This window comes from Armatimonadota bacterium (genome assembly GCA_031460175.1).
Lineage (GTDB): Bacteria > Sysuimicrobiota > Sysuimicrobiia > Sysuimicrobiales > Sysuimicrobiaceae > Sysuimicrobium > Sysuimicrobium tengchongense.
This window is the reverse complement of the sequence record JAVKGW010000004.1, coordinates 170,482-226,223: the sequence shown is the minus strand read 5'-3', so window position 1 is coordinate 226,223 and position 55,742 is coordinate 170,482. Positions and strand designations below refer to the sequence as shown.

The window sequence follows — 55,742 nt, the reverse complement described above, 5'->3', positions numbered from 1 at the left end:
CCACGGGCCAGAACGCCCTCGCGCAGGCCCACCTCTTCCGGGAGGCGGTGGGCGTGAGCGGGATCGCGCTCGCCAAGCTGGACAGCTCCGCCAAGGGGGGCGTGGTGCTGGCCATCCGGCGGGAACTGGGCATCCCCGTGAAGCTGGTGGGCACGGGCGAGCGCATGGAGGACCTGAGCCCCTTCGACCCCGAGGCCTTCGTGGAGGCCCTCCTCCCGGAGGCTTGAGCCTCCGGGATCCCCGTGCTATCTTGTAAAGGAAAAACCCTTTACAGGTGTGAGGTGAGGAAGGGAGATGGAGCGTTTGCTGGCGGATCGGTTCACCGTGATCCGCCTGTTCGACCTGTACGCGCGGCTGCTTACGCCGCGCCAGCAGCAGCTCGTCCGGATGTACTTCCACGAGGACATGTCCCTGGCGGAGATCGCGGAGTACTTCGGGGTGACCCGACAGGCCATCCACGACAGCCTGCGGCGGTCCCTCGCGGAACTGTACCGGTACGAGGACCTCTTGGGGCTCGCCCACCAGGCGCGCAGCTCGGAGCGCCGGAAGGTGGAGGTCCTGCGGCAGCTGGATCGCCTGGAAGAGGAGGTGCGGGCCCTGGAGGGAAGCCCCCGGGTGGAGCAGATGCTCGCGTGCATCCAGCGGGTGAGGGATCTCCTGTGAGGGAGCACTACTTCGCCCCCGCCCCCGCGGTCCGGTCCCAGCCCCGGGAGGTGCGCTTCCGGTTCGGGGGTCGGCTTTTCGTGTTCGAGACGGATCGGGGCGTGTTCAGTCACGGGGCCGTGGATCGGGGAACGCGGCTTTTGCTGGAGGCCCTGGAGGTTCGGCCGGAGGACGAGATCCTGGACGTGGGATGCGGGTACGGGGTGGTGGGCCTCGTGGCGGCGGCTCAGGCACCTCAGGGCCACGCGATCCTGGTGGACATCAACGAGCGGGCGGTGGCCCTTGCCCGCGGGAACGCCCGGCGCAACGGCATCCAAAACGTGGAGGTCCTGTGGGGCAACCTCTACGAGCCCGTGGGGGATCGTACCTTCGACCTCATCGCCACGAACCCGCCCATCCGGGCGGGCCGGACGGTGGTCCGGGCCCTCATCGAGGGAGCCCGGACACACCTGAGGCCGGGCGGACGGTTCTACCTCGTGGCCCGCACCGCGCAGGGCGCCCGCACCCTCGGCCGCCTCATCGGGCAGGTGTTTGGGAACGTGGCGGAGGTGGAACGGGGCGGCGGGTACCGGGTGTACCGGGCCGTGCGGGAGGGCAGGGATGTTTGAGAGCTTGCGGGATCGGCTGCAGGAGGTCTTCCGCAAGGTGTCCGGCCGTGGGGTCCTGCGGGCGGAGGATGTGGACGCCGCGCTTCGGGAAGTGCGGCGGGCGCTGCTGGAGGCGGACGTCCACTTCCAGGTGGCCCGGGATTTCGTGGCCCGCGTCCGGGAGAAGGCCGTGGGCCGGGAGGTGTGGAAGCACCTAAATCCCTCCCAGCAGGTGATCCAGATCGTGTACGAGGAGCTCGTGGGGCTGCTGGGAGGTGAGCACCGGGAGCTCCGCCCGGCGCCCAGGCCCCCCACCGTGGTCCTCCTCTGCGGCCTCCAGGGAAGCGGCAAGACCACGCAGGTGGCCAAGCTGGGGAATTACCTCCGGAGGAAGGGGCGTCGTCCGCTGCTCGTGGCCGCGGACCTGCAGCGGCCCGCCGCGGTGAAGCAGTTGGAGGTGGTGGGTCAGGCCGCGGGAGTTCCCGTGTTCACCCTGCAGAGCCGGGATCCCGTGGAGGTGGTGCAAGGGGCCCTGGAGCACGCCCGCAGGGAAGGACACGACTGGGTGCTGGTGGACACCGCGGGCCGGCTGCACGTGGACGAGGCGATGATGGAGGAGCTGCGGCGGGTGCGGGAGGCGGCGCACCCGCATCACGTGCTCCTGGTGGTGGATGCCATGACGGGGCAGGAGGCCCTGGCCGTGGCCCAGCAGTTCAACGCGCAGATCGGGATCGACGGGATCATCCTCACGAAGATGGACGGCGACGCCCGGGGCGGGGCCGCCCTCTCCGTGGTCTCCGTGACCGGAAAACCCATCCTGTTCGTGGGCACGGGCGAGAAGGTCGAGGCCCTGGAACCCTTCTACCCCGACCGCATGGCCTCCCGGATCCTGGGGATGGGGGATGTGCTGACCCTCATCGAGCGGGCCCGGGAGGCCGTGAGCGCAGAGCGGGCGGAGGAGCTGCAGCGCAAGCTCCGGCGGGCGGAGTTCACCCTGGAGGACTTCCGCCAGCAGCTCCGGGAAGTGCGGAAGATGGGGCCGCTCAGCAGTCTGGTGGAGATGATCCCGGGGCTCGCGCAGGTGCGGGGATTCCGGGAGGAGCTGGACGAGCGGGAGATGGTGCGGTTCGAGGCCATCCTCAACTCCATGACCCCTCAGGAGCGGCGCGACCCCTCCATCCTGAACGGCAGCCGCAAGCGCCGCATTGCCCGGGGGAGCGGGACCACGGTGCAGGACGTGAACCGGCTCCTCCGGCAGTTCGAGGAAACCAAGCGCATGATCCGGCAGCTGGAGGCCGCGGGCCGCCGCATGGGCAAGTGGAAGTGGCCGTTCTGAAGGCAAAAATCGTATCGGGAGGGAGAAGGTGGCGGTCAAGATCCGTCTCATGCGCATGGGCAAGCGACACGAGCCGTTCTTCCGACTGGTGGTGGCCGATAGCCGCGCACCCCGCAACGGCAAGTACATCGAGGCCATCGGCTACTACAACCCCCGCACGGAGCCCAGCACCATCCACGTGAGCACGGAGAAGGCCCTGGAGTGGCTCTCCAAGGGGGCCCAGCCCTCGGACGCGGCCCGGGTGTTGCTGGAGAAGGCGGGGGTCTGGCGCCTCTGGCAGGAGCAGAAGCGCCGCAAGGCGTCCTAGCCATGGCGACAGCGCCCACGAGGCCGTCCGGGGGAGATGTGCGGGGGCTTGTGGAGTATGTGGTGCGGGGACTGGTGGACCACCCGGAAGCCGTCCGGGTGGAGCAGACGGAGGGGGGGAGGGTGGTCCGGGTGCACGTGGCCCCGGAGGACCGGGGGAAGGTCATCGGACGCAACGGACGGGTGATCCAGGCCCTGCGAGCCCTGGCCCGGGTGGCCGCCCGCGGGGCAGGAGGCGTACAGGTGGAGATCGCGGAGGAGAACCGGCCATGAACTCCATTACCCTGATCCGACCCGTGGTGGTGAAGGCCATTGTCACGGAGACCTTCAAGGAGAATTACAAGCGGGATCTGCAAGAGGCCCTCCGGGGCGTGGAGGACCTCATCGCCCGCATCGACTCCCAGATCCGCCGCCTGGAGCTGGAGCGGCAGATCACGCCCCAGAATCGGGTGGTGCGGCAGCAGCTGGAGGTGGAGCGGTCCCGCCAGGAGGCCCTGCGGGCGGAGCTCCTGGAGCGGCTGCGGGAGGCGGAGCGGCTGGAGCTCAACACGGAGTTCCCTCAGACCACGGTGGACGCCCAGGTGGAGGTCCGGGTGGGCGACAACCTCTTCCACAAGCTGGGCCGGGCGGAGATCCTCGTGAAGGACGGCATCGTGATGGAGATCCGCCTGTGACGGGATGCGAACCCTGCGCATCGGTACCATCACCCGCCCCCACGGCCTCCGGGGGGAGGTCCGGGTGTTGCCCGACACGGACTTCCCGGATCGATTCCAGGCCCTGCGGCGGGTCCTCGTGGCGGGGCCGGAGGGCGAGGTGCCCTACGAGGTGGAATCCGTCCGGCCGCATGGCCGGTTCTTCTTGGTGAAGCTCCGGGGCGTGGAGGACCGGGAGGCCGCGGAGGCCCTCCGGGGCCGGGAGCTGCGCATTCCCGGGGAGGAGGCAACCCCCCTCCCGGAAGGGACGTACTACGTGGCGGACATCCTGGGCCTGGAGGTGCGGACCGAGGATGGGGAGGTCCTGGGATGGGTGCGGGAGGTCCTCCGCACGGGCGCCAACGACGTGTACGTGGTGGCGGGGAATCGGGAGATCCTCCTGCCCGCCATCGAGGAGGTCGTCCGGGAGGTGAACCTGGAGGCGCGTTGCATGGTGGTGCGGCTCCTGCCGGGGCTGGTGGACTGAAGATGCGGGTGGACATCGTCACCATCTTTCCCGAAATTTTCCTGCCCCTCCGGGTGGGAGTCCTGGGGCGGGCCCAGGAGCGGGGACGGGTGCGGATCGAGGTGTGGAACCTCCGGGACTTCGCCTCGGATCGGCACCGCACCGTGGACGACTACCCTTACGGGGGCGGGCCGGGAATGGTGATGAAGCCCGAGCCCTTCTTCGCCGCGGTGGAGGCCATCGAGCGGGCTGCGGGGGGACGCGGCCGCGTCCTCCTCACCTCCCCGCAGGGCCGGCGCTTCGACCAGCGGATGGCGCAGGAGCTGAGCCGGGAGCCGCACCTGGTGATCCTGTGCGGCCGGTACGAGGGCGTGGACGAGCGGGTGGTGGTGGGGCTCCCCGCGGAGGAGGTGTCCATCGGCGACTACGTGCTCACGGGCGGGGAGCTGGCGGCCATGGTCATCGTGGATGCCACCGCGCGGCTCGTGCCGGGAGTGGTGGGAGACGAGGGGTCCGTGCGGGAGGAGTCCTTCATGACGGGGATCCTGGACCACCCCCACTACACCCGGCCCGCGGAGTTCCGGGGGATGCGGGTGCCGGAGGTGCTGCTGAAGGGCAACCACGCGGCCATCGCCCGGTGGCGGCGGAAGGAGGCCCTCCGACGTACCCTGCTGCGCCGGCCGGACCTGCTGCGCACCGCGGAACTGGGACCCGAGGACCGGGCGCTCCTCCGGGAGATCGAGGAGGAACTGGGGATCCGGGTATAATCGAGAAGATTGCGGAGGAAGCGGCCATGGACAAGATCCATCTCGTGGAGCAGCCTCACCTGAAGCCGGAGATTCCGGAGTTCTGGCCGGGCGACACCGTCCGCGTGCATACCCGGGTGCGGGAGGGCGGCCGGGAACGGGTTCAGGTGTTCGAGGGGGTGGTGATCGCCCGCCGGGGCGGGGGATTGCGGGAGACCTTCACGGTGCGCCGGGTCTCCCACGGCGTGGGCGTGGAGCGCATCTTCCCCTTACACTCCCCCAACATCGTGCGCATCGAGGTGGTGCGCCGCGGGCAGGTTCGCCGGGCCAAGCTGTACTACCTGCGGGAGAAGGTGGGGAAGGCGACCCGCATCAAGGAGAAGCGGTAGCGTGGGGTGGCCGTGCACCTGGCCCTGCTCCGCAATGAGATGAGCATTCCGGTTCTGATCCTCCTCGTGGCCGCGGTCCTGATGGTGTTGCGGCTCGCGCTCCGGGATCTCGTCCTCTTCCCCCAAACCCTGCGCCGCGCGATCCTCGAAACCCTGGACGCGGCCCTGTTCGCGGTGGTCCTCGCCTTCTTCATCATCACCTTCGTGGTCCAGGCCTTCTTCATCCCCTCGGGCTCCATGGAGCCCACCCTCCAGATCGGCGATCGGATTCTGGTGGCGAAGTTCTACTACCGCCTCGCCCCCATCCGGCGGGGGGACGTGATCGTCTTCCGGTATCCCCTCAACCCCGGGAAGGACTTCGTGAAGCGGGTGGTGGGCGTGGCGGGCGATCGGGTGGAACTGCGGCGGGGGGTGGTGTACGTGAACGGGAAGCCCCACCCCGAGCTCACTCCCCCCAACGGGGACCAGACCTGCGCCCAGAGTTACGGGCCCAAGACGGTGACCGAGGGGCACCTCTTCGTGCTGGGGGACAACCGGTGCAACAGCGAGGACAGCCGGTTCTTCGGCCTCGTGCCCGTGCGGAACGTGGTGGGCCGGGCGCTGGTGATCTACTGGCCGCCGCATCGCATCGGCCTCGTGCGCTGACCCGGGACCTCGGGCGGCTGGAGCGGATGCTCCGCCGCCAGGGATACAGGCTCATCGCGGGTGTGGACGAGGCGGGTTGTGGGCCGCTGGCAGGTCCCGTGGTGGCCGCCGCGGTCCTGGGGGATCGTCCCCTCCGGATTCCGGGGCTTCAGGACAGCAAGCGGCTCTCCGCCGACCGCCGGGAGGCTCTGGCGGCGCGGATCCGGGAGGAAGCGGTGGCCTGGGCCGTGGGCGTGGCCACCGTGGAGGAGATCGATGCGCTCAACATCCGGGCCGCGGCCCGCCTGGCTCAGCTCCGGGCGGTGGCTGCCCTCCCCGAACCCCCTCACCTCGTGCTCGTGGACGGACCCTGGCGGATCCCCCTGGAGCTGCCCCAGCGGCCCGTGGTGGATGGGGACGCCCGGGTGGCCCTCATCGCCGCGGCCAGCATCCTGGCCAAGGTGGAGCGGGATCGCATCATGGTGGACCTGGACGCCCGCTACCCCGGTTACGGGTTCGCCCGGCACAAGGGATACCCCACCCGTGAGCACCTCCAGGCCCTCGCACGCCTGGGTCCCTGTCCCGCCCATCGGCGGTCCTTCCGCCCTCTCCGGGGGTAAGGCGCGTAAAATTCCCGCCTTGCCCCGTTCGATCCCCGGGATGAACCGGAGGCGGATCGGCTCACGAGCGGAGGAGGCCGCGGCGGAGGTCCTGCGGCGGGCAGGGTACCGCATCCTCGACCGGAACGTCCGGTTCCCCTTCGGGGAGCTGGATCTGGTGTGCGAGAAGGAGGGGGTCGTGGTGTTCGTGGAGGTCAAGGCCCGGTCCGGGACGGTCCTGGGACATCCCTTCGAGGCGGTCACACCCCGCAAGCAGAGGCAGGTTGGCCGGCTTGCCCTCGCCTACCTGCAGGGGAGGGGGTTGGGGAATTGTCCCTGCCGGTTCGATGTGGTGGCGGTGCACCTGGACCCCGAAGGGCATCCCGTGCAGGTAGAAGTCCTGCAGGATGCCTTCCGCCTCTAGGGCCCGGGCGGCCTCCGGTCCGGGAAGTCCCGACGGGGCACGAGCACGTAGTGGGGCACCGCCCACTCCACGATGGCCGCCCGGTTTAGGGCCGCGACCTTCTCCGCGACCTGATACGGCTCCAAGACCCGCACCACGTAGGTTCGACCGTCCGGTTCCACGGAGGCCACCCGGAGGTCCTGATCCCGAAGCAGCCGCTCGATCTGCTCCGCGGTTGCCCACGGGAAGAACCGCACGCGGATCATCCCCGGTACGAACACCTTCCGGAAGGGTTCTGGCGGGCCTGGGACGAGCCCCCCGCCCCGCAGGCCGGAGGGGACGATCTCGATGGTGACCCGCGGTGTCACGGCTCCCGGCGGCGTCCCTCCGGGGAAGGGACGGGGAGGGAAGAGGCCTTCCACCACGTACCGGCCCGGGGGCACGGGTCGGCCCTCGTTGTCCACCTGCGTCCACGTTTCCCGTTCGATGCGGACTTCTCCGGGCTGCAGCACCAGGGTGCCGAGGACCTGGGCGAATACCCGGTCGTGGGACCACTGCCAGACCACGGTTCCGTCCGGCCTCAGGACCCGGAAGTCATACCGCTGGGTTGTGCTGAACTCGAACGTCACGGGCCGAAATCCGCGGTTGTGTACCCGGAGCTCCATCCGTACGGGCTCGCCCTGCCCGTACCGGGCCCGGTCCGTCAAAACCCCGACCTCCACGCTCCCGATCCGCACCCACTGCACGGGACCCGAGGCTAGCACCGCCATGAGCACGACGAGAAAGGCCCGCATGGGATCCTCCCGACCGTCCCTTTAAGGTACGGGAAAGTCGCCGTGGGAGTTCTCGATAGATTTACACCAAGTCCAACCCGCGGAAACGTCTAGACAACGCCGCTTGGGCCTTTTCATCTCCCCGCGTCCCTTTTGCCCGACCGGGAGGAAGAGATCTCAGAAGCATCGAATATGCCCTCCCAAGGCAAGGGGCCTTGGTTTAAGCCGCGATGGGGAGGGATGCCCGATGAAGGCGGCGCAGATGGTGGAGCAACGCAAGCCTCTGGTCGTCCGGGAAGTTCCTGATCCGCGACCCGGACCCCAGGACGCGGTGCTCCGGGTGGAGGCGTGCGGGATCTGCCGGAGCGACTGGCACGCGTGGATGGGAGACTGGACGTGGATCGGCTTCCGGCCGCAACTCCCCCTCACACTGGGGCACGAGCTGGCGGGCGTGGTGGTGGAGGTCGGCTCGGAAGTGCGGCGGACAAAGGTAGGAGAACGGGTGACGGTCCCCTTCCACCTCGGCTGTTCGTACTGCTCGTACTGCCTCAGCGGGCGGCCGAACCTCTGCGACAACCTCCAGATGGTGGGATTCTCCTTCGACGGGGGCTATGCCCAGTACGTCCGCATTCCCAACGCGGACTTCAACCTCATCCGCCTGCCGGAAGCGGTGGACTTCGTAACCGCGGCCGCCCTGGGGTGTCGGTACATGACCGCTTATCACGCGGTGCTGCACCGAGGACGGGTGCGGGCGGGGGAGTGGGTGGCGGTGCATGGAGTTGGGGGAGTAGGGCTCAGCGCGGTGCAGATCGCGAACGCCGCAGGGGCCCGGGTGGTGGCCGTGGACGTGGACGAGGAGAAGCTCGCGCGGGCCCGCCAGGAGGGCGCGGTGGCCACCGTCAATGCCCGGCAGCAGAACGTCCCGGAGGCGATCCGGGAGATCACGGGCGGAGGGGCCCACCTTTCCGTGGACGCCCTGGGGATCCGGGAGACCATCCAGAACTCCATCTTCTCCCTGCGCAAGGGAGGTCGCCACGTGCAGGTGGGTCTCACCACGCAGGCGGAGCAGGGGATGGTGGCCCTGCCCACGGACATGATGGTGGGGATGGAGCTGGAATTCTACGGGAGCGTGGGGAACCCCCATCCCCAGTACGCGGGCCTGCTGGGCCTCGTGGAGCAGGGCAAGTTGAACCCGAGGAAACTGGTCGGTCGGACGATCTCCCTGGAAGAGGTGAACGAGGTCCTGCAGTCCATGACGGAGTTCCGCACCCTGGGGTTCACGGTGATCACACGGTTCCAGTAAGGTTGCGGAAAGATGGGATCCCTCGGGAGGGGAGGTGGGAGGCGGCTCGTGCGTTCAAGCGCACAACCTCGTGGTCGCCCGCTTTGATTCCAAGACGAGAAGACAGAATCCAGAGGGGGTGGTCGGAATGCGATCCGGGAAGCTGTGGTGGACGGGCCTGACCCTGGCCATCGCGGGGTGCCTTGCCTTGGGACTCGCGGCGGGGTGGACCGCTCCACGGAAGGAGGCCATTCTCATGGGCGTGGCCTTCGCCCTCTCCGGTCCCCTCGCCGTGGTCACGAACTCCACCGTCGGACCCGTGTACGACATGTGGGTGAAGGAGGTGAACGCGCGGGGGGGGATCCGGGTCTCGGAGTTCGGCCGGCGCCTTCCCATCCGGTTCATCAAGTACGACGATAAGTCCGACCTGGGAACCGCCACCCGGCTGCTGGAAAAGTTGATCCTGGAGGACCGGGTGGACATCGTCTTCCCGCCCATCAGCACCGCGTTCCTGTACGCCGCGGCTCCCATCGCGAACAAGTACCGGAAGGTCCTGATCGGAGGGCCCGGAGGGGCGGCGAAGCTCGAGGAGATCATGCCGAACCTGCCGTACTTCTTCCAGGTCCTGAACTACTCCCGTAGTCAGATGCCTGTCCTGGCCGCCGTCCTGCGGGAGCTGGGACTCCGGACCGTGGCCATCATCCACCACGAGGATCTCCACGGGGTGGAGTACAAGGACGTGGCCCTGCCGGAGTTCCGGAAAGCCGGGTTACAGGTGGCCTTTGTGAAGAGCTTCCCCATGGACATCAAGGACATGGCGCCCCTGATCAAGGAGGCTCTCGGGGCCCGGGTGGATGCCCTGGTGGCGTTCGCCTATCCGGATCAGACCTTCCTGCTGACCCGACAGGCCATCGAGCTGGATGCCAACTTCAAGGCCATCTTCTCCTCTGTGGGCGTGAACCTGGGGGGCTTCCGGGACGCCTTCGGCGTGGATGTGGTGGAAGGGATGATGGGGGGCGGCGCGTGGAATGCGAAGAGCGGGCGAGGGGCTCGGCGGTTCATCGAACTGTACAAGAAGCACTTCAACACGGAGCCTCCGGACTGGTGGGGCCAGCTGTACTACTACGCCTCCCTGGAGCACCTCCAGCAGGCCATCGAGGCCGCGGGAACCCTGGATAATACGAGAATCCGGGACGTGCTGGCCACGGAGACCTTCAACACCGTGGTGGGGCCGTTCAAGTACGACCGGGATCGGCAGTTCCGGGGGCACCTGGGCCAGATCGGCCAGTGGCAGAAGGGGATCTTCGAGGTGGTGGACCCCGGGAAGAACCGGACCGCGAAGCCGATCCTGAAGCCGGCCTGGCCGAAGAAGCGATAAGACCGGTCGGCCACGGCGCGGTTCAGAGAAGCTTCGAAAGCGGGGCCGGCGGCGGCTCCGGCTGGCGCCGGCCCCGCTCGTTCCAGTGAGGAACGCTTGAGAGACGGGGATGGAGCTGAACCGGGTTTTGGACATCGTCCTCGGCGGGGTGATGTTGGGTGGGATCTACGGCTTGGTGTCCCTGGGCCTGAACCTCCAGTACGGGGTGGCCCGGGTGCTGAACGTGGCCCACGGGGAATTCGCCACCCTCGGTGCCTTCCTCACGTGGTGGCTGTACGTCCGTGCGGGGATGAGCCCCTTCGTGGGATTGGCGGCCGCCCTCGGGCTGAGCTTCGGGTTGGGGTGGGCGTTGTACCGATTGGTCTTCGCCCGCCTCCAGCGGCTCGTGCGGTCCCTGGAGGCCTTTGAGGCCGCATGCATGCTCACCTCCTTCGGGATCCTCTTCGTGATCCAGAACGTTGTCATCCTGGCGTGGGGCGCAGACGTCCGGAGCTACTCGTACCTGCCGGGCGCGGTACGGTTGGGGGAGCTGGTGCTCCCGGTCAACCGGATCATCATCTTCGGGGTTTCCGTGGGGCTGGGAGGGCTCTTCTATGCCCTGTTAAAGCGAACCCGGATCGGAAAAGCCATCCGGGCCGCGGCCCAGGATCGATCCGGGGCGGCCAGCGTGGGCGTGGACGTGCAGAACGTCCTGGGCATCTGCTTCGCCCTGGGCACGGGGGCCGCGGGCGCCGCGGGTTCCCTCATCAGCATGGTCTACAGCATCCACCCCATCATGGGCTTCGAGTACACGGTGATCGCCATCATCGTGGTGGTGCTGGGGGGACTGGGGAACATTCCGGGGAGCCTTCTCGGAGGGGTCCTGCTCGGGGTGGTGGGGACCGCGGTCACCTACTGGCAGCCGGGGCTCGCGGTGGTGGCCTACTACTTCCTCTTCGTGGTCCTGTTATGGTGGAGACCAAAGGGCTTGTTGGCAGCCTGATCCGAAGCGGAACCACGCTCCGGACCGCGGCCCTGGTGGCGGTGGCCGCGGCCCTGGTGGGTGCCCCCTGGTACCTCCCCGCGTACTCTCTGGTGTTCCTGAGCAACCTGGGCATGTACGTGGTGCTGACCGTGAGCTGGATGCTGTTCGCGGGCACCACGGGCTACATCTCCTTGGCCTCCGCGGTGTTCTTCGGGCTCGGCGTGTACGCCGCGGTCCTGTGGCGTACCTCTCTGGGATTCTGGACGGCTGTCCTGCTGGGAGGACTGATCAGCAGCGCGGCGGCGGCGGGGATGGGCGTGGTCACCCTCCGGTTGCGGGGGGCGTACTTCAGCATGTTCACCCTGGGAGCGGTGGAGCTGGCCACCTCCGCCACCCGGTGGGGGGAGGCGCATTTCTTCGGCCGGGTGGGGCGCATCGTGCTGCCCGTGGGACAGGAGGTCATCTACTACGCCATGCTGGCCCTCCTCGGACTGCTGTTCGCCGCCTGGGAGCTGGTCCAGCGGTCGAAGTTGGGGATGGCCCTGCGGTGCATCGGGGAGGACGAGGAGGCCGCGGCGCACATCGGGATCCCCACCACCCGGGTGAAGGTGGTCGGCTTCTCCCTGAGCGCTGTCTTCATGGGGTGTGCGGGAGCGATCATGGCCACCCGGTGGACGTACGTGGACCCCCGCATCGCCTTCAACCTGCAGCTGTCCTTCATCCCCGTGCTCATCGCGGTGTTCACCGGGAGCCGACGTCCGTACGGGGCGGCGTTGGGAGCGGTGCTCTTCGTGGCGCTGGAGGACTTCCTGATCACCCGGCTCCCCTACCACTACATGCTGCTTTTCGGCCTCGTGATGGTGGCGGTCATGCTGTACAGCCCCGGAGGAGTGACGGCGTTCGTGAGCCGGTGGTGGGAGCAGGTCCTGGCATGGGCCGGGGGGAGAGGAGGGCGGTGACGGAGTGACCGCGGCCTTCCTGGAGGGTCGAGGCCTCGTCAAGCGGTTCGGGGGCGTGATGGCCCTGGCGGGGGTTTCCTTCGAGGTGGAGGAGGGGGAGGTGGTGGGGATCATCGGCCCCAATGGGGCCGGGAAGACCACCCTGTTCAACGTGGTGACCGGAGCGGTGGCCGCGGACCAGGGGCAGCTGTGGTTTAGGGGGCGACCGATTCTGGGGCTCGGGCCGGATCGGATCTACCGGCTCGGCATCGCCCGGACCTTCCAGACCGTGCGGGTATTCCGCGGGATGACGGTGTTCGAGAACGTGCTGGCGGGCGCGTGGTTCGGCCCGGATTCGGGGCGGACACGGTCCGAGGCGGAGCGCCATGCCTGGTGGGCCCTGGAAACCGTGGGGCTGCGGAACCTGGCGGGCACGGTGGCCGGAGACCTGCAGATCGTGTACCAGAAACGGGTGGAGCTCGCGAGGGCCCTTGCAGGGAAGCCCCGGGTGCTCCTCCTGGACGAACTCATGGCGGGCCTCACCGCCCGGGAGGTGGAGGAGGCCGTGGCCCTCCTCCGCCGGCTGCAGGGGGAGGGCATGACCGTGGTCCTCATCGAGCACGTCCTGCGGGCGGTGATGCGGGCGTGTAACCGGGTCATGGTCCTGCACCAGGGGAAGAAAATCGCGGAGGGGCGGCCGGAGGAAGTGGTCCGGCACCCCGAGGTCATCGAGGTGTATCTCGGGAGCGGGGCGAGCGCGGGATGCTGAGCGTGGAGCGCGTGTGTGCGGGATACGGGAGGGTGCAGGTGGTGTGGGAGGTGTCCCTCCGGGTGAGCGAGGGGGAGGTGGTGGCCATCCTCGGCCCCAACGGGGCCGGAAAGACGACCCTCCTCAATGCCATCACGGGACATCTCCGGCCCATGGCAGGCCGGATCGTCTTCCGGGGAGAGCCCATCACGGGCAGGGAACCGCATCGGATCGCGGAGATGGGGATCGCGTACGTGCCGCAGGGAGGCGGGCTGTTCCCGGAGATGACGGTGCGGGAGAATCTGGAGATGGGGGCGTTCTCCCCTTCCGCGTGGAAGACCCGGCGGGATCGTCTCGAGTGGGTGTTCCAGCTGTTCCCCGTGCTGAAGGACCGCCAGCGGCAGCTGGTGCGGAGCCTCAGCGGAGGGGAACGACAGATGACGGCCGTCGCCCGGGCCCTCATGGGGCGCCCGCAACTGCTCATCCTGGACGAGGTCAGTTGGGGGCTCGCTCCCCGGGTGGTGGCGGAGGTGTTCCGGTTGATCCGACGGCTGCGGGCAGATGGCGTCACGGTGCTGCTGGTGGAGCAGAGCGTCCAGCAGGCCCTGGAGACCGCGGACCGGGCGTACGTGATGGAGAACGGGCGGGTCGTCCTGGAGGGAACCCGGGAGGAGTTGCTGGACAGCGAACTCATCCGGACCGCCTACCTCGGACTCTGACGTCGGGCCCAAAGTCGCCGTGCTACACTATCCCTGAGCCATGGCGGGTTGGGCCCTCCGGGCGATGGGGGTTGTGGTGAGCCTGGCCGCGCTGGGACCCCTGGTGGACCCGCACGGCCACGACCCCTACCACGCCCACGTGGTCCTCGGTGGAGATCCCGAAACTCGACAGCGCCTCGTCCATCCCCACGGCCCGCACCCTGCTTCCCATGCGCATGGGCCTTTTGTGATCAGCCTCCGGGCCCTGGAACCCGCCTCCGCGGCGACGCTGCATCTGGTGGGCGGGGTAGGGGTCGCAGGGGTCTTGGGGGAAGTCCCGGTCCCCGCGGTTTCCCGTTCCCATGGGGTCTGGAATTTCCTGCCTCCTTACGACGTCTTCCTGAACCCTCCTGAGCCGCCCCCCAGGAGCGCCTGATCCGATCGGAGCAACCCGTTTTCCGGGAGGGGGTCTTATGGCGCGCAGCTTCGTGGTGTTGGCGTGCCTGCTGGTGGCCGCGTGTCAGAGCGCACCGCAATTCCGCGGGGAGGTGGTGGACCCGCCTCGACCGGTGCCGGACCTCGTGGCCCGGGACCACCGGGGCCGGCTGTTCCGGACCGCAGATCAGCGGGGATCCGTGGTGGTGTACTTCTTCGGGTACACCCACTGCCCGGATGTGTGTCCGGGGACCCTGGCCAAGTGGAAGCGGGCGCAGGAGAAGTTGGGGGAGGATGCCCGGAGAATCCGGTGGGTGTTCGTGACCGTGGATCCCGAGCGGGATACCGCGCGGAAGGTGGGGGAGTACCTGGGGCTGTTTAGCCCGGAGTTCGTGGGGCTTGTGGGGACCGAGGAGTCCCTGCGGCCTTTCTACCGGGCCTTTGGGGTCCTGTACGAGAAGGTGCCCCAGCCGGACAGTGCCGTGGGGTACCTGGTGGGGCACACCGCGTTCGTGCCCGTGGTGGACGCCCTGGGACGCTGGCGGCTGCGGTTCAACTTCGGGACCTCCGTGGAGGACTACGTCCACGACCTGCGGCTGCTGGTGCGGGAGGCACGGAGAACCCAGCGGGCCGGGAGGTGAACGGATGCGCACGGGAATGCTTCTGGCGGCTTTGATCCTGGCGTTGGGGCTTGCCCAGGCTGCGACCTCCGCCATCGAGGTGGAGCATCCCTGGGCCCGTCCGGGAACCCGAGGCGGGAACAGCGCGGTCTACATGGAGATCCACAACCGGTCCTCCCAGCTGGACCGGCTGGTGGCCGCGGAGGCGGAAGTGGCGGAGGCGGTGGAGCTGCACCGCACCCGCACGGAGGGCGGGATGCACCGCATGGAGAAGGTGGAGTCCATCGAGGTCCCCGGGGGGGCAAAGGTGGAACTCAAGCCTGGCGGCTACCACATCATGCTCATCCGGCTCACCCGGCCTCTCCGGGTGGGAGAGCGGTTTCCCCTCAAGCTGCGGTTTGCGCGGGCGGGGGACCTCGGGATCCAAGTGCCCGTGCGCCAGGAGGAGGGGTCCGACCATGGGGGCGGGCACCGGTAGGTCCGGGAATCGTCTCCCCGTCTGGCCCCTCGGGCTGCTGGCCGCGGCGGGGTTTCTGCTGAGCGGGTACCTGTGGTTCGGCACCGGCGGGGCAGAGCTCCGGTTCTGCCCCGCCGGCAGCGGCTGTCAGGTGGTCCAATCCAGCCGCTACGCGTCCCTGCTGGGTGTGCCGCTCCCCGTGTACGGGCTGGTGTACTACGGAGTCCTCCTGGTGGTCTCCGGGTGGGGGACGGATCCCGGACGCCGCTGGCAGCTGGCGCTGGTGGTCTCCGCGGCGGGGTCCGCGGCGTCCCTGGTCTTCCTGGGCGTCCAGAGGTTCCTGCTGGAGACCTTCTGCGCCCTGTGCGTGCTGTCCGCCCTGCTGTCCTTCGCCGTCCTTGGATTAAGCTGGAAGTACGGGCGCGCGGGGGTGCGCTGGCCGGCCCTGGCGGTGCCCGCCGTGGCGGCTCTGGCCTTCGTCGTGGGCGGCTACGCCATTGCCGAGCGACAGGTGGCCGCCACCGCGTACGCGGAGGGGCTCGCGAGGCACCTGGCGGCCTCCGGAGCCAAGTTCTACGGGGCGTACTGGTGCCCGCACTGCGCGGAGCAGAAGCGCATGTTCGGGGAGGCGGCCCGCTACCTGCCCTACGTGGAGTGCGATCCCCGCTCGCCGGAAGGAAACCCCCGGGCATGTGAGGCCGCGGGCGTGCGGGCCTACCCCACCTGGATCATCCGGGGTCGCAGGTACGAGGGGGTGATCCCTCTGGAGGAACTGGCGCGGCTGTCGGGGTATCCGCCGCCGTGAGAAGGGCGGTCATCTGCCTCCTTTGGCTCCTTTTCGGGCTCGGGGTAGAGCCAGCTCAAGCCCAGGTGCGGTGCCTGAGCTCCTTCCCCGTGCCCGGAGCCTCCTACCGGGTGGCCCCGGATCGGGTGGTCCTCTGGATGAGCGAACCCGTGGACCCCCAGCTGAGTTCCTTCCTGGTGGCCTCCCGGGAGGGCCGGAGGTTCGAGGGGCCGGTGCGGGTCTCCGCGGACGGACGGAGGGTGGAAGTGGCCCTGCGGCCGCTTGAGCCCGGGGTCTACCTCGTGATCTACCGGGCCGCCTCCCTCGTAGGCGGTCACGTGAGCACGGGGTTTTTCCTGTTCGGGGTAAGGGAACCGGTTCCCACGCCGGAGGCCTCTTGGCGCGTGCTCGCGCCCCGGTGGGCCGGGGTCGTCCTCTCGGTCCTGGCCGCGGGCTTGGGGAACGCTGCCCTGGCCCTGGCGGCCGTGGCGGCTGCCGGGGCGGAGTGGATCCAAGCCTCCACTGGGCTCCTGCAGACCTCCTTTCCCGCCCTGTGGCGGGCAGGCTTCCTCTGGCCACTCCTCGGCGGGACTCCCGCGGGGTGGGGCCTGCTGCTGTCCGCTCCCGTGGCCGCGGTGTGGCTCGTGCCCCGGCGCGGACTCGCTTTCCTTTTTCGGGCCGCGGCCTCCGTGGGGATCGGATTCACCGCGGCCCTGGTGGCCCTGGCCGGTGGCCCCCTCGAGTTTCTGGGTTCCTCCCATGCGGCGGTGCTCTTCCTCATGGCGGCGGTGTACGCGGTGGGGGGGCTTGTGGCCCTGGCGGTGATCGGTACCGTGGGCGTACGGCTTCCGGAACCCCGGTGGTCCGATCCGGTGCTCGGAGGACTGCTGCTGGCGAGCTCTGCCCTGCGCCTTGCGGGTTCCCCCGAGGGACTCGTGGGGGCCTGGGCCGCCCTGGGAGTGGCCGCGCTCGCGATCCGCATCGGGCGAAGACCTGAGGTCCAAGATCGGGTTCGGACCCGATAGCCCACGGTCTTCAAACTCCGTTTACAATGGATCCGGACAGAAGGGATCCATTGAGTCCTGGCCCGGTGCTCGCGTTGGGGCGGGTGGCCGGGCCGAAATTTTTGGGTCCGGTCCGAAAACCTCTGGAGGAGGTGATGCGGGATGCGGAAGGCGGCGGTCCTAGGGGCCGTGGGGCTCGTGCTGGTCCTTGCCATCGGCGGGCTTGGGGGGACAGCCCCCCAGCCGATCAAGGTGGTGGCCAAGGAGTTCAGTTTCGAGCCCAAGGAGATCAAGGTGAAGGCCGGGCAGCCCGTGAAGCTCCTGCTGGAAAATAAAGGGGTCATCGAGCACGACATCGTGATCGAGAAGCTCAACGCGAAGACCCAGCCCCTCAAGCCCGGCAAGAGCGCGGAGGTGAGCTTCACCCCCAAGGCGAAGGGCCGCTACCTCATCTACTGCAGCGTGCCCGGCCACAAGGAGGCCGGGATGACGGGGACCCTGGTGGTGGAGTGAGGGGGTGGTGGCGGTGCGGCGGCTGCTGGTGGTCGGCCTGGTGGGGCTCGTGGTGGCAGGGTTGCTGTTCGCGGGCCCGCGGGCGGCTGCCCAACCGAAGAAGTTCGAGCTGGTGGCCACCCGCAAAACCCTCGTGGTGGACGAAGGGGTCGTGTGGCGGGCCTTCACGTGGAACGGCCGCGTGCCCGGGCCGCTCCTCGTGGTGGAGGAGGGCGACATCGTGGAGATCACCGTGCGGAACACCGACAGCATCACGCACGGGCTGTCCATCCACGCGGCCAACACCCAGACCTCCCTGGTGGTGGGCAACATCCCCGCTGGCCAGAGCCGGACCCTGCGTTTCCGGGCGGACTTTCCCGGTGTGTACATGTACCACTGCGCGCCGGGCGGCCACGGGATCCTGGCCCACACCATGGGCGGGATGTTCGGGATGGTGGTGGTGGAGCCCAAGCGCACCAGGTACCGGCTCGAGGAGGAGCTCGGCCGGCCTCCGGACCTCCGGGTGTACGTGATCCAGCACGAGGTGTACGCGAGCGGCAAGGACTTCGCGGACGGCCGGGCCCTGTACGTGATGTTCAACGGTTACAATTTCCGGTACGTCAACCAGCCCATCCAGGCGCGGCCCGGCGACTACGTGCGGTTCTACTACCTGAACGTGGGCCCCAACCTCGTAGGAAGCTTCCACGCGGTGGGCGGCATCTGGGAGTACGCGTACGCGGGCGGCAACCCCAGCAACGTGAGCCGCGGCCTGCAGACCACCATCGCCGCGCCCACGGACTCCTGGGTGATCGAGTGGCGGGTGCCCGCGGAAGGGTCCTTCCTCCTGGTCACCCACGCGTTCGGCACCCAGGCCATGAAGGGCGCGGTGGGGGTGCTCAGTGCCAAGAAGGACGCGCCGCGGGTGGGCGTGGTCCGGCCGGAGGGCCCGAACCTTCCGCTTCCCACCAAGCCCAAGCGGGTGGTGGACCCCTTCGGCGTGGGCTCCTCGGACCTGGACGTGCCGGTCCGCGCCCGTCCGGGCGAGGCGGCGTTCGTCCGCATGGTGGGCAACAGCTACTGGCCGAAGATCCTGGAGGTGCCGGTGGGTACCCAGGTGACGTGGGTGAACGAGGACGTCTTCGACCTCCTGGAGGGCGAGCGCACGGGCATGCACAACGTCACCGCCCTGCGCGGCCCCACGCAGCTGGCCTCGCCGCTGCTCAAGCACGCGGACCGGTTCACCTTCCGGATGACCCGGCCGGGGGAGTACGAGTACATCTGCGCGGTGCACCCGTACATGCGGGCGCGCCTGCGGGTATACCGGCTGGACGCGGAGGAGCTGGGGCGTCGCTGATCCGTCCGCAGGTCGTCGGTGGGGGGGCTACAAGCCCCCCCGCCTGCATTCTGGAGGGCTCTCAGGAAGCGGCCAACAGCCGGCGCAGGACCATGGGCAGGATCCCGCCGTGCCGGTAGTACTCCAGCTCCGTGGGCGTGTCCACCCGGGCCAGGGCCTCGAAGACCACCTCGCCGCCGTCCTCCCGCCGGGCCCGCACGCGCACCCGGGCCTGTGGGGTCAGGCCGCGGACGCCCTCCACGTCGTACACCTCGCGCCCCGTGAGCCCCAGGCTCTGCACGTTCTGGCCATCCACGAACTGCAGGGGGAGCACCCCCATTCCCACCAGGTTGCTGCGGTGGATCCGCTCGAAGCTCTCCGCGATCACCGCCCGCACGCCGAGCAGCATGGGGCCCTTCGCCGCCCAGTCGCGGGAGCTGCCGGCCCCGTACTCCTTGCCCGCCAGCACCAGCAGCGGCACGCCTTCCCGCCGGTAGCGCTCGGCGGCCTCGTAGACCGTCACGAGATCCCCGCTGGGGAAGTGGGTGGTCCACCCGCCCTCCCGGCCGCCCGCGAGGGCGTTGCGCAGCCGGATGTTGGCGAACGTGCCCCGCACCATCACCTCGTGGTTGCCCCGCCGCGCCCCGTAGCTGTTGAACTCCGCGGGCGGCACGCCCCGCTCGATGAGGTAACGGCCCGCGGGGCTGTCCGGGGGGATGCTGCCCGCGGGCGAGATGTGGTCGGTGGTCACGGAGTCCCCGAGCACCGCCAGCACCCGGGCACCGCGGATGTCCTGGAGCGGCGCGGGCTCGGGCGGAAGATCCTGGAAGAAGGGCGGCTCCTGCACGTACGTGGATGAAGGATCCCACGCGTACAGGTCGCCCTCGGGCACGGGCAGGGTGCGCCACGTCTCGTCCCCGGTGAACACGTCGCGGTAGCGCTCCCGGAACAGCTCCGGGCTCACGTACCGGTCCACCAGTTCCTGGACCTCCCGGGTGGTGGGCCAGATGTCCCGTAGGTACACGGGCCGCCCGTTCGGGTCGTAGCCCACGGGGTCCTTGGTGAGGTCCACGTCCACGGTCCCTGCCAGGGCGAAGGCCACCACCAAGGGCGGGCTCGCCAGGTACGCGGCCCGCACGAGGGGGTGGATGCGGCCCTCGAAGTTGCGGTTGCCGCTCAGCACCGCCGCCACCACCAGGTCGTGCTCCTGGATGGCCCGTGCCACGGGCTCCGGCAGCGGCCCGCTGTTCCCGATGCAGGTGGTGCAGCCGTAGCCCACCAGGTGGAACCGGAGCGCCTCCAGGTAGGGCATGAGCCCCGCGCGCCGGAGGTACTCCGTTACCACTGCGGACCCCGGGGCGAGGCTCGTCTTCACCGCGGGGTTCACCACCAACCCCCGCTCCACCGCCTTCTTGGCCAGAAGGCCCGCGGCCAGCATCACGGACGGGTTGCTGGTGTTGGTGCAGCTGGTGATGGCCGCGATCACCACCGAGCCGTGGCGCAGCTCCGCGTGCACCCCGTCCAGGCGCACGTCCACGGTCTTGGGCCTGGTGGCCACCGCCACCCCACTCCCGGAAGCAGGACGTCCGCCCTCCGACTCCAGGCGACCGACCGCCACCTCGTTCTCATTCCGCGGGCCGATGCGGTCTCCGAAGGCCGCGTAGAAACTGCGCGCCACGTCCTTCAGGGGGACCCGGTCCTGAGGCCGGCGCGGCCCCGCCACGCTGGGCTCCAGGGTGCCCAGGTCCAGCTCCACCACCTGGTTGAAGGCGGGGGCGGCGTCCGCCTCCCAGAACAGGCCCTGCTCCTTCGCGTACCGCTCCACGAGAGCCACGTGGTCGGGGTCGCGGCCCGTGAGGCGCAGGTACCGCAACGTCTCGTCGTCGATGGGGAACAGGGCCGCGGTGGCTCCGTACTCGGGCGCCATGTTGGCGATGGTGGCCCGGTCCGGCAGCGGCAGGTGGTGCAGGCCCGGGCCGAAGAACTCCACGAACTTGCCCACCACCCCCACCTTCCGCAGGATCTGCGTGACGGTGAGCACCAGGTCCGTGGCCGTGACCCCTTCGGGCGGAGTTCCGTGCAGCCGGAACCCCACCACCTCGGGTGCGGGCAGGTAGATGGGCTGGCCCAGCATCACCGCCTCCGCCTCGATCCCGCCCACCCCCCAGCCGAGCACCCCGAGCCCGTTCACCATGGTGGTGTGGGAGTCCGTGCCCACCAGGGTGTCGGGAAATGCCACCCGGCCCCGGTCCTCGTCCCGGGTCGCCACCACCGTGGCCAGGTACTCCAGGTTGACCTGGTGCACGATGCCCGTGCCCGGCGGCACCACCCGGAAGTTCCGGAAGGCCTTCTGGGCCCACCGCAGCAGGGCATAGCGCTCCCGGTTGCGCTCGTACTCCTTCTCCACGTTGAACCGGAAGGCGTAGGCGCTGCCGAAGGCGTCCACCTGCACGGAGTGGTCGATCACCAGGTCCACGGGCACGAGAGGGTTGATGCGGCCGGGGTCTCCGCCCAGCCTCGCCATCGCGGACCGCATGGCCGCCAGGTCCACCACCGCGGGCACGCCCGTGAAGTCCTGCAGGAGCACCCGCGCGGGCAAAAACGGCGCCTCCCAGCCCGCCTGTCCAGGCTTCCAGCCCGCCAGCCGCCGCACGTCCTCCTCCGTGAAGGGATCCGTGCCCGCATACCGCAGCACGTTCTCCAGCAGGATCTTTACCGTCATGGGGAGCTTCCCCAGCGGCACGGCGAGCTGCCCCTCCAGCGCTGCCAGCCGGTAGTAGTCGACCTGCGTACCCGCAAGCCGCGCGCGGGCGCCGAATGGGTCCAGGTGGCTCACGGCGATCACCTCGGGCCGGTTGTGGAGCGCGTGGGCGCTCCCGCTCTATTGTATGCGGTCGCCGCCCGACTTGGTGGGAGGGCGCGACCTGGGCCCTGTCTCGGCACTGCGGGGCAACAGATTCACCGCCCGAGTGATGGGAAGTGCGCTAGAGTGAGGGGGGAGGGTTGCGCATGGCCGCGGAGGCACACCGGCGGCTCGGGGTCCGGGAGGCCCGCGGGATGCCCATCGCCCGGGTGCTGGAGGAGTTCACCCGGGAAGGGGAGCTGTGGCGGCCGCTGGAGGACGGCAAGGTGGAGTGCTTTGCCTGCGGCCACCGCTGCGTGATCTTCGAGGGATTGCCCGGCATCTGCCGGGTGCGGTTCAACCGGGGTGGCCGGCTCTACGTGCCCTGGGGGTATGTGGGCGCGTTGCATGTGGATCCCATCGAGAAGAAGCCCTTCTTCCATGCCTATCCGGGAGCCCGGGCCCTCAGCTTCGGGATGTTGGGCTGTGACCTGCAATGCAGTTACTGCCAGAACTGGCAGCTGAGCCAGGTGATGCGGGACGCGGTGGCCACGCGGCTCGCGGACTTCACTCCCATCACGCCGCAGGAGTTCGTGGGGCTCGCTCTGCGCGCCCGCTGTAAGGTAATGACCAGCACCTACAACGAGCCCCTCATCACCAGCGAGTGGGCGGTCGCGCTGTTCCGGGAAGGGAAGACGCACGGACTGGTGGGAAGCTACGTCTCCAACGGAAACGCCACCCCCGAGGTCCTGGACTACCTCCGCCCTTACGTGGACCTGTACAAGATCGACCTCAAGAGCATGCGGGAGAGGAACTACCGGGTGCTGGGAGGCAGGCTCCAGACGGTGCTGGACACCATCCGGTGGACGTGGGAGCGGGGGTTCTGGGTAGAGGTGGTGACCCTGGTGGTGCCGGGCTTTAACGACGACGAGGCGGAGCTGCGGGACGCGGCCCGGTATATTCGCGGCGTGAGCCCCGACATCCCTTGGCACGTGACCGCCTTCCACCCGGACTACCTCCTGACAGACCGAGGCCCCACGTCCGCCCGGCAGCTTCTCCGGGCCGTGGAGATCGGATATGAGGAGGGCTTGCGGTTCGTGTACGCGGGGAACCTGCCCGGACGGGTGGGCCCCTACGAGAACACCTACTGCCCCCGCTGCCGGGCCCTCCTCATCGAGCGGTGGGGTTTCCAGGTACGCGGCTACCGCCTCCGGAACGGGAGGTGCCCGGAGTGTGGGGAGGGCATTCCCGGGCGGTGGTGGCCTCCCGAGGAGGTTCCTCCCCCGCTGTGCGGATGACTACGCCCGGGCGGGCTCCCGCCGCCACTTGATGGTGCAGCCCACGGGGCGGGTCTCCGGCACGGGTACGTCTTGACCGGCCAGCACCGCTTCCAGGGCGTCCCGCAGGTAGTGGTGCCGCACCGCGTTTGGGTCCTCGTAGTTGTCGTCGATGGCCCCGTGGTAGCGCAGCACCCGGTCCCGGTCGAACACGAACACCTCCGGGGTGCGCTCCGCCCCGTAGGCCCGGGCCACCTCCTGGGTCCCGTCGTACAGGTAGGGGAAGGGGTAGCCCTTGTGGAGGGCCCGCTCCCTCATGCGCTCGAAGCTGTCTTCCGGGTACTGCTCGGGGTCGTTGCTGCTGATGAGGAGGAACTGTACCCCGCGGTCCGCGTACGCCCGCTGGAGGGCGATCATCCGGTCCTCCCATGCCCGTACGTAGGGGCAGTGGTTGCAGCTGAAGATCACCACGAGCACGGGCCGATCCGCGTAGTCCTCCACGGAGTGCTCCCGTCCGTCGGTTCCAGGGAGCCGGAAGGGGAGGATGCGGTCACCGATGCGCAGGTTCGCCATGGATTCACCTCCTGGAAGCGTGTTGCAGGGCCCGCCGGATCGCGCGGCGGATGGTCTCGGGACTCGGAAGGGGGGAGAGGCGGCCGTCCTCCCAACGGTAGACCCGGCAGGTGAGCCGGTAGGGCTCGTCGGGCAAGGGCTGGATGTCCTCCCCCTCCACCAGGATGGTGGGGGAGCCCACGAACCGCCACCTGCGGGCCTCCTCCTCCGTCTCCACCCGCACCACCTCCACCTCCGCCTGGACGGCCTCCTCCTCGAGGACCCGCCGCAGACGGGCCAGGGCCTCCTCGTGGGAGGGACAACCCTCCCAGTACAGGAGCGTGATGTGCAGGGGTCCTCCCGCCACGGAACCATTGTATCCGGGCCTCGCAAGGCCGGCCGAGCCCCTCCGGTACAATGGACGGAAGAGTCCAACGCGGCGAGGAGGACCGTGCGGGCGACCCTTCCCCTGGAGGTGCGGTACGCGGAGACAGACCAGATGGGGGTGGTGCACCACGCGGTGTACGTGGTTTGGATGGAGGCGGCCCGGGTGGAGTTCCTGAAGCGGCTGAGGATGCCCTATCACGAGCTGGAACGGTCCGGGGTGCGGCTCCCCGTGGTGGAGCTGGGGATCACGTACCGGGCCGCGGCGGAGTTCGGGCAGGTGGTGGAGGTGAGCTGCGCCGTGGAGCGGGTCACCAGCCGCGGAGCCACTTTCCGGTACTGGGTGGAGCGGGACGGCCGCCTGCTGGCGGAGGGGTTCACCCGGCACGTCTGCTGCGACCGTCAGGGTCGGGCACAGAGCCTTCCCCCGCACCTCCGGGCCGCCCTGGAGGAGGTATGCACGCCTGGAGGACGCTCGAACCCCCCCGGCTAAACGAACACTTCCACGGGAATGGGGTCTCGCACCCGAACGGTCCGGGGATCCACGTGGCAGCGGTAGGCGCATAGGACCACCCCGGCCCGCGCCGCCCGCGCGCCCGCCTCGGCCAGATCGGGGTCCGCGGTGCGGTCCAGCCGCAGGCGGATCGCATCGTCCCGCTGCACGAACCACACCACCGCGGCCCGTGTGCCCTGGCGCGCGAGGCGCTCTAGAAGCCTCATGTGGCGGGCGCCTCGGGCGGTGGGGGCGTCCGGGAAGAGGGCCACCCCGCGGAGCACCCGGTTGCAGGACTTGGTCTCCACGAGCCAGATGCCGTCCGCGGCGCGAACCCGGAAGTCCACCCGTTCCCCCTGCAGCCGCACCTCCCGCTCCCAGGTCCGCACGCCCACCACAGGGGGGAGGCCCCCCGCGCGGCACGCCTCCTCCCACAGGCGGTTGGGGAGATGGCTGTCGAGCCCCACCCACCGGCGGCGGTGGCGCACCAGCAGCAGTGTCCCCCAGGTTCTGCTGGAGCCTGTGGGGTGCACGCGGACCGCCGCGCCCGGTACCAGGAGCTCCTCCATGCGGCCGGAGTTGGGAAGGTGCACACGGCGGATGTCCCCCTCCACCTCCACCTCCGCGGCGAAGCGGTTCACTCGCCGCAGGAACCGACCCGGCAGGAGGGGCTGCGGGAGGGGGAGGGAGAGGGAGTCCACGGATGCGCACGGGAAAGGGGAGGGCCTCCGGGATCCCGGAGGCCCTCCCGTGGTTTGCGCCGCGTCCTACCGGCGCGCCACCGCCGCCCGGTACTGGCGGGCGGATTCCGCGAAGGGAGCGGGCGCCACGGTGACCCGGATCTCCATCTGCACGTGGGGCTCCACGCTGGGCTTCCGGGAACCGCCGTTGGGCTCCCCCCACACCAGGATGAGCTCCGTGCCGGGCTGGCTGTAGGCCTCGTCCACGGTGGCCAAGGAGACCATGGCGGTCTCGTTCGAGGTGTAGCCGGGCCACATGGCGAACCCGACCACGTCTCCCCGGCGGTTCAGGACCTTGTCGTAGAACCACGTGGCGTACTGGGCCACGGGGAGGTCGATGGACTTGGCCCGCTGACCGAGAGGCTTGGTGAATTGGGTCTCGAAGGCGCGGGTCACGTCCTCCGGGTTCCACACCAGGGTCACCTTCTTGCGGTGCGGCTCCTTGGCCTTTTCCTCCAAGGCTTCCCGTCCGATGAAGTCGTGATCGAACTTCACGATGTGGCCGTAGCCCAGGTCCCAGGGCGTGAGGTAATAGTCCTCGATGTTCGGGGAGTAGAAGCTGCCGCCCAGGGATCCCGCGGCCTCGTAGCTGTTCACGGGAAGCCACTCCCGGTACGCCCGGAGGGACTCCCCCGTGTAGACGGCAGGCAGGGGATTCGGAATCCAACCGGACTCCAGGGCGTTCGACGGGTACGCCCGGGAGCCCACCTGGCGTAGACCGAACTCCTTTCCCGCCTCCACGATGGCCGCCTTCACCTCCGGTCCCTCCTCGAAGGGGCCCACCAGCTCCCCGCCGGCGACCCCCGCCATCCCGTGGTGCAGGAAGCGGACCTTGTGCCCCGCGATGGTGAGCCAGGTCATGTGGAAGAACTTGATGGGCGGGAGGGGCTGGCCCGTGAGCTTCTCCAGCAAGGCCGGGGCGTTGGGCCCCTGGAGCTGGAAGCGGTAGACCTTCCGGGGACGGTTGGGGTCGATGACGGACCACTCGTCCCGCTCCAGGGTCACGTTGTACCCGCCGGTTTCCGCGTGGAACTGCACCCAGTTGTGCACGGAGGGGCGTCCCACCAGCTGGAACTTCTCCCGGTCCAGATAGAACAGGATGACGTCGCCGATGAGGTAGCCGCGGTCGGTGCACGCGATGTACTGTTTGGCCTGTCCCGGCTCGAAGTTCTTGAAGCTGTTGATCCCCAGATGGTTGAGGAGCTTGAACGCATCGGGTCCAGAGACGTAGAGATCCGACATGTGGTAGGAGAGGTCGTACAGGCAGACCGTCTCCCGCCAAGCGCGCTGTTCGTCCTGCCAGGTGGTGAACTCCGGAGGAACCACGGGGTAGACGCGTTTCCCCGTCTGGTTGTTGTATAAGTAGTCCGTGATGTTGGGTACGCTCTCCACGATCTCCTGCAGGTTCCGTGGTGCCTGCCGTGTGGCCATCCCCCTCGCCTCCTCTCTCTCCCTTTTTGGGCTCTACGGGCCGTGAAGCCCCGGAAGCAGGAACCATGATATGGAACCTGTCCGGCCAAATCAACCTCCGTGCCCTGCCCGCGAACGCCCCGCGGGCTCGCGGCGTCCCCACCGCCGGTCAAGGGCCCGCGGAGCGAAGCTGGGCCCGGTACGGGAAGAGCGCCTCCCGCAGGGAGAGGGGAGGGCGGCCGGTGACCTCCTCCACCGCGGGCGAGACGCGGTCGAAGAAGCCCTGGGCGATGGCCCGGTACAGGGAGGCGAAGGCCTCCACCGCGGCGGGCGCAAGCCCCGCCGCCTCCATGCTCCGGGTGTACTCCTCCAGGGAGACGGGCTCGTAGCGAACGGGGCGACCGCTGAGCTCGGACAGCACCGCCGCCACGTCCCCGTATGAACAGCGATCCGGTCCCGTGACCTCGTAGATCCTTCCCTCCTGTCCCGGCCGTGTCAGTACGGCCGCGGCGATCCGGGCGCAGTCCTCCCGGGCCACGAAGCTCACCCGACCCTCGCCGGCCGGCAACCGGAGCACGCCCGTCTGCACGGCCTGGGAAGCCACGGTGAGGAGGCTCTCCGCGTACAGGTTGTTGCGCAGGAACGTGAACGGTAGCCCGCTCTCCCGGATCGCCACCTCTGTCTCCGCGTGATCCCGCATGAAGGACACCGGGTTGTGGTCCGCGTGGAGGGCGGAGGTGTATGCCACGTGCCGAACCCCGGCCCGGCGCGCGGCCTGCACCGCGTTCCGGTGCTGGGCGATGCGCGCGCCCGGCCGGAGGTCGTCCGTGCTGATGATCAGCAGGCGCTCTACGCCCTCCAGGGCCCGGGCCAGGGCCTCCGGCTGGTTGAAATCGCCCGGGAGCACGGTCACCCCGCGGTGAGCCAGGTCCTGCAGCCTTTCCGGGTGCCGGGTGAGGGCCCGGATGCGGCCCGCGGGCACCCTCTCCAGCAGCAGCTCCACCACCCGCCGGCCCAGACGTCCGCTGGCGCCCGTGACCCCCAGCACGTCTTGCATGGTCCGCCTCCTTCCCTCCAGGGGATGTGTGGAGAAGTCTCCTTCGCCGCAACCCGTCCCTCTTCCTGCGGTTCCGCTTTCCCTTTGACAGGAAGGGGACAGGTGGGTATGGTGGCGTCTGGGCGAGGGAGGCGCGGGATGGAGGGAGAGAGCATCCGGGTGCGGTTTCCGGACGGGACGGAGCTCCGGGTGGCACGCGGCACCACGCTCGAGGCGCTCGCGCGCTTCCGGGGAGAGGAGGGGATCCTGGCGGCCATGGTGGACGGGCAACCGCGGGATCTCAACAGCCCGCTCGTGCGCGACGCGGAGGTGCGGTTCCTGCGGTTCGAGGACCCGGAGGGCCGCCAGATCTACTGGCACTCCTCCGCGCACCTCCTCGCACAGGCGGTGAAGGAGCTGTTCCCGGGAGCGAAGCTCGCCATCGGGCCGCCCATCGAGGATGGGTTCTACTACGACGTGGATGTGGGACGGTCCCTCACCCCGGAGGACCTGGAACGCATCGAGGCCAAGATGCGGGAGCTCGCGGCCCGGGACCAGCGGATCGAGCGCGTCGAACTCCCCCGGGAGGAGGCCATCCGCCTGTATCAGGAGCTCGGGGAGAAGTACAAGCTGGAGCTCCTGCAGGAGATTCCGGACGAACGGATCTCCTTCTACCGGCAGGATGGATTCCTGGACATGTGCCGGGGGCCGCATCTCCCCCGCACAGGCCTCATCCGGGCCATCAAGGTGCTGGGCACGAGCGGAGCCTACTGGCGAGGAGACGAGCGCCGGGAGCAGCTGGTGCGCATCTACGGGATCACCTTCCCCGCGGAGGAGCAGTTGCGGGCGTTCCTGGACCGGCTGGAGGAGGCCCGCCGGCGGGACCACCGGCGGCTGGGGAGAGAGCTGGAGCTCTTCAGCATCGAGGAGGAGGTGGGGCCCGGGCTCGTGCTGTGGCACCCACGGGGGGCGGTGATCCGCCGAACCATCGAGGAGTTCCTGCGCGCGCAGCTGGACGCAAGGGGCTACCGTTGGGTCTACACGCCGCACGTGGCCCGGGAGGCCCTGTGGGAGCAGAGCGGACACCTCAGCTGGTACCGGGAGAACATGTTCAGCGGGATCGAGGTGGAGGGCCAGAGGTATCTCGTCAAGCCCATGAACTGCCCCTTCCACATCATGATCTATCGGTCGAAGACCCGGAGCTACCGCGATCTTCCCCTCCGGCTCGCGGAGTTCGGCACCGTGTACCGGTACGAGCGGTCCGGGGTGCTCCACGGGCTACTGCGGGTGCGCATGATCACCCAGGACGACGCCCACATCTTCTGCCGACCTGACCAGATCGAGTCCGAGATCGCGGATCTTTTGGATCTCGCCTTCTCCGTTCACGAGGCCTTCGGCTTCGAGCGGTACGAGGTGATGCTGTCCGTGCGGGATCCACGAACCCCGGAGAAATACGCGGGTCGCCCGGAGGTGTGGGACCACGCGGAGGCGGCCCTGGAACAGGCCCTGATCCGCCGGAACGTGGCCTACACCCGGGCCCCGGGGGAGGCGAACTTCTACGGCCCCAAGATCGACGTGTATTTCTTCGATGCCCTGGGCCGGAAGTGGCAGCTCACCACCATCCAGCTGGACTTCACCCTTCCCGAACGGTTCGGGCTGGAGTACACGGGGGAGGACAACCGACCGCACCGGCCCGTGATGATCCACCGGGCCATCCTGGGAAGCCTGGAGCGGTTTCTGGGCATCCTCATCGAGCACTACGCGGGGGCCTTCCCCCTGTGGCTCGCGCCGGAGCAGGTCCGGGTCCTGCCCATCGCGGACCGTCACCTCCCCTTTGCCCAGGAGGTGGCCGCCCGGCTCCGGAAGAGCGGGCTGCGGGTGGAGGTGGACGGCCGCAACGAGAAGGTCACGAAGAAGGTCCGGGACGCCCAGGTGGAGAAGGTGCCCTACATGCTGGTGGTGGGGGATCGGGAGGCCGCGACCGGCACCGTGGCCGTGCGTCACCGGTCCGCGGGGGATCTCGGCCCCCTGTCCGTGGAGGACTTCACCGCCCGCGCCCTGCAGGAGATCGCCGCCCGCCGGTAACCCGGAAATCCCCTGACCCACGTTGATTCCACGGAGATCCCTCGGGTGGAGGGGACCGTGCGGCGTCCGCTGGTGTGGGTGAGCCTCGCCTTCGCCGTGGGGATCGGGGCCGCGTTCGTGCTCGGGCCCCCGCTCGAGGGCGTGCTCGTGGCGGGTCTGGGGGTAGCCCTCGGGGGGATCCCCTTCTTCCTCTCCCGCCCCCTTCTCCGATCCCTCGCCGTCCTGCTCCTGGTGGGATGCGCCGGAGCGGGGCTCGCGCTCCTCCAAAGAGCGCCTCCGGGACCTTGGGACGCGGCATCCTTGGTGGGACGGCGCGTGGGGCTTGTGGGGCTTGTGGCTGCGCGGCCGGGACCGGGACGGTTCGTACTGGCGGTGGAGGCCGCGAAGGGTCACCCGCAGGTGCGGGGCGGCCGGTTGCTGGTGCGTGCGCGATCGCTGCCCGCCCTGGAGGTGGGGGATCGGGTTCGGGTGGTGGGGGAGGTGGATTCTCTCCGGGGTCCACGGAACCCGGGGGAACCGGAGCCGGAAGCCTGGGCCGCCCGGCTCCGGGTGCGGGCGCGGCTGGCCGCGGATCGGGTAGAGGTTCTCAGGCCCGGGGCGGGGTTCCGGCTGCTGCGCTGGGCTTCTTTGACCCGGACGAGGCTGCGGGAGATTTACCGCCAGGCGCTGCCGGAACCCTACGGGTCCGTGCTCTCCAGCCTCGTCCTGGGGACGGAGGTGGAGGACGAGGGGCTCCTCCGGGCCTTCCGGGAAGCGGGCCTCTCCCACGTGCTCGTGGCGTCCGGAGCCCAGCTGGCCGTCGTGGGCGGGGTGCTGCACTTCCTGCTGCGAAGAACGCCGCGGTGGTTTCGGGCCTCGGCCGTCCTCGCGGGTGTGCTGGGGTTCGCCCTCGTGGCGGGGTGGGAGCCTTCCATGGCCCGGGCCGCGGGGATGAGCGCGGTGGCGGTGGCCGCACAGCTGCTGCGGCGGGATCCGGACGCCCTCACGGGGCTGGGGTGGGCGGTCCTGGTGCTTTTGGCCGCGAACCCCGCCCTGATCCTGGATGTGGGGTTCCAGCTCTCCGTGGCGGCCACTTGGGGCCTGGTGATCCTGGCACCGCCCCTCGCGCAGCGGTTGATCCCGCTTCCCCGCCCCCTGCGGAATCTGGTGGGGGCCACCGTGGGCGCCCAGCTCGCGGTGCTGCCCCTGTTGCTCTGGCACTTCGGGAGAATCCCCCTCCTCGCACCCGTGACGAACCTCGTGGCCCTGCCCGCGGTCGGCGTGCTGGTGCCCGCGGGGCTGGCGGCGGGCATCCTGGGCGCGGTTTGGCCTCCCATGGGGTGGCTTACGGCGGCGTTTATGGAGCCCCTCGTGGCGTTCGTGGTCTCCGTGGCGCGTGCGGCGTCGCAGCTCCCCGGAGCCACCATCGCCTTCCCCGCGTCATCCGGATGGGCTGTAGCCCTTGGGCTCGCCCTCCTCATCGCGGCCCGGGCCTTTCGGACTCTCCCGCGTATGGAGACCGTGGCGGCGGGCTGTGCGGTGGGGCTGGCGGGCTGCATGGCCCTGCAGGCCTTCCAGGATCTCCGACCCGATCCCCGGCTGCGCGTGGTGTTCCTGGACGTGGGGAGCGGGGACAGCATCGTGGTGCGCGATCCATGGGGAAGGACCCTGGTGGTGGACGGGGGCCCTGACGGGCGACCCCTCGTGCGGTTCCTGGAGCGGGAAGGAGTGCGGCGGGTGGAGGTGGTGGTCCTCAGCCATCCCCACGCGGATCACGTGGCAGGACTCCTCCCGCTGTTGGAGAACTTCGCCGTATCGGCGGTGGTGGACGCGGGCTACCCGCACCCGGCCCCGCCCTACCAGGCGTTCCTGCGCGCGGTCCGAAAGCGTGGCATTTCGTACCGCCGGGCCCGGCGGGGCATGACGGTGCGGATCTCGGAGGATGTGGTGGTGCGGGTGCTGTGGCCGGAGGACCGGTTCATCGGAGGCCGCTCGCCGGCCAACGAGAACTCCGTGGTGATCCGGTTGCGGTACGGGGAGCGGAGCGTGCTGCTCCCGGGGGACGTGGAGGGGAACGCGGAGGCGGCGCTCGTGCGCTCCGGCGAGGACCTGCGGGCGGACGTGCTCAAGGTCCCGCACCAGGGCAGCCGGACCAGCAGCACGGAGGAGTTCCTGCGGGAAGTCGCTCCCCGCTTCGCGGTGCTCTCCGTGGGAGCCCGTAACCCCTTCGGACATCCGCACCCGCAGGTCCTGCGGCGTTACGCGGGACTCGGGGTCCGGGTGTACCGGACCGACGAGGACGGAGCGGTGACGGTGATCACCGACGGGAGGCGCCTATGGGTGGAAACCACGAGGTCGAGGTGAGGCGGCGCGGGGTGGTGGATCGCATCGAGGAAGAGGTGGCGGTGGTCTTTTTGGAGGACGGAAACGCCGCCTTCCTCCCACGGACGGTTCTGCCTCCGGGAAGCGTGGAGGGGAGCGACATCGAGATCGCGGTGCGGCTGCGGACCGCCCGGGACCGGAGGGCGGGGCGACGGATCCCGGGGCGGCCTGAGGAGGGCGCATGAGCGGATCCGCGGCGCACCGGGTGACGGTCCTGCTGGGGGAGGAGGATTGGCTGGTGGAGGAGGCGGTGGAGGAGATCGTCCGCGGCTCCCTCCCGCCGGAAGCCCGGGCCCTCAACCTGGACCGGCTGGACGCGCAGGAGACCCCCGTCGAGGAGATCCTCGCCCGGGCAGACACCCTTCCCTTCTTCGGAGGCTGCCGCGTGGTGGTGGTGCGAAACGTGGATCGTCTCTCCGCGGCCGCCCAGGAACGCCTGGCCGCCTACCTGGAGTCGGGGGCGCCGCCCTGCGTGCTCGTGCTTACCGCGCGCGCCCTGGATCGTCGGCGTCGCCTCACCGCGGTGCTCCAGAAGGTGGCGGAGGTGCGAGTCTTCGATCGGCTGGAGCGAGACGCCCTGGTGCCCCTGCTCCAGCGCCGGGCGCGCCATCTCGGAAAACGCCTCTCCCGGGAGGCAGCCCACGCCCTGGTGGCCGTGGCGGGGACGGGCCTCCGGACCCTGATCATGGAACTGGAGAAGTTGAGCGCGTACGTGGGGGATCGTACGGAGATCGGGGTGGAAGACGTACGGGAGCTGGCCGTGGGGGGAGGGGAGGTCTCCGTCTTTGAACTGGTGGACGCGGTGGCCCTGGGAGACGCTTCCCGTGCCCTCCGGTCCCTGCAGGCGCTGGTGGCGCGGGAGAACCCCCTCGCCCTCGTGGCGCTCCTCGCGGGGCACTTTCGGGCCCTGCTCGCCACGGAGGCGCTGGGATCCGATGCCCGGCCGGAGCAGGTGCGGGTGGCCCTGGGCAACCGCGCCTGGCTGTACCGGCGGTACCTGGACCAGCTCCGCCGGATGCGGGGGTTCGACCTGAGGGCGGCTTACCGGGAACTGGTGGAGGCGGACCGGGAGGTGAAGAGCACGGGCCTTCCGCCCCGGGTGGTGCTGGAGCGGCTGGTGGTGCGGTTGACGCGCCACATGCGCGGCCTTGCGGCTTCATGAGGCCGCCGCGGCCCGAAGTGCCTTCTGGACCGCCCGCATGAGCCGGGACTTCCGTCGGGCCGCGGTGTTCCGGTGGATGATCCCCTTCGCCGCGGCCTTGTCGATGACCCGGATCGCCTGCTGCAGCGCCTCGGGAGTCCCCAGCTCCCGTGCCTTCTTGATGAGGGTCTTCATCCGAGATTTCCAGGCCCGGTTCCGCAGGGTGCGCTTCAGGGTCTGACGCTGCCGCTTCAGGGCCGAAGGTGTCCGCTTGGCCATCCCAGGACCTCCACCTCTCCTTGTCCTGGCGCATTGTACCATAGTCGGGATGACGGACACGCATCCCCGCTCCTTCGCGCGGGCGGCAGCCCTCATGGGGGTGGCGGCGGTCGCCAGCCGCCTGCTCGGGATCGTCCGGGAGATGGTGGTCGCGGCCCTGTTCGGCGCCGGCGATGCGAAGGGCGCCTACGTGGTGGCCTACTCCGTCCCCTTCCTGGTGCAGCGCCTGCTGTTGGGCGGCACCCTCAGCATCGTGTTCATCCCCGTCCTGACCCGCGTGCGCCTGCGGGGAGATCCCCGGGAGCGAGCGGAGGTGATCTCCCATCTCACGGGGCTCGTGCTGGTCCTGGGCGGGGGCATGGTGCTGCTGGGACAGATCCTGGCGCCGTGGATCCTCCCCTTGGCCGCTCCCGGGTTCGACGCGCACCTCACGGCGCTCGCGGTGTCCCTCACCCGCATCCTCTTCGTGGCCATGGTGTTCCTGGCCCTGGCCCTCTACCTCACCGGCTACCTCCAGGCACACGAGCATTTCACCGTCCCCGCCTTCGCGCCCCTCCTCTTCAACCTCACCGTCATCGGCGCCGCCCTGGGGTTCGGCCCCGTCCTGGGCATCCACGGGCTCGCGGTGGCGTGGGTCCTGGGGACCGCGGCCCAGTTCCTCGTGCAGATCCCCGCGGCCCGCCGGGCAGGCTTTCGGTTCCGGGCCAGCCTCCGTCTGCGACATCCCGCGGTGCAGGAGGTGGCGCGGCTTGCGCTCCCTGCCATGCTGGGGCTCGCCGTGGTGGAGCTCAACGCGTACGTGGACCGGATCTTCGCCTCCTTCCTCCGTCCCAACGGGACGGTGAACGCGGTGGCCGCCCTGGACTACGCCTACGAGGTGGTGCAGGCACCCGTGGGGTTCTTCGCCATCTCCATTGCCACCGCCCTCTTCCCCACCCTCTCCCGGCAGGCGGAGGCAGGGGAATTCGCGGCCTTCGGGCGGACGGTCTCCGTGGGGCTTCGGGCCGCCCTGTGGTGTGCGGCGCCCGTTTTGGCCCTCTACCTCGCGGTACCGGGGGTGCTGGTGCGGGTCCTCTTCGAACGGTTCGCCTTCACGCCGGAGGCCACCGCGGCGGTGTCCGGAGCCGTGGCCGCCTACGGCGCGGGGCTCGCGTCCATCTCCTGCTACGTGGTGCTCACCCGAGCCTACTATGCCCTACACGACATGAAGACCCCGCTCCGGGTGGGGGCCTGCATGATTCCCCTAAACGCCCTGCTGGACTGGCTGCTGATGCAGGCATGGGGGCACGTGGGCATCGCCCTGGCCACCTCCGTGGTGAGTACCCTCAACGCGGGGGTGCTGTGGAGTCTGTTGCGGCGCCGGCTGGGGACGCTGGAGCCGGACCGGGTGTGGCGGACCGCCCTGCGGTCCGCGGTGGGCGCATCGGCCGTGGGGCTGGTCGCTTGGGGGGTCATGGGGGCTCTGAGGGGAGCCCTGGGTCCGGGCCCGGGGGGGGAAGTCATCCGGCTCGCGGCGACCCTGGCGACCGCGGGTGGGGTGTACCTCGGAAGCGGTCTCCTCCTCCGCGCGGAGGAAGCCCGGTGGGTGCTGGGGCTGATGCGGCGGAGGGCCGTGCCCGCGGCGTAGTGGACCCGGATGCGGGGTCTCCTCAGGCGGTCAAATTGACCGCGCGGGAGTCCCGATGATACGGTGGACATGGGCGGAGCCCGGAGCACGGGCCGGAGGTGGACGGCACGGTTCGCGCCCCATGGCTGTGGAGGTGCTGGATCCTCGGAAGCGACGCATCCTGCAGGCGGTGGTGCACGAGCACATCCTCACCGCCGAGCCGGTGGGATCCGCAGCCCTCGTGGGCCGGTACGGGCTGGATGTGAGCGCGGCCACCATCCGCAACGAGATGGCGGCCCTCACGGAGATGGGCTACCTCCACCAGCCGCATCCCTCCGCGGGTCGGGTGCCCACGGAGCGGGCGTACCGGCTGTACGTGGACACCATGGTGCAGGAGGAACGGATCCCCGTGGAGGAGCGGCGCCGCATCCTGCGCACCCTCTCGAGCGTGGCGGACGAGGCGGAGCGGGCGGTGGAGCACGCCGCGCACGAGCTGGCGCACCTGCTGGAGTATCCCTCCGTGGGGGCGGTGGCCGCGGCGGAGCAGCGGCGGTTCCTGCACGTGCAATTCGTGCCCTTCGCGGAGGACCGGGTGGCGGTGGTGGTGGTGACGGACGCGGGCAGCATCGAGGGAACCCTCCTCCGACTTCCGGCTCCGGTCCCTCCCGGGGATCTGGAGCGGCTGAGCCGATGGCTGAGCGAGGGCCTGCGGGGGAAGACCCTGGGAGAGGTTCGGGAAGGTACCCTCGCCCGCATCCGGGTGGACAGGCCGGAGCTCGGGCTCCTCCTGCGGCGGCTCGAGGAAGCCCTGCAGGCGTACCTGACCGCGCGGGGGCCCGGTCGGGTGTTCGTGGAGGGCCACTCCAACATCCTCAAGCAGCCGGAGTTCCGCGACGTGCGGGCGGCGCAGCCCGTCCTCTCCGCCCTCGACCGGGAGGAGGTGGTCTGGCGTCTCCTCCGACCGCTGGAGGGAGAGGTGCGGGTGACCATCGGCCCGGAGAACCCCGTGGCGCAGATGTGGAGGTGCAGCGTGGTATCGGCCACCTACCGGGTCGGCAACCGGCCCGCGGGCGTGATCGGCGTGGTGGGACCCATGCGGATGCCCTACGGTCGGGTGATCGCCCTGGTGCGGGCCCTCGCCCGTCTCCTGAGCACCGTCCTCAGCCGCGCCGCGGGCGCCCACTGACCTCCTCCTGCCATGCCGCGGGACTACTACGAGATCCTCAACGTTTCCCCGGACGCCACCCAGGAGGAGATCCACCGGGCGTACCGCCGCCTGGCCCGGGAGTACCATCCGGATGTGAGCAAGGACCCCCAAGCGGAGGAGAAATTCAAGGAGATCAACGAGGCTTACCAGGTCCTGGGTGACCCGCAGAAGCGGGCGGAGTACGATCGCATGCGCCGCGGTGGACTCGAGCGGGTGCCCTTGGACTTCGGGTCTCCGTTCGAGGACCTGTTCGAGGCCTTCTTCGGCGGGATGCGGGTGGGGGCGGAGGAGGAGCCGGGTCCCGAGCGGGGGGCAGACCTGCGGTACGACCTGGAGATCACCCTGGAGGAGGCGGCCCACGGGACCGAGCGCACCGTTGAACTGACACGCCGGGAGACCTGTCCGGGCTGCTTCGGAACCGGTGCGGAGCGGGGTGGGGGATGGGTAACGTGCCCCACCTGCGGCGGCAGCGGGCAGACCCGGTTCACCCAACGGACCCTCCTCGGGACCTTCACGCAGATCTCCACCTGCCGCCGGTGTGCGGGTCACGGCCGGGTCCTACGCAATCCGTGCACGCGGTGTGGGGGAACCGGGCGGGTGGAAGCCAGGCGGCAGCTCGTGGTGAGCGTCCCCGCGGGGGTGCAGGAGGGCGCGCGGCTTCGGCTCCCGGGAGAGGGGGAGGCGGGCCGGTACGGGGGTCCCCGGGGAGACCTCTACGTGGTCGTGCACCTGCAACCGCACCCGGTCTTCGAGCGGCGGGGCCTCGATCTGTACTGCACGGTCCCTCTTTCCATGACCCAGGCAGCCCTGGGCGATGAGGTGGAAGTTCCCACCCTCGATGGCCCCAAGCCCGTGACGGTCCCCCCCGGAACGCAGCCGGGGGAGGTGCTCACGCTGAAGGGGCACGGACTTCCCTCCCTGGAGGGCCGGAGGGGGGACCTGCACGTGCGGTGGGAGGTTCGGATCCCCAAGTCCCTGAGCCCCAAGGAGCGTCAGCTGCTCCTGGAGTTCGCCCGGCTGCGGGGGGAACGGCTGAAAAAGCCGCCTTCTTTGGGCAAGCGGGTGCGGGACCTCCTGCGATGAGGTGGCTGGAGATCTCGGTGCTCACCTCCCGGGAGGCCGCGGACGCGGTAGGGGCCCGTTTGCTGGATCTTCGCGCGGGCTATGTGGAGGAGGAGACGGAGCAGGGGGTGCTGCTGCGCACCTATCTGCCGGACGGCCCCTCCGCGGCCGTACACCTCGAGGCCCTCCGTCAGCACGTGGTGAGGTTGCGGGATTTCGGGCTCGACCCGGGGCCCGCGACGCTCACGGTGCGGGAGGTGGAGGGGAGGGACTGGGCGGAGGCGTGGAAGGAGCACTTCCGCCCTTTCCGGGTGGGCCGGTTCCTCATCCGGCCGCCCTGGCAGGAAGCGGCCGCGGGGGAGGGAGAGATCGAGCTCGTGCTGAACCCGGGGATGGCCTTCGGGACCGGACTCCATCCCTCCACCCGGCTCTGCCTGCACGCCCTGGAGGCCCACGTGCGGGGTGGGGAGACGGTGCTGGATCTGGGCACGGGAAGCGGCATCCTGGCCGTGGCCGCGGCGAAACTGGGGGCCCGCCGCGTGGTGGCGGTGGATCGCGACCCCTTGGCGTGCGCGGTGGCCGCGGAGAACGTCCAGCACAACCGCGTGGAGGTGGAGGTGCGGTGCGGGGATCTCCTCGCGGGGATCGAAGAGCACGCGGATGTCCTGGTGATGAACATCTCTGCGGGCGCCGTGGCCGCGGTCCTCCCCGAGATCCCATCGCGCCTCACGCGGAACGGCGTCTTCATCGCCTCCGGGTTTGTGGAGGAGGACGTGCCGGGACTCCTGGAAGGCGCCGCGCGCTTCGGCCTCCAGATGGCTCAGCTGCTGGCCCAGGCGGAATGGCGCGCTCTGGTGTTCGCGCATCCGGGATGCACCGGTTGCTGGTGACCCCGGACCCGTGGGATCCCCAGCTCCTGCGCCTGGACGCCCGGGAGGCCCGCCATGCCCTTCGGGTCCTCCGGATGCGGGTGGGAGATCGGTTCGTGGCCTTCGACGGCCGGGGCGGGGAGTGGGAGGCGGAGCTCCTGCGGACCGCTCCCACGGTGGTGGCCCGCATGCTGCGGCCCCGGGAGGGTCTGACGCTCCCCTACCGGCTCACCCTTTACCAGGGAATGCCCAAGGCGGATAAGATGGACGCCGTGGTGCGGATGGGGACCGAGCTGGGGATCGCGCGGTTCGTGCCGGTGGTGATGGAGCGCTCCGTGAAGGCCGGCGGACGGGTGGATCGGTGGCGGCGCATCGCCGTGGAGGCCAGCAAGCAGTGTCGTCGAGCCCACGTGCCGGAAGTGGCGGATCCCCTGCCGTTCCCGCAGGCCGCGGAGGCCTTCGCGCGCCATGCCCTCCGGGTCTTCCTGTGGGAAGCGGGAGGCCGTCCCCTGCTCCGGTTGCTCGAGGAGACCCGAGAGTTCGAGGATCTCGCGGTGTTCGTGGGCCCGGAGGGCGGGTTCGCGCGGGAGGAGGTGCGGAGGTTAGGGGCCTGCGCGGAGGCGGCCAGCTTGGGCCCCCTCGTGCTGCGGACGGAGACCGCGGGGCTGGCGGCCGCGGCGGTGGTCCTCTCCTGGTTCTGCGCCGCCCGGGAAACCGGGGATGCGTAGGGGGCTTCTCGCCCTCTGCCTGGCCGTCCTGTTGTCCCCGGCGGGCGCTGCGGGGGGGTCGGAGGATGCCTACGTGGTGGTGGCCGCGGGGGACGTGGCGTGCGATCCCGCCACGCCCCGTACGGAATTGACCTGCCGCGATGCGGACACCGCGGCCTTCCTGGAGGGTGCGGACGCGGTGCTGATGTTGGGCGATGGGCAGTACCCGGATGGGAGCCTGGAACGCTACCGGGCCGCCTACCACCGCACATGGGGACGATACCTGGACATCACGCGTCCGGTTCCCGGAAATCACGAGTACCGGACCCCGCGGGCGAGGGGGTACTTCGCCTACTTCGGAGATCGGGCGGGGGATCCGGAGCGCGGCTATTACGCCTTCCGGTTGGGGCGGTGGCTTCTCCTGGCCCTGAACTCCAACTGCTGGGCGGTCGGGGGGTGCGGGGGAGGATCCCCCCAGTACCGATGGTTGCGGGAGATGCTTGCCACGACCTCCGCCCCTTGCATCCTCGCCTTCTGGCATCACCCCCTCTTCACCGCGGGGCGCTACACGGGCTTCCTGGAGGTCCGTCCGTGGTGGGAGCTCCTGTATGCCGCGGGGGCGGAGCTGGTCCTGTCCGGGCACGACCACAACTACCAGCGCTACGCCCCCCTGGACCCCCAGGGCCGGGCTGACCCCCGGGGGATCCGGCAGTTCGTGGTGGGGACCGGCGGCCGAAGCCTCTACCGGCTTCGGCCCGATCCCCTGGGCGCGCGGGAGGCGGCCACGGACCGGTCCTTCGGGGTGCTGCGGCTGGAGCTGCGGCCCGGGGGCTACTCCTGGCGGTTCCTTGCCGTCGGAGGCGCGGCGTTTTCGGATCGCGGATCCGGGTTCTGCCACTAGCCCTGGTGGCGGTCCCGCGGGGTGTGCGACAATACCGCCTCGGTAGGTCGTCTCATGGGGCCGATGGAACAAGGGGTAATCCTGTTCGCCGCGGGCGCGGCCGCGGGCGCGGTGAACGCCATCGCCGGCGGCGGAACCCTCATCTCCTTTCCCACCATGGTGTGGTTGGGCCGGGATCCCATCCTGGCGAACGCCACGAACGCGGTGGCCCTCTGGCCCGGCAACCTCGCGGGTGCCTGGGGGTTCCGACGGGAGATGGAGGGGAGCGGCCCTTGGATCCGGCTGTTGATCTGGCCGACCTTGCTGGGCGGGATTCTCGGCGGGTGGCTCCTCCTCCAGACCCCCACCCGGATCTTCCGCGCCATCGTGCCCTTCCTCGTCCTGGGCGCCGCGGTGTTGCTCGCGGCCCGAGGACGCATTCGCGCGCTGTTCCCCCCGGGCCGGCGCGCCGCCCGTCCTGTCGCGCTCGCGGTGCAGTTCGGCATCGGCCTGTACATCGGCTACTTCGGGGCGGGGACCGGCATCCTCATCCTCACCACCCTGGGACTCCTGGGGCTGGACGACATCCACCAGATGAACGGCATCAAGGGGATCCTCACCGCGGTGGGCAACGGGGTCGCGGCCGCCTACTTCCTTCTCTCCCGGGCCGTGCTGTGGCCGGACGTGGTGTGGCTGGCCCTGGGTGCCATCGCGGGCGGCTACGCGTCCGCGGGCATCGCCCGGGCCCTGGGACGGGCCTTCGTGGAGCGGGTGGTGGTGGTGGTGGCCTTCGTCATCGCCTTTGCCCTGTTCCTGCGATGAGGGGACGGGCCCTCCTCACGGCATCGCTCCTCGTGGTGGCCCTGGCAGCCTCCCCGGGCCACCCGGCTTCCCGGGCCCGCGTGCCCCGCCTCGCCCTGTGGGTGGAGCCCGGCGCGAACCTCCTCGCCCTGAGCACCGTCGAGGGCGTGCGTCGGGTCCTGGACCGGGCGAGGGCCGCGGGCGTGGAGGCGGTGGTCTTCGAGGCGAAGAACGCGTGGGGATACGTCACCTACCCCAGCACCTTCGCGCCCGTCCTCAACGAATCCCCGGTTCCCCGCACCAACCCACCCGCCTATCCGCCCCCGGCCCGCTGGTTCCCGAGAGGGTACGATCTCCTGGGGACCCTCCTCCAGGAGGCCCGCGCCCGGGGGATCCGGTTTTACGCGGCGGTGAACACCTTCTCCGAAGGGCTCTCCGCGTACCGCGCGGGCCCGGCCTTCGAGCGGGAGGAGTGGGCCGGCACCGCCTACGTCGCCACCCGGCCGGTCCGGGCACCGGACGGGTCCGAGTACGAGCTCGACGGCGCGAACACCACGCGCTACGCGGACCAGCTCATCCTGTACACCCGGGCCATGGGCTCTCGGGTGCCCACCACCCGGTACGGGGTGGAGGTGGTGGTCCGCAGGGATCGGGTGGAGGAGGTGCGGGATCGGGAGCGGACCGAGCCCGATCCCGGACCCGCTTCCATCCCGGAGGACGGGTATGTGCTCGCGGGGCACGGGAAGGCCGCGGCGTGGCTGCGCGCCGCGTTCCGGCTTGGGGATCCCGTGGAGATCGGGCCCGTGCGGGTGCGGATGGAGCCGGGCTTCAGGCGCAGCCCCTTCGCCTTCACGAACCCTGCGCATCCGGAGGTCCGCCTCTACGAACTCGCCGTCCTCTACGAGCTCCTCTCCCGGTATCCCGTGGACGGGGTGGTCCTGGATCGGACCCGGTACGAGGACCTCACCCAGGACTTCTCGGAGAGAAGCCGCCGGGCCTTCGAGGCCTTCTTGGGCCGGCCCGTGGCCCGGTGGCCGGAGGACGTCTACCGGTACGTCCCGGCGGGGTACTGGGTGGCCCGGGAACCGGGGCCCCTCTACCGGGCCTGGATCGGCTTCCGGGCCCGGAACATCTACACCTACGTGCTCTCCGCCACCCGTCTGATCCGGGCCCTTCGGCCCGGGGTCGCGGTGGGCGCGTACGTGGGCGGCTGGTACCCCGTGTACTACGAGGAGGGCGCCAACTGGGCCCATCCCCAGGTGCGGCCGCCTTACCCCTGGGTGAGCGAGACGTGGGTCCGGGCGGGATACGCGCCGCTCCTGGACTTCCTCATGGTGGGGCTGTACTACCGGCCCCTCACCGTGCGGGAGGCCCTGCGCCGGGGCACAAACCCCATCTACAGCCTGGAGGGGGGAGCGGGCCTGGCGCGTGCCCTCGTGACGGGAGAGGTGCCTGTGGTGGCCGGTCTGTACCTCCCCCACTTCACGGGCAGCCCCGGCCGACTGCGGGAAGCCCTCCGGGTGGCCCGGACCCAGGCGGCCGGGGTCATGCTCTTCGACCTCGTCTACCTGACGGACGAGCTTTGGGAGGTCCTTCCGGGGAAGTGAAGGATGCCGTTGCGCCGCCCTCCCGGATCTGCTAGATTCCAAGCAAGCAGGGCCGACCATTAATGCTCTCCGGGAGGGAGCGATGGAGGCGAGAGAAGAATCCGTACGCCCGCGGGAAGGGAACGCGGGCGTTCTCTTTACCCCTCGTGTGCATAATGATACAATCCGTTGCATGAACATGCATACGGGATGGCTGGCCCTGGAGGACGGCCTGGTGGTGCGGGGAGTCTCCATCGGGGCGGAGGGACTCTCCGGCGGGGAAGTGGTGTTCACCACCAGCATGGCCGGTTATCCGGAGGTGCTCACGGATCCCAGTTACGCGGGCCAGATCGTGGTGATGAGCTTCCCCATGATGGGCACCTACGGGGTGGACCCAGAGTGGAGCGAGTCCCGCCGGCCCTTTTTGCGGGGGTTCGTGGTGCGGGAGGCGAGCCCCTACACCAGCCACTGGGCCGGCCGGATTCCCCTCTCCGAGTACCTGCGCGGGCACGGGGTCGTGGCCATCGCGGAGGTGGACACCCGGCGGATCGTGCGTCACCTGCGGACCCACGGGCTCCGGCGGGGGGTGATCGCCACCGGGGACCGGGATCCCGAAGAGCTCGTTGCCCGGGCCCGGTCCCTCCCGGACCTCGCGGAGGAGGATCTGGTGGCGGAGGTGCTGCCGGAGGAAGCCGTGGTCCTCCCGGGATCGGGCCCCCGCATCGCGGTTCTGGACTGCGGGGTGAAGATGGGGATCGCCCGGGAGCTCCATGCCCGGGGATGCGAGGTGATCGTGCTCCCCGGACGGGTGGAGGTGGAGGAGATCCTGGAGCTCCGACCCGCGGGTCTCGTGGTGGGGAACGGTCCGGGAGACCCCCGGCATCTGGACGCGGTGGCCCGCCGGCTCCGGACCCTCTTCGGCCAGCTCCCCATCTTCGGCATCTGCCTAGGGCACCAGGTCCTGGCCCGGGCCGCGGGAGCGAGGACCTTCAAGCTTCCCTTCGGACACCGGGGTTCGAACCACCCGGTGCTGGAGACCACCACGGGCCGGGTGCGCATCACCACGCAGAACCACAGCTACGCGGTGGACGAAGCGAGTCTAAGGGACACGGGGTTTGTCGTCACCCACAGGAACCTCCATGACGGCACCGTGGAGGGGATCCGGCACCAGCACCTCCCCATCTGGTCCGTGCAGTTCCACCCGGAAGCCCGCCCCGGTCCCCGGGACAGCCGGGACCTCTTCGACCGGTTCCTGGGGGACGTGGCCCAGCAGGTCGGGGTGCGCTAGTGCCGCGGCGGCCGGACATCCGCAAGGTCCTGGTGATCGGCTCCGGCCCCATCACCATCGGGCAGGCCGCGGAGTTCGACTACTCGGGTTCCCAGGCCTGTCGGGCCCTCTCGGAGGAAGGGGTGGAGGTGGTGCTCGTCAACAGCAACCCCGCCACCATCATGACGGATCCGGAGGTGGCGGATCGCATCTACATCGAGCCCCTCACCCCGGAGTTCGTGGCCCGGGTGCTGGAGGCGGAGCGGCCCCAGGGGTTGCTGCCCACCCTGGGGGGGCAGACGGGCCTTAACCTGGCCGCGGCCCTGGATCGCATGGGCGTCCTGCGGGCGCTCGGGGTGGAGGTGCTGGGGACCCCGCTTTCCGCCATCCACAAGGGAGAGGACCGGGAGCTGTTCCGGGAGGAGATGCGGCGCATCGGGCAGCCCGTGCCCGAGAGCATCGTGGCCACCACCCCGGAGGAGGCCGTGGACTTCGCCCTCTCCCTGGGAGACGCGGAGGTGGTGATCCGGCCCGCCTTTACCCTGGGAGGAACCGGGGGCGGGCTTGCCCAGGGAAGGGAGGCGGTGTGGGAGGCGGCGGAGCGGGGGATCCGCACGAGCCCCATCGGACAGGTGCTGGTGGAGCGGTCCGTGGCGGGGTGGAAGGAGATCGAGTACGAGGTCCTGCGGGACGGGGACGACAACTGCATCGCCATCTGCAACATGGAGAACGTCGATCCCATGGGCGTGCACACGGGGGACAGCATCGTGGTGGCCCCCAGCCTGACCCTCTCGGACCGCGAGTACCAGATGCTGCGGCGGGCCGCCTTCGAGATCGTGCGGGCCCTGGGGGTGGAGGGCGGGTGCAACGTGCAGTTCGCCTTGGATCCCCGGTCCGAGCGCTACTACGTGATCGAGGTGAACCCGCGGCTGTCGCGGAGCAGCGCCCTCGCCAGCAAGGCCACGGGATATCCCATCGCCCGGGTGGCGGCCAAGATCGCCCTCGGCTACCGCCTGTGGGAGATCCAGAACCCCATCACCCGGGGCACCGCCTGCTTCGAGCCGGCCCTGGACTACGTGGTGGTGAAGATCCCCCGGTGGCCCTTCGACAAGTTCGGAGAGGCGGACCGCCGCATCGGTACCCAGATGAAGTCCACGGGCGAGGTGATGGCCATCGGCCGCACCTTCACCGAGGCCCTCCTGAAGGCCGCCCGATCCGTGGAGTCCACGAACCGCGGCCTGTGGCACCCTGTGCTGGCCCGGATGGCAGACGAGGCCCTGTGGGATCGGGTGCGCACCCCGTGCGATGAGCGGCTTTGGGCCATCGCGGAGCTTTTGCGCCGAGGTGCACGCCCGGAGGAGCTCGCGGCCGCAAGCCGCATCGACCCCTTCTTCATCTGGGAGCTAGAGCGCATCGTGGCGGTGGAACAGCGGGTGGCCCGGGATCGGAGCACCGTGGCCCTGTGGCTCGCCAAGCGCACCGGGCTCTCGGATGCGGAGATCGCCCGGCTGCAGAACCGCCCGGAGGAGGAGGTGAGGGCCCAGCGGGAGGCGGCGGGGATCTATCCCGTCTACAAGCTCGTGGACACCTGTGCGGGCGAGTTCCCCGCGGCCACCCCGTACTACTACAGCACCTACGAGGAGGAGGACGAGGCCGAGCCGGATCCGCGGCCGTGCGCGGTGGTGCTCGGCAGCGGGCCCATCCGCATCGGGCAGGGGATCGAGTTCGACTACAGCACCGTGCACGCGGTGCGCTCCCTCCAGGAGGCCGGGGTGCGGGCCGTGGTGGTGAACAACAACCCGGAGACGGTGAGCACGGACTTCGACACCTCCGACCGCCTGTACTTCGATCCCCTTACGGTGGAGGACGTGCTGCACGTGGTGCGTAAGGAGCGCCCCGTGGGGGTGCTGGTGCAGTTCGGAGGGCAGACCGCCCTGAACCTGGCCATCCCCCTCGCGCGGGCCGGCGTTCCCATCCTCGGCACCTCCGTGGAGAGCCTGGACGTCTCCGAGGACCGACGGAAGTTCTACGCCCTGCTGGATCAGCTCGGGATCCCGCACCCGGAGGGCGGGATGGCCCACTCCGTGGAGGAGGCGAAACGCCTGGTGCACCGGTTGGGACTTCCCGTGGTGGTTCGCCCCTCCTACGTGCTCGGAGGCCGGGGCATGAGGATCGTGTACGAGGCGGAGGAGGTGGAGGATCTCGTGGCCGCGGCCCTGGCGGTGGACCCGGGACGCCCCGTGCTGGTGGACGCGTACCTGCGGGGGCAAGAGCTGGAGGTGGACGCCATCGGGGACGGCGCGAACCTGCTCCTCCCGGGGATCATGGAGCATGTGGAGGCCGCGGGCGTACACTCCGGGGACAGCATCTCCATCTTTCCCGCCCCCAGCGTCCTCCCGGAGGTCTCGGAGCGCATCGTGGACATCCTCCAGAAGCTCAACCGGGCCCTGGGGGTTCGGGGCTTCCTGAACGTGCAGTTCGTGGTGCACGGCTATCGGGTGTACGTCCTGGAGGCGAACCTCCGGGCGAGCCGGACCGTGCCCTTCGTCAGCAAGGTGCTGGGCGTCCCCCTCGTGCAGATCGCCACCCGTGTCATGCTGGGCAGTTCCCTCGCGGACCTGGGCTATCCCGGCGTGTACCGGTTCCCCGCTCCCCGGAGGGTGGGGGTGAAGGTGCCCGTGTTCAGCAGCGAGAAGCTCGTGGGGGCGGAGGTGGCCCTGGGGCCGGAGATGCGGTCCACGGGGGAGGTCATGGGGATCGACCGAAGCCTGCCCGCGGCCCTGTACAAGGGCTTCGTGGCCGCGGGGTGGACGGTTCCGCCAAACGGTGCAGCGCTCCTCAGCGTGGCCCGACGGGCCCGTCGGGGCGTCGTTCCCCTCGCCCGTCGCCTTCAGGCCTTGGGGATCCCCCTCCTGGCCACGCCCGGGACGGCTGCTGCCCTCCGGTCCGCAGGGATACCGTGCCGCCCGCTTCCGCATGCCGAGGCCCTGGAGGCCATCCGGCGGGGGGAGGTGGGCGTCCTGATCAACCTCCCCACCGCCGGCCACGACCCCCGGCGATGGGGCTTTCGGCTGCGTCGGGCCGCGGTGGAGCGCCGCATCCCCTGCCTCACCACCCTGGAGACCGCCCAGGTCTACGCCGAGGTCCTCGCGGCCCTCCGGGAGGGGGCCCTGGTGGCCCCGCAGCCCATGGCAGGTCCCGCGCCCCTGGCGTGAGCGGGTGCGCCCCTTCCGGATCCCCGCGGCACCGTAGCTACCGTACGGTCCAGGCGTTCGCGGGCGTCCACCACGGCCAGGTGGAGCCCTGGAGGTGCCCGGTCCCCCGGGCTTCTGGCCGCGTCACGTAGTACCGGCCCGCGAGCCACAGGGGGATCACCGTATGTTCCTGGAGGAGGAGCCGGTGCATCACCTGCAGCCTGTAGCGCTGCGGGGTGAGGGTGGCTACGGAGTCCTCCCACAGGCGTTGCAGCTGCGGCGGCCGCCGCATGCTCACGAAGCCCTCCGGGGAGTTGGTGAAGTAGAAGGCCACGTAGTTGTTGAAGTAGGGGAAGTAGCCGAAGGGCTGGACGAGGAGCCCCCGCCATCCCCGCCGCTGATACTCCGCGTACCGGGCGATCTCCGGGGTCTCCAGTTCCGCCTCGATGCCCACCTCCTGGAGGTACCGATGGATGGCCACCGCGATCTCCCGGGTCAGGAAGGGAGCCGGGATCAACTTGGTGCGGAATCCGTTGGGGTAGCCCGCCTGCGCCAGGAGTTCCTTGGCCCGGGCGGGGTTGTAAGAGGGGCGGCGATGGTCCGTCAGGGCCGCGGGACTCTCCGGATGCGCGATCTGGTCCCACGGTTCCCACAGACCGTAGCCCAGGGCACGGGCGAGGGCGGCCCGATCGAAGGCGTACTGGAGGGCCTCCCGGACCCGCCGGTCCGCGAAGGGGGAGTCCTCGTTGGCGCTGTCCGGGATGAGCATGAGGATCCCCCGGTGGAGTCCCGAGAGCACCCGGAACCGGCCCGTGGCCTGGAGCTCGCTCACCACCTGAGGATCCCCGAACCCCCCTACGTCCACCTGGCCCGCCAGCATGGCGGCCTTCAGGGTCTGGATGCTCCGGATGAACCACAGCTCCAGCCGGTCCAGGTAGGGCTTGCCGCGGTCCCAGTAGCGGTCGAAGCGGGTGTACATGGCGAAGGCGTTGGGGTCGTACTGGGTGAGGCGGAAGGGTCCGGTCCCGGAGGGGTCCCACTGGGCCCGGTCCTCCCCCAGCCGGCGGAGGTGGGCGAGCGAGGCGATGAGGGAGGCAGACCCCCCAAGGGAGAGGTAGATGCCGTTGTTCCACTGGGAGAGGTTGACCCGCACCGTGTAGCGGTCGAGGACGTCCACGGACTGGATGGTAGGGGGCAGCCGGCGGGCCTTGAGGTTCTCCTCAAGGCTGAACTTCACGGCGTCCGCGTCCAGTTCGGAACCGTCGTGGAAGCGTACGCCCTGGCGCAGCCGAAATACGATCCCCTTCCGGTCCGGGGTGATCTCCCACTGGACCGCCAGCTTCGGGCTGACCTGGCCCCGGGCGTCCACCCAGAGGAGGGTTTCGTAGACGGGAACCGCGGGGATGATGCCGAACACGGGCATCTTCCAGGGGACGCCGAAGGGGCCTCCCGGGGCCTCGTCCGCCACCCGGAGGACTCCCCCCCGCCGGGGTTGCTCCCCCGGGGCTCCGAACCCCAGGACAACCGGACCCAGGGTGACCGCCGCGGCAGCGAGCGCGGCCACCGCCAGACGCGTGCCCTTCCCTCGCATCTCCTCACCCCCCGACCGCACCTTCTACGCTTTACAGACAATTTCTACAGCATCCGAAGCGCGTGTCAACGGACCCGGATCCTCCCCGGATTGCAACATCATGCAGTTTCCTGTATGGTTATGCCATGATCCGGGCGAGCGTGGCCGGCGCGAGCGGGTATACGGGAGGGGAGCTGGTGCGGTGGCTGGTGCGCCATCCCCGGGTGGAGCTGGTGCACCTCACCGCGGACCAGCACCGGGGCAAGCTCCTCCCGGAGGCCTTCCCCCACCTGGAAGGATTCGTGCGCAAGCCCCTGGAGGAGCCGGACTGGCGGAAGCTGGCGCAGGAGAGCGACGTGGTGTTCCTGGCGCTCCCGCACGGACTCGCTCTCAAAGCCGCGCCCGAGATCCTGTCTGCGGGCGCCCGGGTGGTGGACCTGGGGCCGGACTTCCGTCTGCGGGATCCCGCCCAGTATGCCCGGTGGTACAGGCAGGAGCACACGGCCGTGCACCTGTTGGAGGAGGCGGTCTACGGACTCCCGGAGCTCCACCGGAGCCGCATCCGGGAGGCGAACCTCGTGGCGGTTCCGGGCTGTTACCCCACGGCGGCCCTGCTCGGTCTGGTGCCGCTCCTGCGGGCGGGGTACGGGAGCGGTCCCGTGGTGGTGGACGCCAAGTCCGGGGTTTCGGGTGCTGGCCGGGGGGCGTCCCTGGACACCCACTTCAGCGAGATCAACGAGAACGTGCGCCCGTACCACGTGGCCCATCACCGCCACGTCCCCGAGATGGAGCAGGCCCTGGCGGAGGCGGGTTGTCCCGCCGCGGTGTGCTTCGTCCCCCACCTCATCCCCATGACCCGGGGGATCCTCGCCACCTGCTACGTGCGGCTCTCCCGTCCCCTGGACGGCCCGGCCGCCCTGGACCTGTACCGGGAGGCCTACGCGGGAGAGCCCTTCGTGCGGGTGCTCGAGCGGGATCTCCCGCAGACGAAGGCCACCTTTGGCTCCAACTTCTGCGATGTGACGGTGCGGGTGGATGCGGAGCGCGGGGTCGCCATCGCCATCGCGGCCCTGGACAACCTCGGGAAAGGAGCCGCGGGGCAGGCCATCCAGTGCATGAACCTGATGTTCGGGCTCCCGGAGACGGAAGGACTCCAGTTGCCTCCCCTCTTCCCATAGGCGCCATGGAGACCCCTGAGCCCATCACCCTCATTCCCGGAGACGTCACGAGCCCGCACGGCTTCCTCGCCGCGGGGGTGCACTGCGGGATCAAGCAACAGCGGCGGGACCTGGCCCTCCTCTACTCGGAGGTCCCCGCTTCCGCGGCGGGGCTGTTTACCACCAACCGGGTGAAGGCGGCCCCCGTGCGGTACTGTGAGGAAACCCTGTCCGGAGGGGTCGCGCAGGCCATCGTGGTGAACAGCGGGAACGCCAACGCCTGCACGGGTCCTCAGGGACTCCGGGACGCCTACGAGATGGCGGAGATCACGGCCCGGGCGCTTGGCATCCCGCGTTCCCACGTGTTGGTGTGCAGCACGGGGGTGATCGGCGTCCCGCTTCCCATGGAAGCCATCCGGCGGGGGATCCCGCAGGCGGTGCGGGCCCTGGAGCGGAGCGGCGAGGCCGCGGCGGAAGCCATCCTCACCACGGACGCCTTCCCCAAGCGGGCCGCGGCCCAGGTCCGCCTTCCGGAGGGCGTGGTGACCGTGGGGGGGATCGCGAAGGGCGCGGGGATGATCCACCCCCAACTCGCCACCACCCTGTGCTTCCTCACCACGGACGCCCGCATCTCTCCCGGACGGCTGCGGGAGGCGCTGCGGGGGGCGGCAGAGGTCTCCTTCAACCGCATCACCGTGGACGGGGACACCAGCACGAACGACAGCCTCATCGTCCTGGCGAACGGCCAGTCCGGAATCGCCGCGGAGGAGGGAGAAGCCTACAGGCGGTTCTGCGCGGCCCTCACCGCGGTGGCGGAGGAGCTGGCGAAGATGGTGGTGCGGGACGGGGAGGGAGCCACGCGGCTCGTGCGGGTGGAGGTCACGGGCGCCCTGGACGAGGCAGAGGCCCGGAGGGCCGCCTACACCGTGGCGACCTCCCTTCTGGTAAAGACCATGCTGCATGGCGGGGAGCCGAACTGGGGAAGGGTCCTGGCGGCGGTGGGTCGGGCCGGGGTGGCCCTGGAGGAGTCCAGGACGCGCGTCTGGTTCGGGCCGGTCCTGGTGGTACAGGACGGGGTGGGGATTCCGGAAGCCCTCGGGCAGGGCGCGCAAGCCTTGCGGGATTCCGAGGTCACCTTGCGGGTGGACCTGGGGGTGGGGAGCGGGCGGTGGTGGGTGTGGACGTGCGATCTTAGCGAGGAGTACGTGCGCCTGAACGGCGCCTACATCACCTAGTGTGGGAGGAAAGCGGTGAACGTCCTGCCGCTGGAGAGTCCGGGCATCGGGACCTCTCTGGCCCATGCCCTGCGCTACGTGGCCGCCTGGAAGGACCGCACGGTGGTCGTGAAGTTCGGAGGGAGCGTCCTGGACGCTCAAGAGCTGGGTACCCTTCCGGAGGACCTCGTCCTCCTGCAGCGGGCCGGGGTGCGGCCCGTGCTGGTGCACGGGGGCGGCCCGGAGATCACCCGCACCCTGGAACGCCTGGGCAAGACCACGCGGTTCGTCAACGGCCTCCGGGTCACGGACGCGGAGACCATGGAAGTGGTGGAGATGGTGCTCGCGGGCCGGGTGAACAAGCACCTGGTGACCCTCATCCACAGGGCAGGCGGCCGCGCCGTGGGGCTCTCGGGCAAGGACGCGCGGCTCCTGCAGGTCCGCAAGCGGGCGGGGGAGGTGGATCTGGGGTTCGTGGGCGAGGTGGAGCGGGTGGAGCCGGAGATCGTACAGGTGCTGTTGGACGCGGGATTCCTTCCCGTGGTCGCCTCCCTGGGATTCGGCCCGGACGGCCAGAGCTACAACCTCAACGCGGACACCGCGGCCGCGGCCCTGGCGGTAGGCCTGCGGGCCCAGAAGCTCATCCTCCTCACGGACGTACCCGGAGTGTACCGGGAGGTGGATGGCCGTCGGGAGCTCCTGAGCGAGATCAGCCCGGAGGAGGCGAGGCAGCTCATCGCTTCCGGCGTGATCTCCCGGGGGATGATCCCCAAGGTGGAAGCCTGCCTGGAGGCCCTGGCGGGCGGTGTGCCCAGCGCCCACATCATCGGCACGGACCTGCCTCACGGTTTGCTGATCGAGCTCTTTACGGAGACGGGAATCGGCACCATGATCCGCCATCCGGAGGGCTAGATGGACCTCGAGACGGTTCTGGAGTGGTCGGACCGATATCTCTTCCGCACGTACCGGCGGGCGCCCGTGGCCTTCGTCCGGGGAGAGGGCGTGCGGTTGTGGGATCTCGGGGGTCGGGAGTACCTGGACTTCGTGGCGGGGATCGCCACCAGCAGCCTCGGGCACGCACACCCGGACCTGATGCGGACCCTGTGCGACCAGGCTTCCCGCTACCTGCACGTTTCGAACCTGTACCACATCCCCGAGCAGGCCCGGGCCGCGAAGCGGCTCGTGGAGCTCAGCGGGCTGGACCGGGTCTTCTTCTGCAACAGCGGGGCGGAGGCCGTGGAGGCCGCCATCAAGCTGGCCCGGCGATGGGGTCGGGGGATGCGGGGCCCGGACGCCTACGAGATCGTGACCATGGAGGGGAGCTTCCACGGCCGCACCCTGGGGGCCCTGGCGGCCACGGGAACTCCCCGGTACTGGCAGGGATTCGAGCCCCTTCCCCCGGGATTCCGGTTCGTGCCTTACGACGACCTCGGGGCCGTGGCGGACGCCGTCACGGATCGCACCTGTGCGGTGCTGGTGGAGCCCGTGCAAGGAGAAGGTGGCGTGGTGATCCCTTCTCCGGGGTACCTGCGGGACCTGGAGGCCCTCTGTCGGGAGCGGGGGGTACTGCTGATCCTGGACGAGGTCCAGACGGGAGTCGGCCGCACGGGCGCCCTGTTCGCCTTCCAACGGGAGGGGATCCAGCCGGACGTGGTGACCTTGGGCAAGGGACTCGCGGGTGGGGTTCCGGTGGGCGCGGTGCTGGCCCGGGAGGACGTGGCGAGGCACCTGGGACCAGGGGACCACGGGAGCACCTTCGGCGGAAACCCCCTGGCCTGTGCCGCGGTCTGCGCGGTGTTGGAGGTGGTGGAGCGGGATGGCCTCGTGGAGAATGCCCGGCGGGCGGGGGATCGGCTCCTGCAGGGGCTCCGGGCCCTGGCGGAGCGGAATCCCACCGTTGGGTCCGTGCGGGGGGTGGGGCTCCTGGTGGCCGCAGACCTACGGGTGGAGGCGGCCCCGGTGGTGGAGGCGGCGCTCGGAGAGGGACTGCTGGTGAACGCGGTGCGACCCCATACCCTGCGGCTCTGCCCACCCCTCGTGGTCTCCGAGGCGGAGGTGGACGAGGCGATGGTCCGGCTTGAACGGGCCCTCGGAAAAGTGCAGGCGAGGTGAGCCGTGGAGCGGGTGCGGAAGGTGGCCCTGGCATACTCGGGAGGGCTCGATACCTCCGTGGCCATTCCCTGGTTGCGGGAACGGTACGGGTGTGAGGTGGTGGCGGTGGTGGCGGACGTAGGGCAGCTCGATGACTTCGACGCCCTCCGCCAGAAGGCGTTGCAGAGCGGCGCCAGCGGTTTCCACGTGGTGGACGTCCGGGAGGAGTTCGTCCGGGACTACTGTTTCCGGGCCCTGCGGGCGGGCGCGGTGTACGAGGGGCGGTACCTGCTGGGCACCGCCCTGGCCCGCCCCCTCATCGCGAAGGTGCAGGTGGAGGTGGCCCGGGCCACGGGATGCGATGCCCTCGCCCACGGGTGTACGGGCAAGGGCAACGATCAGGTGCGGTTCGAGCTGAGCTATCGGGCGCTCGCGCCGGACCTGCGGGTCATCGCACCGTGGCGGGAGTGGGACCTGCGGAGCCGGGAGGACGAGCTCCGTTACGCGGAGGAGCACGGGATCCCCGTCCCCGTGACCGCGGAGAAGCCCTACAGCATCGATCAGAACCTGTGGCACACCTCCTACGAGGGGGGAATCCTGGAGGACCCCTCCACCCCGCCGCCTGAGGAGATGTTCCAGCTCACCGTGGATCCCCGGAGGGCTCCCGATGTCCCCCAGCGCCTGGAGATCGCCTTCGAGCGAGGGATCCCCGTGGCCGTGGACGGCGTGCGCATGAGTCCCGCGGAGCTCGTGCGACACCTGAACCGGGTGGCAGGGGCCCACGGCGTGGGCCGGGTAGACATGGTGGAGAACCGGCTGGTGGGGATGAAGAGCCGGGGGGTGTACGAGACGCCCGCGGGCACCGTGCTCACCGTGGCCCTGCGGGACCTGGAGGCCATCACCCTGGACCGGGACACGGTCCGGTTCAAGGAGCTGGTGGCGGCCCGGTACGCGGATCTGGTGTATTCCGGCCTGTGGTATTCGCCGCTGCGAGAGGCCTTGGATGCCTTCCTGGAGAGCACGCACCGGTACGTGACGGGGACCGTGACCGTGGAGCTCTACAAGGGACACTGCTGGGCCGTCTCCCGGTCCTCCCCGTACTCCCTGTACCGCCAGGATCTCGCCACCTTCGGAGAAGGCGCCGCCTACGACCACCGGGACGCCACGGGGTTCATCCGGCTGTGGGGGCTCCCGCTTCAGGTGTTCGCGGCCGTGCACCCGGGCAGCAGGGAGGCCGAGGCCCCCGCGGGCCAAAAACCCTGAGATGAGGTCGGGAAGGGGGAGGACGGGGATGTGGGGCGGGCGGTTCGGGGTTCCCCCGGATCCCCGCATCCGTGCCTTCACCCGCTCCTTTCCCTTCGACCGGCGCCTGGCCCGCTGGGACCTCGTCGGGAGCCTCGCGCACGCCCGCATGTTAATGGAGGTGGGCGTCCTGGACCGGGAAAGCGGGGAGGCGATCCTCCAGGGACTGGCGGGAATGCTTCGGGACGTGGAGACCGGTGCCCTCCGGGTGGAGGGGGAGGACGAGGACGTCCACTCGTGGATCGAGCGGACGCTCGTGGAGCGGATCGGGGAGCCTGCCCGCCGGCTCCATACCGCCCGCAGCCGCAACGACCAAGTGGCCACCGCCCTGCGCCTGTACGTGCGGGAGGCCGTGGAGCAGGTGGCGGAGCACCTCCTGGAGCTGGTGGAGGTCTGGCTGGACCAGGCCCAGGAGCACCTAGAAACGGTGCTGCCCGGCTACACGCACCTGCAGCGGGCCCAGCCCACCACCCTCGCCCATCACCTCCTGGCCCACGTGTGGGCCCTCCTGCAGGACGCGGAGCGGTTCCGTCGGGTGCACCGGGTGAGCGGGCTATCTCCCCTCGGCGCGGGGGCCCTCGCCACTTCCCCGTACCCCGTGCGTCCGGAGCGCACCGCGGAGCTGTTGGGGTTCGAGGGGATCTGTCCCAACAGCATGCATGCGGTGGCAGACCGGGACTACGTGCTGGAAGCCCTGTTCGCGTGCGCGGTGCTGCAGGTGCATCTCTCCCGTTGGGCGGAGGAGGTGGTGCTGTGGACTACGCGGGAGTTCGGGTTCGCTTCCCTGGACGATTCCGCGGCGGGGGGCAGCAGCCTCATGCCCCAGAAGAAGAACCCGGAGGCCGCGGAGCTCATCCGGGGGAAGGCAGGGCGGACCATCGGAGCTCTGACCGCGGTGCTCGTCGCCCTCAAGGGACTTCCCCTCACCTACAACAGCGATCTGCAGGAGGACAAGGAGCCCCTCTTCGATGCCCTCGACACCGTATCCGGGTCCTTGCAGGCCGCGGCGGTGCTCGCCCGCGGGGTGCGCTATCATCCCGATCGGATGCGGGCGGCCCTGTACGAAGGGTTTTTGACCGCCACGGACCTGGCGGACTACCTGGTGCGGCGCGGCGTTCCTTTCCGCACGGCCCACGAACAGGCGGGCCGCGCGGTGCGGGAGGCGGAGGCGAGGGGGTGTGAGCTCTGGGAGCTCCCGTTGGAGGTCCTGCGGACTTGCTCTCCGGAGGTGGGGGGGGACGTGTACGAGGTCCTTCTCCCGGAGGGATCCGTGCAAGCCCGGGCGGTGGCCGGCGGCCCCGCGCCCGCGCGGGTGGCGGAGCAGCTGGAGCGGGCCCGGGCGGCGGTGGAAGGGGTGAGGAGGTGGCGGGACTCGTGCGCGCCGCCGCCCATCTACACGGCGTACCGGGAAGGGAGGTTGCTCGCGGAGCGGCTTTGACCCGGCAGCAGAGGGAGCGGGCTATCCTGGAGATCGTGCGGTCGCGTCCCGTGACCACCCAGGCGGAGTTGGTGCGGGCGCTGCGCCAACGAGGCCTTCGGGTCACGCAGGCCACGGTGTCCCGGGACATCAAGCGGCTGGGTCTGGTCAAGGTGGCGGGGCCGGAGGGGACGTATCACTACGCGCCCCCGGATGCCCTGCGGACCACTCCGCCCCCCGCGGCCTGGGAGAACCTCCGCAGCGCTTTCCGGGCCTTCGTCACGGAGGTGGACCAGGGCGAGGCCATCGTTCTCGTGAAAACCCTCAGCGGTCGGGCGAACGCGGTGGCCATCGCGGTAGACGAGGCCCGCATCCCGGAGATCGCGGGGACCGTGGCGGGAGACGACACCATCCTGGTCGTGGTGCGGCGGGAGGCAGACCGACCCAAGGTGATCCGGATGCTCCAGGACCTGCTCGGCCGGACGTGATCCGGGC

General features: G+C 70.1%; 58 protein-coding genes (1 of these 58 running past the window's edge). 49 read left to right on the top strand and 9 right to left on the bottom strand.

Features of this window, described 5'->3' with window-relative positions:
- From ftsY to QN206_07560, 13 genes are all read left to right on the top strand, one after another.
- A protein-coding gene (ftsY, locus tag QN206_07620) for a signal recognition particle-docking protein FtsY (protein MDR7614681.1) crosses the window boundary here: on the top strand, positions 1-227 show its end. Its footprint begins 688 nt before the window's first position; only the last 227 of its 915 coding nucleotides appear in the window; its start codon lies beyond the left edge, outside the window; its stop codon occupies positions 225-227.
- A gap of 67 nt (positions 228-294) precedes the next feature.
- Complete coding sequence (locus QN206_07615) at positions 295-663, top strand: sigma factor-like helix-turn-helix DNA-binding protein (protein MDR7614680.1); 369 nt, start codon at positions 295-297, stop codon at positions 661-663.
- Positions 660-1,271 (top strand): class I SAM-dependent methyltransferase, encoded by a 612-nt coding sequence (locus QN206_07610; GenBank protein ID MDR7614679.1) that lies wholly within the window; start codon positions 660-662, stop codon positions 1,269-1,271. Before QN206_07615 ends, QN206_07610 begins: the two co-directional genes overlap by 4 nt.
- On the top strand, positions 1,264-2,586 hold the full coding sequence (ffh, locus tag QN206_07605) for a signal recognition particle protein (protein ID MDR7614678.1): 1,323 nt from the start codon (positions 1,264-1,266) through the stop codon (positions 2,584-2,586). The genes QN206_07610 and ffh overlap by 8 nt, the downstream gene beginning before the upstream one ends.
- Positions 2,587-2,614: 28 nt before the next feature.
- Positions 2,615-2,893: a 30S ribosomal protein S16 gene (rpsP, locus tag QN206_07600; protein ID MDR7614677.1), complete on the top strand. Its 279-nt coding sequence runs from the start codon at positions 2,615-2,617 to the stop codon at positions 2,891-2,893.
- A 2-nt stretch (positions 2,894-2,895) separates the two neighbouring features.
- On the top strand, positions 2,896-3,165 hold the full coding sequence (locus QN206_07595) for a KH domain-containing protein (GenBank protein MDR7614676.1): 270 nt from the start codon (positions 2,896-2,898) through the stop codon (positions 3,163-3,165).
- On the top strand, positions 3,162-3,566 hold the full coding sequence (locus QN206_07590; GenBank protein MDR7614675.1) for a YlqD family protein: 405 nt from the start codon (positions 3,162-3,164) through the stop codon (positions 3,564-3,566). Before QN206_07595 ends, QN206_07590 begins: the two co-directional genes overlap by 4 nt.
- Before the next feature lie 4 nt (positions 3,567-3,570).
- Positions 3,571-4,071, top strand: coding sequence for a ribosome maturation factor RimM (rimM, locus tag QN206_07585; GenBank protein ID MDR7614674.1), 501 nt, complete (start codon positions 3,571-3,573; stop codon positions 4,069-4,071).
- A 2-nt stretch (positions 4,072-4,073) separates the two neighbouring features.
- Complete coding sequence (trmD, locus tag QN206_07580) at positions 4,074-4,817, top strand: tRNA (guanosine(37)-N1)-methyltransferase TrmD (protein ID MDR7614673.1); 744 nt, start codon at positions 4,074-4,076, stop codon at positions 4,815-4,817.
- Positions 4,818-4,843: 26 nt separating this feature from the next.
- Positions 4,844-5,185: a 50S ribosomal protein L19 gene (rplS, locus tag QN206_07575; protein MDR7614672.1), complete on the top strand. Its 342-nt coding sequence runs from the start codon at positions 4,844-4,846 to the stop codon at positions 5,183-5,185.
- A 6-nt stretch (positions 5,186-5,191) separates the two neighbouring features.
- The gene (gene lepB, locus QN206_07570) at positions 5,192-5,830 is read left to right on the top strand and encodes a signal peptidase I (GenBank protein MDR7614671.1); all 639 of its coding nucleotides are present in this window, start codon (positions 5,192-5,194) and stop codon (positions 5,828-5,830) included.
- A gap of 26 nt (positions 5,831-5,856) precedes the next feature.
- Positions 5,857-6,429: a ribonuclease HII gene (locus QN206_07565; protein MDR7614670.1), complete on the top strand. Its 573-nt coding sequence runs from the start codon at positions 5,857-5,859 to the stop codon at positions 6,427-6,429.
- A 40-nt stretch (positions 6,430-6,469) separates the two neighbouring features.
- Complete coding sequence (locus QN206_07560) at positions 6,470-6,832, top strand: YraN family protein (GenBank protein ID MDR7614669.1); 363 nt, start codon at positions 6,470-6,472, stop codon at positions 6,830-6,832.
- Here the strand turns inward: QN206_07560 and QN206_07555 are convergent.
- Complete coding sequence (locus tag QN206_07555; GenBank protein MDR7614668.1) at positions 6,829-7,605, bottom strand: BsuPI-related putative proteinase inhibitor; 777 nt, start codon at positions 7,603-7,605, stop codon at positions 6,829-6,831. The two genes, QN206_07560 and QN206_07555, sit on opposite strands and share 4 nt — an antisense overlap.
- A gap of 226 nt (positions 7,606-7,831) precedes the next feature.
- Here QN206_07555 and QN206_07550 point away from each other — a divergent pair, with 226 nt between their 5' ends.
- From QN206_07550 to QN206_07490, 13 genes are all read left to right on the top strand, one after another.
- On the top strand, positions 7,832-8,887 hold the full coding sequence (locus QN206_07550; protein MDR7614667.1) for a zinc-dependent alcohol dehydrogenase family protein: 1,056 nt from the start codon (positions 7,832-7,834) through the stop codon (positions 8,885-8,887).
- A gap of 127 nt (positions 8,888-9,014) precedes the next feature.
- Positions 9,015-10,244 (top strand): amino acid ABC transporter substrate-binding protein, encoded by a 1,230-nt coding sequence (locus QN206_07545; GenBank protein ID MDR7614666.1) that lies wholly within the window; start codon positions 9,015-9,017, stop codon positions 10,242-10,244.
- 109 nt (positions 10,245-10,353) lie between these two features.
- The gene (locus QN206_07540) at positions 10,354-11,226 is read left to right on the top strand and encodes a branched-chain amino acid ABC transporter permease (GenBank protein MDR7614665.1); all 873 of its coding nucleotides are present in this window, start codon (positions 10,354-10,356) and stop codon (positions 11,224-11,226) included.
- Complete coding sequence (locus QN206_07535; protein ID MDR7614664.1) at positions 11,193-12,167, top strand: branched-chain amino acid ABC transporter permease; 975 nt, start codon at positions 11,193-11,195, stop codon at positions 12,165-12,167. The genes QN206_07540 and QN206_07535 overlap by 34 nt, the downstream gene beginning before the upstream one ends.
- Positions 12,168-12,171: 4 nt before the next feature.
- Positions 12,172-12,915, top strand: coding sequence for an ABC transporter ATP-binding protein (locus QN206_07530; protein ID MDR7614663.1), 744 nt, complete (start codon positions 12,172-12,174; stop codon positions 12,913-12,915).
- Positions 12,909-13,613, top strand: a complete 705-nt coding sequence (locus QN206_07525; GenBank protein ID MDR7614662.1) for an ABC transporter ATP-binding protein — start codon at positions 12,909-12,911, stop codon at positions 13,611-13,613. The genes QN206_07530 and QN206_07525 overlap by 7 nt, the downstream gene beginning before the upstream one ends.
- Positions 13,614-13,653: 40 nt before the next feature.
- Positions 13,654-14,028, top strand: a complete 375-nt coding sequence (locus tag QN206_07520; protein MDR7614661.1) for a hypothetical protein — start codon at positions 13,654-13,656, stop codon at positions 14,026-14,028.
- Between the two features lie 37 nt (positions 14,029-14,065).
- Positions 14,066-14,668 (top strand): SCO family protein, encoded by a 603-nt coding sequence (locus tag QN206_07515; protein ID MDR7614660.1) that lies wholly within the window; start codon positions 14,066-14,068, stop codon positions 14,666-14,668.
- 4 nt (positions 14,669-14,672) lie between these two features.
- Positions 14,673-15,125: a copper chaperone PCu(A)C gene (locus QN206_07510; protein MDR7614659.1), complete on the top strand. Its 453-nt coding sequence runs from the start codon at positions 14,673-14,675 to the stop codon at positions 15,123-15,125.
- A complete protein-coding gene (locus QN206_07505) occupies positions 15,106-15,909 on the top strand; it encodes a vitamin K epoxide reductase family protein (protein ID MDR7614658.1) in 804 nt (267 codons plus the stop codon). Before QN206_07510 ends, QN206_07505 begins: the two co-directional genes overlap by 20 nt.
- Complete coding sequence (locus QN206_07500) at positions 15,906-16,913, top strand: copper resistance protein CopC (GenBank protein ID MDR7614657.1); 1,008 nt, start codon at positions 15,906-15,908, stop codon at positions 16,911-16,913. The genes QN206_07505 and QN206_07500 overlap by 4 nt, the downstream gene beginning before the upstream one ends.
- 141 nt (positions 16,914-17,054) lie before the next feature.
- A complete protein-coding gene (locus QN206_07495; GenBank protein MDR7614656.1) occupies positions 17,055-17,405 on the top strand; it encodes a cupredoxin domain-containing protein in 351 nt (116 codons plus the stop codon).
- Positions 17,406-17,412: 7 nt separating this feature from the next.
- The gene (locus QN206_07490; protein ID MDR7614655.1) at positions 17,413-18,738 is read left to right on the top strand and encodes a multicopper oxidase domain-containing protein; all 1,326 of its coding nucleotides are present in this window, start codon (positions 17,413-17,415) and stop codon (positions 18,736-18,738) included.
- A gap of 61 nt (positions 18,739-18,799) precedes the next feature.
- On the opposite strand, the gene acnA is transcribed toward QN206_07490, so the two are convergent.
- On the bottom strand, positions 18,800-21,553 hold the full coding sequence (gene acnA, locus QN206_07485; GenBank protein ID MDR7614654.1) for an aconitate hydratase AcnA: 2,754 nt from the start codon (positions 21,551-21,553) through the stop codon (positions 18,800-18,802).
- Between the two features lie 173 nt (positions 21,554-21,726).
- Here acnA and amrS point away from each other — a divergent pair, with 173 nt between their 5' ends.
- Positions 21,727-22,857 (top strand): AmmeMemoRadiSam system radical SAM enzyme, encoded by a 1,131-nt coding sequence (amrS, locus tag QN206_07480; protein ID MDR7614653.1) that lies wholly within the window; start codon positions 21,727-21,729, stop codon positions 22,855-22,857.
- Here amrS and QN206_07475 read toward each other — a convergent pair whose 3' ends face one another.
- Both QN206_07475 and QN206_07470 read right to left on the bottom strand, forming a co-directional pair.
- Positions 22,858-23,409 (bottom strand): thioredoxin family protein, encoded by a 552-nt coding sequence (locus tag QN206_07475; protein ID MDR7614652.1) that lies wholly within the window; start codon positions 23,407-23,409, stop codon positions 22,858-22,860. It lies immediately after the preceding gene.
- 4 nt (positions 23,410-23,413) lie between these two features.
- The gene (locus tag QN206_07470) at positions 23,414-23,755 is read right to left on the bottom strand and encodes a DUF2703 domain-containing protein (GenBank protein ID MDR7614651.1); all 342 of its coding nucleotides are present in this window, start codon (positions 23,753-23,755) and stop codon (positions 23,414-23,416) included.
- An 84-nt stretch (positions 23,756-23,839) separates the two neighbouring features.
- Between QN206_07470 and QN206_07465 the strand changes: the two genes are divergently transcribed.
- On the top strand, positions 23,840-24,265 hold the full coding sequence (locus QN206_07465; protein ID MDR7614650.1) for a thioesterase family protein: 426 nt from the start codon (positions 23,840-23,842) through the stop codon (positions 24,263-24,265).
- On the opposite strand, the gene sfsA is transcribed toward QN206_07465, so the two are convergent.
- The 3 genes from sfsA to QN206_07450 all read right to left on the bottom strand — a co-directional run bounded on the left by sfsA (position 24,262) and on the right by QN206_07450 (position 27,472).
- Complete coding sequence (gene sfsA, locus QN206_07460) at positions 24,262-24,966, bottom strand: DNA/RNA nuclease SfsA (protein MDR7614649.1); 705 nt, start codon at positions 24,964-24,966, stop codon at positions 24,262-24,264. The two genes, QN206_07465 and sfsA, sit on opposite strands and share 4 nt — an antisense overlap.
- 66 nt (positions 24,967-25,032) lie before the next feature.
- Positions 25,033-26,436 (bottom strand): aminomethyl transferase family protein, encoded by a 1,404-nt coding sequence (locus QN206_07455; protein MDR7614648.1) that lies wholly within the window; start codon positions 26,434-26,436, stop codon positions 25,033-25,035.
- A gap of 148 nt (positions 26,437-26,584) precedes the next feature.
- Positions 26,585-27,472: an SDR family oxidoreductase gene (locus QN206_07450; protein ID MDR7614647.1), complete on the bottom strand. Its 888-nt coding sequence runs from the start codon at positions 27,470-27,472 to the stop codon at positions 26,585-26,587.
- Positions 27,473-27,610: 138 nt separating this feature from the next.
- Between QN206_07450 and thrS the strand changes: the two genes are divergently transcribed.
- The 4 genes from thrS to holA are packed head-to-tail and all read left to right on the top strand — an operon-like array spanning position 27,611 to position 33,059.
- A complete protein-coding gene (gene thrS, locus QN206_07445) occupies positions 27,611-29,536 on the top strand; it encodes a threonine--tRNA ligase (GenBank protein ID MDR7614646.1) in 1,926 nt (641 codons plus the stop codon).
- A gap of 57 nt (positions 29,537-29,593) precedes the next feature.
- Positions 29,594-31,879: a DNA internalization-related competence protein ComEC/Rec2 gene (locus QN206_07440; GenBank protein ID MDR7614645.1), complete on the top strand. Its 2,286-nt coding sequence runs from the start codon at positions 29,594-29,596 to the stop codon at positions 31,877-31,879.
- Complete coding sequence (locus QN206_07435) at positions 31,876-32,082, top strand: DUF3006 family protein (GenBank protein ID MDR7614644.1); 207 nt, start codon at positions 31,876-31,878, stop codon at positions 32,080-32,082. The genes QN206_07440 and QN206_07435 overlap by 4 nt, the downstream gene beginning before the upstream one ends.
- Positions 32,079-33,059 (top strand): DNA polymerase III subunit delta, encoded by a 981-nt coding sequence (gene holA, locus QN206_07430; protein ID MDR7614643.1) that lies wholly within the window; start codon positions 32,079-32,081, stop codon positions 33,057-33,059. Before QN206_07435 ends, holA begins: the two co-directional genes overlap by 4 nt.
- On the opposite strand, the gene rpsT is transcribed toward holA, so the two are convergent.
- Entirely contained in the window at positions 33,054-33,317 is a 264-nt protein-coding gene (gene rpsT / locus QN206_07425; protein MDR7614642.1) for a 30S ribosomal protein S20, read from the bottom strand. The two genes, holA and rpsT, sit on opposite strands and share 6 nt — an antisense overlap.
- A gap of 49 nt (positions 33,318-33,366) precedes the next feature.
- Here rpsT and murJ point away from each other — a divergent pair, with 49 nt between their 5' ends.
- From murJ to carB, 10 genes are all read left to right on the top strand, one after another.
- Positions 33,367-34,944 carry a murein biosynthesis integral membrane protein MurJ gene (murJ, locus tag QN206_07420; GenBank protein ID MDR7614641.1) on the top strand — a complete coding sequence of 526 codons (1,578 nt, stop codon included), beginning with the start codon at positions 33,367-33,369 and terminating at the stop codon, positions 34,942-34,944.
- 121 nt (positions 34,945-35,065) lie between these two features.
- Positions 35,066-36,109: a heat-inducible transcriptional repressor HrcA gene (hrcA, locus tag QN206_07415; GenBank protein MDR7614640.1), complete on the top strand. Its 1,044-nt coding sequence runs from the start codon at positions 35,066-35,068 to the stop codon at positions 36,107-36,109.
- A gap of 12 nt (positions 36,110-36,121) precedes the next feature.
- On the top strand, positions 36,122-37,213 hold the full coding sequence (gene dnaJ, locus QN206_07410) for a molecular chaperone DnaJ (GenBank protein ID MDR7614639.1): 1,092 nt from the start codon (positions 36,122-36,124) through the stop codon (positions 37,211-37,213).
- Positions 37,210-38,082, top strand: coding sequence for a 50S ribosomal protein L11 methyltransferase (locus tag QN206_07405; protein ID MDR7614638.1), 873 nt, complete (start codon positions 37,210-37,212; stop codon positions 38,080-38,082). The genes dnaJ and QN206_07405 overlap by 4 nt, the downstream gene beginning before the upstream one ends.
- Positions 38,079-38,789: an RsmE family RNA methyltransferase gene (locus tag QN206_07400; GenBank protein ID MDR7614637.1), complete on the top strand. Its 711-nt coding sequence runs from the start codon at positions 38,079-38,081 to the stop codon at positions 38,787-38,789. The genes QN206_07405 and QN206_07400 overlap by 4 nt, the downstream gene beginning before the upstream one ends.
- On the top strand, positions 38,782-39,669 hold the full coding sequence (locus QN206_07395; protein ID MDR7614636.1) for a metallophosphoesterase: 888 nt from the start codon (positions 38,782-38,784) through the stop codon (positions 39,667-39,669). Before QN206_07400 ends, QN206_07395 begins: the two co-directional genes overlap by 8 nt.
- Positions 39,670-39,732: 63 nt before the next feature.
- A complete protein-coding gene (locus tag QN206_07390; protein MDR7614635.1) occupies positions 39,733-40,470 on the top strand; it encodes a sulfite exporter TauE/SafE family protein in 738 nt (245 codons plus the stop codon).
- Entirely contained in the window at positions 40,467-42,056 is a 1,590-nt protein-coding gene (locus tag QN206_07385; GenBank protein ID MDR7614634.1) for an alpha amylase family protein, read from the top strand. Before QN206_07390 ends, QN206_07385 begins: the two co-directional genes overlap by 4 nt.
- Before the next feature lie 172 nt (positions 42,057-42,228).
- Positions 42,229-43,323: a glutamine-hydrolyzing carbamoyl-phosphate synthase small subunit gene (carA, locus tag QN206_07380; protein ID MDR7614633.1), complete on the top strand. Its 1,095-nt coding sequence runs from the start codon at positions 42,229-42,231 to the stop codon at positions 43,321-43,323.
- Entirely contained in the window at positions 43,323-46,517 is a 3,195-nt protein-coding gene (gene carB, locus QN206_07375) for a carbamoyl-phosphate synthase large subunit (protein MDR7614632.1), read from the top strand. The genes carA and carB overlap by 1 nt, the downstream gene beginning before the upstream one ends.
- Positions 46,518-46,554: 37 nt before the next feature.
- On the opposite strand, the gene QN206_07370 is transcribed toward carB, so the two are convergent.
- The gene (locus QN206_07370) at positions 46,555-48,087 is read right to left on the bottom strand and encodes an ABC transporter substrate-binding protein (GenBank protein ID MDR7614631.1); all 1,533 of its coding nucleotides are present in this window, start codon (positions 48,085-48,087) and stop codon (positions 46,555-46,557) included.
- A 125-nt stretch (positions 48,088-48,212) separates the two neighbouring features.
- On the opposite strand from QN206_07370, the gene argC reads away from it, so the two are divergent.
- The 7 genes from argC to argR are packed head-to-tail and all read left to right on the top strand — an operon-like array spanning position 48,213 to position 55,735.
- A complete protein-coding gene (gene argC, locus QN206_07365; GenBank protein MDR7614630.1) occupies positions 48,213-49,244 on the top strand; it encodes an N-acetyl-gamma-glutamyl-phosphate reductase in 1,032 nt (343 codons plus the stop codon).
- A 5-nt stretch (positions 49,245-49,249) separates the two neighbouring features.
- Complete coding sequence (argJ, locus tag QN206_07360) at positions 49,250-50,458, top strand: bifunctional glutamate N-acetyltransferase/amino-acid acetyltransferase ArgJ (GenBank protein MDR7614629.1); 1,209 nt, start codon at positions 49,250-49,252, stop codon at positions 50,456-50,458.
- Between the two features lie 24 nt (positions 50,459-50,482).
- The gene (gene argB / locus QN206_07355; GenBank protein ID MDR7614628.1) at positions 50,483-51,349 is read left to right on the top strand and encodes an acetylglutamate kinase; all 867 of its coding nucleotides are present in this window, start codon (positions 50,483-50,485) and stop codon (positions 51,347-51,349) included.
- On the top strand, positions 51,350-52,549 hold the full coding sequence (locus QN206_07350) for an acetylornithine transaminase (GenBank protein MDR7614627.1): 1,200 nt from the start codon (positions 51,350-51,352) through the stop codon (positions 52,547-52,549).
- Positions 52,550-52,561: 12 nt separating this feature from the next.
- Positions 52,562-53,791, top strand: a complete 1,230-nt coding sequence (locus QN206_07345) for an argininosuccinate synthase (protein MDR7614626.1) — start codon at positions 52,562-52,564, stop codon at positions 53,789-53,791.
- A gap of 28 nt (positions 53,792-53,819) precedes the next feature.
- A complete protein-coding gene (gene argH, locus QN206_07340) occupies positions 53,820-55,268 on the top strand; it encodes an argininosuccinate lyase (protein ID MDR7614625.1) in 1,449 nt (482 codons plus the stop codon).
- Positions 55,193-55,735, top strand: coding sequence for an arginine repressor (gene argR, locus QN206_07335; protein ID MDR7614624.1), 543 nt, complete (start codon positions 55,193-55,195; stop codon positions 55,733-55,735). Before argH ends, argR begins: the two co-directional genes overlap by 76 nt.
- Positions 55,736-55,742 lie beyond the last annotated feature (7 nt).

Coding starts and splice junctions, on each gene's coding strand:
- QN206_07615 (MDR7614680.1), top strand. CDS start 295: ATGGAGCGTTTGCTGGCGGATCGGTTCACCGTGATCCGCCTGTTCGAC.
- ffh (MDR7614678.1), top strand. CDS start 1,264: ATGTTTGAGAGCTTGCGGGATCGGCTGCAGGAGGTCTTCCGCAAGGTG.
- QN206_07595 (MDR7614676.1), top strand. CDS start 2,896: ATGGCGACAGCGCCCACGAGGCCGTCCGGGGGAGATGTGCGGGGGCTT.
- QN206_07590 (MDR7614675.1), top strand. CDS start 3,162: ATGAACTCCATTACCCTGATCCGACCCGTGGTGGTGAAGGCCATTGTC.
- rimM (MDR7614674.1), top strand. CDS start 3,571: ATGCGAACCCTGCGCATCGGTACCATCACCCGCCCCCACGGCCTCCGG.
- trmD (MDR7614673.1), top strand. CDS start 4,074: ATGCGGGTGGACATCGTCACCATCTTTCCCGAAATTTTCCTGCCCCTC.
- rplS (MDR7614672.1), top strand. CDS start 4,844: ATGGACAAGATCCATCTCGTGGAGCAGCCTCACCTGAAGCCGGAGATT.
- QN206_07565 (MDR7614670.1), top strand. CDS start 5,857: ATGCTCCGCCGCCAGGGATACAGGCTCATCGCGGGTGTGGACGAGGCG.
- QN206_07560 (MDR7614669.1), top strand. CDS start 6,470: ATGAACCGGAGGCGGATCGGCTCACGAGCGGAGGAGGCCGCGGCGGAG.
- QN206_07555 (MDR7614668.1), bottom strand. CDS start 7,605: ATGCGGGCCTTTCTCGTCGTGCTCATGGCGGTGCTAGCCTCGGGTCCC.
- QN206_07550 (MDR7614667.1), top strand. CDS start 7,832: ATGAAGGCGGCGCAGATGGTGGAGCAACGCAAGCCTCTGGTCGTCCGG.
- QN206_07545 (MDR7614666.1), top strand. CDS start 9,015: ATGCGATCCGGGAAGCTGTGGTGGACGGGCCTGACCCTGGCCATCGCG.
- QN206_07540 (MDR7614665.1), top strand. CDS start 10,354: ATGGAGCTGAACCGGGTTTTGGACATCGTCCTCGGCGGGGTGATGTTG.
- QN206_07535 (MDR7614664.1), top strand. CDS start 11,193: ATGGTGGAGACCAAAGGGCTTGTTGGCAGCCTGATCCGAAGCGGAACC.
- QN206_07525 (MDR7614662.1), top strand. CDS start 12,909: ATGCTGAGCGTGGAGCGCGTGTGTGCGGGATACGGGAGGGTGCAGGTG.
- QN206_07520 (MDR7614661.1), top strand. CDS start 13,654: ATGGCGGGTTGGGCCCTCCGGGCGATGGGGGTTGTGGTGAGCCTGGCC.
- QN206_07515 (MDR7614660.1), top strand. CDS start 14,066: ATGGCGCGCAGCTTCGTGGTGTTGGCGTGCCTGCTGGTGGCCGCGTGT.
- QN206_07510 (MDR7614659.1), top strand. CDS start 14,673: ATGCGCACGGGAATGCTTCTGGCGGCTTTGATCCTGGCGTTGGGGCTT.
- QN206_07505 (MDR7614658.1), top strand. CDS start 15,106: ATGGGGGCGGGCACCGGTAGGTCCGGGAATCGTCTCCCCGTCTGGCCC.
- QN206_07495 (MDR7614656.1), top strand. CDS start 17,055: ATGCGGAAGGCGGCGGTCCTAGGGGCCGTGGGGCTCGTGCTGGTCCTT.
- amrS (MDR7614653.1), top strand. CDS start 21,727: ATGGCCGCGGAGGCACACCGGCGGCTCGGGGTCCGGGAGGCCCGCGGG.
- QN206_07475 (MDR7614652.1), bottom strand. CDS start 23,409: ATGGCGAACCTGCGCATCGGTGACCGCATCCTCCCCTTCCGGCTCCCT.
- QN206_07455 (MDR7614648.1), bottom strand. CDS start 26,436: ATGGCCACACGGCAGGCACCACGGAACCTGCAGGAGATCGTGGAGAGC.
- QN206_07450 (MDR7614647.1), bottom strand. CDS start 27,472: ATGCAAGACGTGCTGGGGGTCACGGGCGCCAGCGGACGTCTGGGCCGG.
- thrS (MDR7614646.1), top strand. CDS start 27,611: ATGGAGGGAGAGAGCATCCGGGTGCGGTTTCCGGACGGGACGGAGCTC.
- holA (MDR7614643.1), top strand. CDS start 32,079: ATGAGCGGATCCGCGGCGCACCGGGTGACGGTCCTGCTGGGGGAGGAG.
- rpsT (MDR7614642.1), bottom strand. CDS start 33,317: ATGGCCAAGCGGACACCTTCGGCCCTGAAGCGGCAGCGTCAGACCCTG.
- murJ (MDR7614641.1), top strand. CDS start 33,367: ATGACGGACACGCATCCCCGCTCCTTCGCGCGGGCGGCAGCCCTCATG.
- hrcA (MDR7614640.1), top strand. CDS start 35,066: ATGGCTGTGGAGGTGCTGGATCCTCGGAAGCGACGCATCCTGCAGGCG.
- dnaJ (MDR7614639.1), top strand. CDS start 36,122: ATGCCGCGGGACTACTACGAGATCCTCAACGTTTCCCCGGACGCCACC.
- QN206_07405 (MDR7614638.1), top strand. CDS start 37,210: ATGAGGTGGCTGGAGATCTCGGTGCTCACCTCCCGGGAGGCCGCGGAC.
- QN206_07395 (MDR7614636.1), top strand. CDS start 38,782: ATGCGTAGGGGGCTTCTCGCCCTCTGCCTGGCCGTCCTGTTGTCCCCG.
- QN206_07390 (MDR7614635.1), top strand. CDS start 39,733: ATGGAACAAGGGGTAATCCTGTTCGCCGCGGGCGCGGCCGCGGGCGCG.
- QN206_07385 (MDR7614634.1), top strand. CDS start 40,467: ATGAGGGGACGGGCCCTCCTCACGGCATCGCTCCTCGTGGTGGCCCTG.
- carA (MDR7614633.1), top strand. CDS start 42,229: ATGAACATGCATACGGGATGGCTGGCCCTGGAGGACGGCCTGGTGGTG.
- QN206_07370 (MDR7614631.1), bottom strand. CDS start 48,087: ATGCGAGGGAAGGGCACGCGTCTGGCGGTGGCCGCGCTCGCTGCCGCG.
- argC (MDR7614630.1), top strand. CDS start 48,213: ATGATCCGGGCGAGCGTGGCCGGCGCGAGCGGGTATACGGGAGGGGAG.
- argJ (MDR7614629.1), top strand. CDS start 49,250: ATGGAGACCCCTGAGCCCATCACCCTCATTCCCGGAGACGTCACGAGC.
- QN206_07350 (MDR7614627.1), top strand. CDS start 51,350: ATGGACCTCGAGACGGTTCTGGAGTGGTCGGACCGATATCTCTTCCGC.
- argH (MDR7614625.1), top strand. CDS start 53,820: ATGTGGGGCGGGCGGTTCGGGGTTCCCCCGGATCCCCGCATCCGTGCC.